Source organism: Pseudoxanthomonas japonensis, from assembly GCF_010093445.1.
Taxonomy (GTDB): domain Bacteria; phylum Pseudomonadota; class Gammaproteobacteria; order Xanthomonadales; family Xanthomonadaceae; genus Pseudoxanthomonas_A; species Pseudoxanthomonas_A japonensis.
In genome coordinates this window covers 165616-220662 of sequence record NZ_PDWW01000002.1, presented here as the reverse complement: position 1 = coordinate 220662, position 55047 = coordinate 165616, and the positions used below count along the sequence as shown (strand labels likewise).

Annotated in this window: 54 protein-coding genes, 9 tRNA genes and 1 other RNA gene (2 of these 64 cut by a window edge); 17 read left to right on the top strand and 47 right to left on the bottom strand. The window is 67.9% G+C overall.

Annotation, left to right across the window (positions count from 1 at the left end; genetic code table 11):
- The 11 genes from CSC78_RS02915 to CSC78_RS02865 form a co-directional block, all read right to left on the bottom strand.
- Positions 1 to 702, bottom strand: partial view of a DNA polymerase III subunit delta' gene (locus CSC78_RS02915; protein WP_162336397.1) — the 5' portion only. Its footprint begins 273 nt before the window's first position; only the first 702 of its 975 coding nucleotides appear in the window; it begins with the start codon at positions 700 to 702; its stop codon lies beyond the left edge, outside the window.
- Positions 699 to 1361 (bottom strand): dTMP kinase, encoded by a 663-nt coding sequence (gene tmk, locus CSC78_RS02910; RefSeq protein ID WP_162336396.1) that lies wholly within the window; start codon positions 1359 to 1361, stop codon positions 699 to 701. Before tmk ends, CSC78_RS02915 begins: the two co-directional genes overlap by 4 nt.
- Positions 1358 to 2425, bottom strand: a complete 1068-nt coding sequence (gene mltG, locus CSC78_RS02905; RefSeq protein WP_162336395.1) for an endolytic transglycosylase MltG — start codon at positions 2423 to 2425, stop codon at positions 1358 to 1360. The genes tmk and mltG overlap by 4 nt, the downstream gene beginning before the upstream one ends.
- 299 nt (positions 2426 to 2724) lie before the next feature.
- Entirely contained in the window at positions 2725 to 4086 is a 1362-nt protein-coding gene (locus tag CSC78_RS02900) for an aminodeoxychorismate synthase component I (RefSeq protein ID WP_162336394.1), read from the bottom strand.
- A gap of 142 nt (positions 4087 to 4228) precedes the next feature.
- Positions 4229 to 5470, bottom strand: a complete 1242-nt coding sequence (gene fabF / locus CSC78_RS02895) for a beta-ketoacyl-ACP synthase II (RefSeq protein ID WP_162336393.1) — start codon at positions 5468 to 5470, stop codon at positions 4229 to 4231.
- A 115-nt stretch (positions 5471 to 5585) separates the two neighbouring features.
- A complete protein-coding gene (gene acpP / locus CSC78_RS02890; protein ID WP_014161144.1) occupies positions 5586 to 5825 on the bottom strand; it encodes an acyl carrier protein in 240 nt (79 codons plus the stop codon).
- 141 nt (positions 5826 to 5966) lie between these two features.
- A complete protein-coding gene (gene fabG / locus CSC78_RS02885) occupies positions 5967 to 6710 on the bottom strand; it encodes a 3-oxoacyl-ACP reductase FabG (RefSeq protein WP_162336392.1) in 744 nt (247 codons plus the stop codon).
- Between the two features lie 63 nt (positions 6711 to 6773).
- Positions 6774 to 7718: an ACP S-malonyltransferase gene (gene fabD / locus CSC78_RS02880; RefSeq protein WP_162336391.1), complete on the bottom strand. Its 945-nt coding sequence runs from the start codon at positions 7716 to 7718 to the stop codon at positions 6774 to 6776.
- A 221-nt stretch (positions 7719 to 7939) separates the two neighbouring features.
- Positions 7940 to 8935, bottom strand: coding sequence for a beta-ketoacyl-ACP synthase III (locus tag CSC78_RS02875; RefSeq protein ID WP_162336390.1), 996 nt, complete (start codon positions 8933 to 8935; stop codon positions 7940 to 7942).
- Positions 8936 to 9020: 85 nt separating this feature from the next.
- Complete coding sequence (rpmF, locus tag CSC78_RS02870; RefSeq protein ID WP_162336389.1) at positions 9021 to 9215, bottom strand: 50S ribosomal protein L32; 195 nt, start codon at positions 9213 to 9215, stop codon at positions 9021 to 9023.
- Between the two features lie 67 nt (positions 9216 to 9282).
- On the bottom strand, positions 9283 to 9789 hold the full coding sequence (locus CSC78_RS02865; protein ID WP_162336388.1) for a YceD family protein: 507 nt from the start codon (positions 9787 to 9789) through the stop codon (positions 9283 to 9285).
- A 122-nt stretch (positions 9790 to 9911) separates the two neighbouring features.
- On the opposite strand from CSC78_RS02865, the gene CSC78_RS02860 reads away from it, so the two are divergent.
- Positions 9912 to 10481: a Maf family protein gene (locus CSC78_RS02860; protein ID WP_162336387.1), complete on the top strand. Its 570-nt coding sequence runs from the start codon at positions 9912 to 9914 to the stop codon at positions 10479 to 10481.
- Positions 10482 to 10490: 9 nt separating this feature from the next.
- Here the strand turns inward: CSC78_RS02860 and CSC78_RS02855 are convergent, their stop codons facing one another.
- Entirely contained in the window at positions 10491 to 12332 is a 1842-nt protein-coding gene (locus tag CSC78_RS02855) for an ArnT family glycosyltransferase (RefSeq protein WP_162336386.1), read from the bottom strand.
- 44 nt (positions 12333 to 12376) lie between these two features.
- Between CSC78_RS02855 and CSC78_RS02850 the strand changes: the two genes are divergently transcribed.
- The 4 genes from CSC78_RS02850 to CSC78_RS02835 are packed head-to-tail and all read left to right on the top strand — an operon-like array spanning position 12377 to position 16761.
- Positions 12377 to 13330 (top strand): AAA family ATPase, encoded by a 954-nt coding sequence (locus CSC78_RS02850; RefSeq protein ID WP_379608537.1) that lies wholly within the window; start codon positions 12377 to 12379, stop codon positions 13328 to 13330.
- A 14-nt stretch (positions 13331 to 13344) separates the two neighbouring features.
- Complete coding sequence (locus CSC78_RS02845; RefSeq protein ID WP_162336485.1) at positions 13345 to 14286, top strand: DUF58 domain-containing protein; 942 nt, start codon at positions 13345 to 13347, stop codon at positions 14284 to 14286.
- Complete coding sequence (locus CSC78_RS02840; RefSeq protein WP_162336384.1) at positions 14273 to 16231, top strand: transglutaminase TgpA family protein; 1959 nt, start codon at positions 14273 to 14275, stop codon at positions 16229 to 16231. Before CSC78_RS02845 ends, CSC78_RS02840 begins: the two co-directional genes overlap by 14 nt.
- Positions 16232 to 16248: 17 nt before the next feature.
- Positions 16249 to 16761: a Slp family lipoprotein gene (locus CSC78_RS02835; protein WP_162336383.1), complete on the top strand. Its 513-nt coding sequence runs from the start codon at positions 16249 to 16251 to the stop codon at positions 16759 to 16761.
- A gap of 76 nt (positions 16762 to 16837) precedes the next feature.
- Here CSC78_RS02835 and CSC78_RS02830 read toward each other — a convergent pair whose 3' ends face one another.
- The 4 genes from CSC78_RS02830 to dnaX are packed head-to-tail and all read right to left on the bottom strand — an operon-like array spanning position 16838 to position 19969.
- Positions 16838 to 17191, bottom strand: a complete 354-nt coding sequence (locus CSC78_RS02830; protein ID WP_162336382.1) for a histidine triad nucleotide-binding protein — start codon at positions 17189 to 17191, stop codon at positions 16838 to 16840.
- 26 nt (positions 17192 to 17217) lie between these two features.
- On the bottom strand, positions 17218 to 17814 hold the full coding sequence (gene recR, locus CSC78_RS02825) for a recombination mediator RecR (protein ID WP_162336484.1): 597 nt from the start codon (positions 17812 to 17814) through the stop codon (positions 17218 to 17220).
- Positions 17815 to 17868: 54 nt separating this feature from the next.
- Positions 17869 to 18189, bottom strand: a complete 321-nt coding sequence (locus tag CSC78_RS02820) for a YbaB/EbfC family nucleoid-associated protein (RefSeq protein ID WP_162336381.1) — start codon at positions 18187 to 18189, stop codon at positions 17869 to 17871.
- A gap of 7 nt (positions 18190 to 18196) precedes the next feature.
- Entirely contained in the window at positions 18197 to 19969 is a 1773-nt protein-coding gene (dnaX, locus tag CSC78_RS02815) for a DNA polymerase III subunit gamma/tau (protein WP_162336380.1), read from the bottom strand.
- 131 nt (positions 19970 to 20100) lie between these two features.
- On the opposite strand from dnaX, the gene CSC78_RS02810 reads away from it, so the two are divergent.
- Both CSC78_RS02810 and ffs read left to right on the top strand, forming a co-directional pair.
- Positions 20101 to 20193 (top strand) — tRNA-Ser (locus CSC78_RS02810).
- Between the two features lie 72 nt (positions 20194 to 20265).
- Positions 20266 to 20362: signal recognition particle sRNA small type (ffs, locus tag CSC78_RS02805), an RNA gene on the top strand.
- 87 nt (positions 20363 to 20449) lie between these two features.
- Here the strand turns inward: ffs and CSC78_RS02800 are convergent.
- Genes CSC78_RS02800 through CSC78_RS02770 form a run of 7 tightly spaced genes read right to left on the bottom strand, consistent with a single transcriptional unit; the run spans position 20450 to position 25154 of the window.
- Positions 20450 to 21472, bottom strand: coding sequence for a beta-propeller fold lactonase family protein (locus tag CSC78_RS02800; protein WP_162336379.1), 1023 nt, complete (start codon positions 21470 to 21472; stop codon positions 20450 to 20452).
- Positions 21469 to 21897, bottom strand: coding sequence for a molybdenum cofactor biosynthesis protein MoaE (locus tag CSC78_RS02795; protein WP_162336378.1), 429 nt, complete (start codon positions 21895 to 21897; stop codon positions 21469 to 21471). The genes CSC78_RS02800 and CSC78_RS02795 overlap by 4 nt, the downstream gene beginning before the upstream one ends.
- 2 nt (positions 21898 to 21899) lie before the next feature.
- Positions 21900 to 22142 (bottom strand): MoaD/ThiS family protein, encoded by a 243-nt coding sequence (locus tag CSC78_RS02790; protein ID WP_162336377.1) that lies wholly within the window; start codon positions 22140 to 22142, stop codon positions 21900 to 21902.
- Entirely contained in the window at positions 22139 to 22624 is a 486-nt protein-coding gene (gene moaC, locus CSC78_RS02785; RefSeq protein ID WP_162336376.1) for a cyclic pyranopterin monophosphate synthase MoaC, read from the bottom strand. Before moaC ends, CSC78_RS02790 begins: the two co-directional genes overlap by 4 nt.
- A 16-nt stretch (positions 22625 to 22640) precedes the next feature.
- A complete protein-coding gene (gene moaA, locus CSC78_RS02780) occupies positions 22641 to 23654 on the bottom strand; it encodes a GTP 3',8-cyclase MoaA (RefSeq protein ID WP_238391140.1) in 1014 nt (337 codons plus the stop codon).
- Positions 23651 to 24403, bottom strand: a complete 753-nt coding sequence (locus CSC78_RS02775; RefSeq protein ID WP_162336375.1) for an MBL fold metallo-hydrolase — start codon at positions 24401 to 24403, stop codon at positions 23651 to 23653. Before CSC78_RS02775 ends, moaA begins: the two co-directional genes overlap by 4 nt.
- A 1-nt stretch (position 24404) precedes the next feature.
- Positions 24405 to 25154: a 3-deoxy-D-manno-octulosonic acid kinase gene (locus tag CSC78_RS02770; protein ID WP_162336374.1), complete on the bottom strand. Its 750-nt coding sequence runs from the start codon at positions 25152 to 25154 to the stop codon at positions 24405 to 24407.
- Positions 25155 to 25182: 28 nt separating this feature from the next.
- On the opposite strand from CSC78_RS02770, the gene CSC78_RS02765 reads away from it, so the two are divergent.
- Complete coding sequence (locus CSC78_RS02765; protein ID WP_162336482.1) at positions 25183 to 26217, top strand: glycosyltransferase family 9 protein; 1035 nt, start codon at positions 25183 to 25185, stop codon at positions 26215 to 26217.
- A 10-nt stretch (positions 26218 to 26227) separates the two neighbouring features.
- Here CSC78_RS02765 and CSC78_RS02760 read toward each other — a convergent pair whose 3' ends face one another.
- Positions 26228 to 26635: a DUF6165 family protein gene (locus CSC78_RS02760; protein ID WP_162336373.1), complete on the bottom strand. Its 408-nt coding sequence runs from the start codon at positions 26633 to 26635 to the stop codon at positions 26228 to 26230.
- Between the two features lie 102 nt (positions 26636 to 26737).
- Positions 26738 to 26828 (bottom strand) — tRNA-Ser (locus CSC78_RS02755).
- A gap of 216 nt (positions 26829 to 27044) precedes the next feature.
- Here CSC78_RS02755 and CSC78_RS02750 point away from each other — a divergent pair.
- Positions 27045 to 27749, top strand: coding sequence for a PP2C family protein-serine/threonine phosphatase (locus tag CSC78_RS02750; protein WP_055942014.1), 705 nt, complete (start codon positions 27045 to 27047; stop codon positions 27747 to 27749).
- A 15-nt stretch (positions 27750 to 27764) separates the two neighbouring features.
- Here CSC78_RS02750 and dnaQ read toward each other — a convergent pair whose 3' ends face one another.
- Genes dnaQ through CSC78_RS02730 form a run of 4 tightly spaced genes read right to left on the bottom strand, consistent with a single transcriptional unit; the run spans position 27765 to position 30184 of the window.
- A complete protein-coding gene (dnaQ, locus tag CSC78_RS02745) occupies positions 27765 to 28493 on the bottom strand; it encodes a DNA polymerase III subunit epsilon (RefSeq protein ID WP_162336372.1) in 729 nt (242 codons plus the stop codon).
- A complete protein-coding gene (locus CSC78_RS02740; RefSeq protein ID WP_274379338.1) occupies positions 28493 to 29053 on the bottom strand; it encodes a GNAT family N-acetyltransferase in 561 nt (186 codons plus the stop codon). Before CSC78_RS02740 ends, dnaQ begins: the two co-directional genes overlap by 1 nt.
- On the bottom strand, positions 29050 to 29499 hold the full coding sequence (gene rnhA, locus CSC78_RS02735; RefSeq protein ID WP_162336371.1) for a ribonuclease HI: 450 nt from the start codon (positions 29497 to 29499) through the stop codon (positions 29050 to 29052). The genes CSC78_RS02740 and rnhA overlap by 4 nt, the downstream gene beginning before the upstream one ends.
- 19 nt (positions 29500 to 29518) lie before the next feature.
- Entirely contained in the window at positions 29519 to 30184 is a 666-nt protein-coding gene (locus CSC78_RS02730; RefSeq protein WP_162336370.1) for a class I SAM-dependent methyltransferase, read from the bottom strand.
- Positions 30185 to 30245: 61 nt separating this feature from the next.
- Between CSC78_RS02730 and gloB the strand changes: the two genes are divergently transcribed.
- On the top strand, positions 30246 to 31025 hold the full coding sequence (gloB, locus tag CSC78_RS02725) for a hydroxyacylglutathione hydrolase (RefSeq protein ID WP_162336369.1): 780 nt from the start codon (positions 30246 to 30248) through the stop codon (positions 31023 to 31025).
- The gene (locus CSC78_RS02720; RefSeq protein WP_162336368.1) at positions 31022 to 32200 is read left to right on the top strand and encodes a lytic transglycosylase domain-containing protein; all 1179 of its coding nucleotides are present in this window, start codon (positions 31022 to 31024) and stop codon (positions 32198 to 32200) included. Before gloB ends, CSC78_RS02720 begins: the two co-directional genes overlap by 4 nt.
- 69 nt (positions 32201 to 32269) lie before the next feature.
- On the opposite strand, the gene CSC78_RS02715 is transcribed toward CSC78_RS02720, so the two are convergent.
- From CSC78_RS02715 to CSC78_RS02655, 13 genes are all read right to left on the bottom strand, one after another.
- Complete coding sequence (locus tag CSC78_RS02715; protein WP_162336367.1) at positions 32270 to 34246, bottom strand: peptidyl-prolyl cis-trans isomerase; 1977 nt, start codon at positions 34244 to 34246, stop codon at positions 32270 to 32272.
- A gap of 166 nt (positions 34247 to 34412) precedes the next feature.
- Positions 34413 to 34489, bottom strand: a tRNA-Asp gene (locus CSC78_RS02710).
- 83 nt (positions 34490 to 34572) lie between these two features.
- Positions 34573 to 34647 (bottom strand) — tRNA-Val (locus tag CSC78_RS02705).
- Between the two features lie 35 nt (positions 34648 to 34682).
- Positions 34683 to 35069 carry an HU family DNA-binding protein gene (locus tag CSC78_RS02700; protein WP_162336480.1) on the bottom strand — a complete coding sequence of 129 codons (387 nt, stop codon included), beginning with the start codon at positions 35067 to 35069 and terminating at the stop codon, positions 34683 to 34685.
- 102 nt (positions 35070 to 35171) lie between these two features.
- Complete coding sequence (gene lon, locus CSC78_RS02695) at positions 35172 to 37622, bottom strand: endopeptidase La (RefSeq protein WP_162336366.1); 2451 nt, start codon at positions 37620 to 37622, stop codon at positions 35172 to 35174.
- 182 nt (positions 37623 to 37804) lie between these two features.
- Positions 37805 to 39088, bottom strand: coding sequence for an ATP-dependent Clp protease ATP-binding subunit ClpX (gene clpX, locus CSC78_RS02690; protein WP_162336365.1), 1284 nt, complete (start codon positions 39086 to 39088; stop codon positions 37805 to 37807).
- Positions 39089 to 39214: 126 nt separating this feature from the next.
- Entirely contained in the window at positions 39215 to 39841 is a 627-nt protein-coding gene (clpP, locus tag CSC78_RS02685; RefSeq protein ID WP_162336364.1) for an ATP-dependent Clp endopeptidase proteolytic subunit ClpP, read from the bottom strand.
- Positions 39842 to 39917: 76 nt separating this feature from the next.
- Entirely contained in the window at positions 39918 to 41210 is a 1293-nt protein-coding gene (tig, locus tag CSC78_RS02680; protein WP_162336363.1) for a trigger factor, read from the bottom strand.
- A 230-nt stretch (positions 41211 to 41440) separates the two neighbouring features.
- Positions 41441 to 41526, bottom strand: a tRNA-Leu gene (locus tag CSC78_RS02675).
- 81 nt (positions 41527 to 41607) lie between these two features.
- Positions 41608 to 41683: transfer RNA gene (locus CSC78_RS02670), tRNA-Lys, on the bottom strand.
- 75 nt (positions 41684 to 41758) lie between these two features.
- A tRNA-His gene (locus CSC78_RS02665) sits at positions 41759 to 41835 on the bottom strand.
- Positions 41836 to 41871: 36 nt separating this feature from the next.
- Positions 41872 to 41948 (bottom strand) — tRNA-Arg (locus tag CSC78_RS02660).
- A gap of 56 nt (positions 41949 to 42004) precedes the next feature.
- Positions 42005 to 42081, bottom strand: a tRNA-Pro gene (locus CSC78_RS02655).
- A gap of 148 nt (positions 42082 to 42229) precedes the next feature.
- On the opposite strand from CSC78_RS02655, the gene CSC78_RS02650 reads away from it, so the two are divergent.
- Positions 42230 to 42988: a Bax inhibitor-1/YccA family protein gene (locus CSC78_RS02650; RefSeq protein WP_162336362.1), complete on the top strand. Its 759-nt coding sequence runs from the start codon at positions 42230 to 42232 to the stop codon at positions 42986 to 42988.
- Between the two features lie 51 nt (positions 42989 to 43039).
- Here the strand turns inward: CSC78_RS02650 and CSC78_RS02645 are convergent, their stop codons facing one another.
- From CSC78_RS02645 to grxC, 5 genes are all read right to left on the bottom strand, one after another.
- Entirely contained in the window at positions 43040 to 44353 is a 1314-nt protein-coding gene (locus CSC78_RS02645; protein ID WP_162336361.1) for a Na+/H+ antiporter NhaC family protein, read from the bottom strand.
- 108 nt (positions 44354 to 44461) lie between these two features.
- Entirely contained in the window at positions 44462 to 46300 is a 1839-nt protein-coding gene (locus CSC78_RS02640; RefSeq protein WP_162336360.1) for a sodium:solute symporter family protein, read from the bottom strand.
- A gap of 98 nt (positions 46301 to 46398) precedes the next feature.
- The gene (locus CSC78_RS02635; protein ID WP_162336359.1) at positions 46399 to 47406 is read right to left on the bottom strand and encodes an isocitrate dehydrogenase; all 1008 of its coding nucleotides are present in this window, start codon (positions 47404 to 47406) and stop codon (positions 46399 to 46401) included.
- Between the two features lie 149 nt (positions 47407 to 47555).
- Entirely contained in the window at positions 47556 to 47951 is a 396-nt protein-coding gene (locus CSC78_RS02630) for a carboxymuconolactone decarboxylase family protein (RefSeq protein WP_162336358.1), read from the bottom strand.
- Positions 47948 to 48235 (bottom strand): glutaredoxin 3, encoded by a 288-nt coding sequence (grxC, locus tag CSC78_RS02625; protein ID WP_162336357.1) that lies wholly within the window; start codon positions 48233 to 48235, stop codon positions 47948 to 47950. Before grxC ends, CSC78_RS02630 begins: the two co-directional genes overlap by 4 nt.
- 187 nt (positions 48236 to 48422) lie before the next feature.
- On the opposite strand from grxC, the gene CSC78_RS02620 reads away from it, so the two are divergent.
- From CSC78_RS02620 to ppx, 5 genes are all read left to right on the top strand, one after another.
- On the top strand, positions 48423 to 50063 hold the full coding sequence (locus CSC78_RS02620) for a M48 family metalloprotease (protein WP_162336356.1): 1641 nt from the start codon (positions 48423 to 48425) through the stop codon (positions 50061 to 50063).
- A 103-nt stretch (positions 50064 to 50166) separates the two neighbouring features.
- Entirely contained in the window at positions 50167 to 50856 is a 690-nt protein-coding gene (gene phoB / locus CSC78_RS02615; protein WP_162336355.1) for a phosphate regulon transcriptional regulator PhoB, read from the top strand.
- A gap of 222 nt (positions 50857 to 51078) precedes the next feature.
- Positions 51079 to 52419 carry a phosphate regulon sensor histidine kinase PhoR gene (gene phoR / locus CSC78_RS02610; RefSeq protein WP_162336354.1) on the top strand — a complete coding sequence of 447 codons (1341 nt, stop codon included), beginning with the start codon at positions 51079 to 51081 and terminating at the stop codon, positions 52417 to 52419.
- Positions 52416 to 54503 (top strand): polyphosphate kinase 1, encoded by a 2088-nt coding sequence (gene ppk1, locus CSC78_RS02605; protein WP_162336353.1) that lies wholly within the window; start codon positions 52416 to 52418, stop codon positions 54501 to 54503. The genes phoR and ppk1 overlap by 4 nt, the downstream gene beginning before the upstream one ends.
- A 92-nt stretch (positions 54504 to 54595) precedes the next feature.
- On the top strand, positions 54596 to 55047 hold the start of the coding sequence (gene ppx / locus CSC78_RS02600) for an exopolyphosphatase (RefSeq protein ID WP_202924111.1). It continues 1069 nt past the right edge of the window; 452 of the gene's 1521 nt are visible here — the first part of the coding sequence; the start codon lies at positions 54596 to 54598; its stop codon lies beyond the right edge, outside the window.

Below are 55047 nucleotides of genomic sequence, written 5' to 3'. Positions count from 1 at the left end.
GCCTTTCTCCAGCCGCTGCATATCGCGTGCCACCGCCTCGCGCAGCGCCAACCCGTCGTTGCGCAGCCAGTCGTCGGCCAGGCCCGGATGGCCGCGCGCGGCGTCCAGCGCGCGTACCGCATCGGCAGGCGCATGGCCTTGTGCCTGCAGCCAGGCAAGGGCTTCGTCGCGTGGCGGCAGGCGGAACTCGATGCGCTGGCAGCGGCTGCGGATGGTGGCGGGCAGGCGCGCCGGCTGCGCGCTGACCAGCCACAGGTAACGGTTCGGCGCAGGCTCTTCCAGCGTCTTCAGCAGCGCGTTGCAGGCCGAGCGGTTGATTGCGTCGGCGGGATCGATCAGGGCCACCTGCGCGCCACCGTACTGCGGGGTGAGTGCCAGCTTCTGGGACACCTCGCGGATCTGGTCGATGACGATCTCGGTGCGCAGTTTGCTGCCATCCTTGGTGGCGACGAACGAGATGACCTGCAGGTCCGGATGCGTGCCGGCGTCGATCAGGTGCCCGCTGCGGTCATCGGGTGCCGGTTCACCCTGCGCATCGCGCTGCTGCGCCAGCACGCGGCGCGCCAGCCGGTCGAGCACGGCACGCTTGCCGAGGCCGGCGGGGCCGCAGACCAGCAGGCCGTGGCCGAGGCGGCCAGACGCCAGCGCCGCGACAGCATGGTCGTAGGCGCGCTGCTGCCAGGGCGAGAACGTCGTGCTCATGCCAGGTCGCTGTCGGTCAGCGTGCGCAGGTAGGCGCCGATGGCGGTATCGACCGCGGCGCCGACACCGGCGGGCGGCTGAGACGCATCGATCACGCGGAAGCGCTGCGGTTCGGCGGCGGCGCGCGCACGAAAACCGGCACGTACGCGTTCGAAGAAATCGTCCTGTTCGCTCTCGATGCGGTCCGGCCACAGGTCGCGGCCGGCGGTACGCGCGCGTCCCTCGCGCACGTCGAGGTCAAGCAGCAGCGTCAGGCCCGGTTTCAGGCCGACCGCACGACGTTCCAGTGCGGCGATCCATTCGGGATCCAGCCCACGGCCAGCGCCCTGGTAGGCGTAACTGGAATCGGTGAAGCGGTCGCTGATGACGAACGATCCGCGTCGCAGCGCCGGGCGCACGACTTCACGCACGTGCTGCGCGCGCGAGGCGAACATCAGCAGCAGTTCGGTCTCGGCGGCGAGCGGTTCGTCCTGCGCGCCGAGCAGCAGTTCGCGGATGCGCTCGGCCAGCGGCGTGCCGCCGGGCTCGCGCGTCAGCACCACGTCGTGGCCGGCGGCCTGCAGGCGATCGCGGATGGCCGCGATGGCGCTGGTCTTGCCGGCGCCCTCGCCGCCTTCCAGCGTGATCAGCCGCGGCTGCGACAGCAGGGCCTCGCTCATGGCGCCTCCGCCTTGCGCAGCGTTTCCCGTCGCGTGACCAGATAGCGCGCGACGGCCGCGTTGTGCTCGGCGAGCGTGGCCGAGAAGATGTGGCGCCCGCTGCCATCGCCGACGGCGACGAAGAACAGCGTATTGCCGTCGGCCGGATTCACCGCCGCCTTCAGTGCATCGGCACCGGGCATGGCGATGGGCGTCGGCGTGAGGCCCTTTCGCGTGTACGTGTTGTACGGCGTGTCGGTCAGCAGGTCGCGCTTGCGGATGTTGCCGTCGTAGCTGCTGCCGATGCCGTAGATGACCGTGGGATCGGTCTGCAGCGGCATGCCGAGCTTCAGCCGGCGCGCGAACACGCCGGCGATGGCCGGACGCTCCTCGGCGATGCCGGTTTCCTTTTCGATGATGGACGCCAGGATCAGCGCCTCTTCCGCCGACTGCAGCGGCACATCCTGCGCACGCGCCTGCCAGACGCCCTCGAGCGTCTTCTCCATCGCCGCATAGGCGCGCTTGAGTACGTCGAGGTCGGATTCGCTGCGCGTGTAGACGTAGGTCTCCGGCAGGAAGCGGCCTTCCGGATGCTGCCCCTCGTGGCCCAGCGCCGCCATCAGTTCGGCATCGCTCATGTCCGCGGTCTTCTGCTGCAGCGGCGTGGCGTTGCGCAGCGCAGCGCGCAGCTGGCGGATGTTCCAGCCCTCGACGATGGTGACACGGTACTGCAGCGTGCGGCCTTCGCGCATGCGCTTGAGCAGTTCGCGCGGCGTCAGGGCGGGATCCAGCGCGTATTCGCCGACCTTGAGCTGGCTGGCGGTATTCGTCTCGCGTGCGAGCAGTCGCCACTGCAGGTCGGTACCCGAGGACACCCCTTCCGCCCGCAGTTTGCGCAACACCGTCGGGAACGCATCGCCCGACGCGACCTCGACCGTCGCATCAGCCGCCACGCCGCCGATGGGCGCGTCCGCGAAGCCGCGATGGCCCTGCCACAGCCACAGCCCGGCGGCGACCGCCACGGCCAGCAGCAGGACGAAGGTGATGACGATGAAGCGGCAACCGCGCTTGAGTGCTGACGCCACGCAATCCTCGGGGTGTGAAGCAGGCCGTGCAGGATACCCGGTCGCCGTCTCAGGCGGTGGGCGGGCCTTGTCCAGCCGCGGTGAAGCACCCCTTCTCCCCACGCATGGGAGAAGGTAGACGGGGGGAGGATGAGGGCAGATGGAGCAGCAGCCAGCACATCCCTGGTCGGCTTTTCGAGCGAGTCGCGATGGATGGCGGCGTCAGCAGGGCTGCGGCATTCAAGCATCCTGCCTTCGTCGCCCCTCATCCGCCCTTCGGGCACCTTCTCCCCGCTGACGCAGGGAGAAGGCCATAGCGATCAGCCTTCCAGCGCCCGCAGCACGCCGCGGGCCTTGGCACGGGTTTCGTCCAGTTCTTTGTCTGGAATGGAGTCGGCCACGATGCCGGCGCCAGTGCGGAAACGCGCCACGCTGCCGTCGCCATCGGCCACGACCTCGGCGCTGCGGATCAGGATGTTCAGGTCCAGATCGCCGTCACGGTTCAGCCAGCCGAAAGCGCCGGTATACGCCCCACGCGGGACCTGCTCCAGCTCGGCGATGATCTGCATGCAGCGCACCTTGGGGCAGCCGGTGATGGTGCCGCCGGGGAAGGTCGCGCGGATGACGTCGCCCGGCGTCGCATCGTCGCGCAGGTGCCCGCGCACGTTGCTGACGATATGGTGCACGTGCGCGTAGCTCTCCACCGTCATCAGTTCGTCGACCTGCACGCTGCCGGGCGTGCACACGCGCCCCAGATCATTGCGTTCCAGGTCGATAAGCATGACGTGCTCGGCACGTTCCTTCGGATGGCCGACCAGTTCACGGATGCGGGCGGCGTCATCGTCGCCCTCGAAGCGTGGACGCGTGCCGGCGATCGGGCGGGTTTCCACCACGTCCCCGCGTATCGAGACCAGACGCTCGGGCGACGAGCTGACCACCGTCCACGCCGGTGTGGCGAAGAGACCTGCGAACGGCGCGGGATTGGCGGTGCGCAGCCGCGCATACAACGCGGCGGGATCGAGCGGCGACTCGAAGCGCGCCTGCCAGGCACGCGACAGGTTCACCTGGAAGATGTCGCCTGCGCGCAGGTAGTCGAGGATGCGATCGGCGCCGTTGGTGAAGCGCTGGGGCTCGTCTTCATCGATACGCGACGGCGGCTGCCACGCAGGCAGCGGCGGCATCTGGCCTATGCGCGCGACGTCGGCGGCGGTCCGCTCGATCAGATCGCCCTGCCCGGCTTCCGCCACGATCACGCAATCGCCGGTACTGCGGTCGCGCAGCACCGCAGCAGGACAACGCAGTGCGAGCGCCACGGGTTGTGTCGCCGGCCCGTGGGGCAGACGCAGGACCGGCTCCACCTGTTGCGCCAGTTCGTAGGCCAACAACAATGCCCAGCCACCACGGAACGGCCAGCGCGGCTCTTCGCGTAGCGTGCGCTGCGCCCGCCAGTGGCGGTCGAGCACGGCCAGGAAATCGCCGGCCTCCACATGTCCCCGCATATCACGGGTGATGCCATCGGTATCCAGGCGCAGACCGGTGCCGTCGGCGACCAGCAGGAAATCCCAGCGTCCCTGCGCGGTGCCGGAGGCCACCGATTCCAGCAGCACCGGATAGCGCTGCGGATCGAGACGATGCAGGGCCAGCAGGTCGGTGTCGGCGGGAAGGGCGCGGGTTTCGATCATGCTGTTCCTGGCCCCTCTCCCGCCGGGAGAGGGGTTGGGGTGAGGGTGCGGAGAAGACGCGATGGTTCAGGGGACGATGATTTCGCCGCACCCTCATCCGGCGCTACGCGCCACCTTCTCCCGAAGGGAGAAGGATGCATCGTCAGATCCGCTTGAACACCAGCGTGCCGTTGGTGCCGCCGAAGCCGAACCCGTTCGACACCGCGACGTCGATCTTCTTCTCGCGCGCGATGTTCGGCACGTAGTCGAGATCGCAGCCTTCGCCCGGCTCATCCAGGTTGATGGTCGGCGGGATGATGCCGTGGTGGATGGCCAGCACGGAGAAGATCGCTTCCGCGCCACCGGCCGCGCCCAGCAGGTGGCCGGTCATCGACTTGGTGGAACTGACCATGATCCTGTACGCGTGGTCGCCCAGCGCGCGCTTCATGGCCAGCGTCTCGGCCAGGTCGCCCAGCGGCGTGGAGGTGCCGTGCGCGTTGAGGTATTCCACCTGGTCCGCATTGAGGCCAGCGTCCTTCAGCGCCGACCGCATGCAGCGCGCCGGACCCTCGCCGTTCTCGCTGGGCGCGGTCATGTGGAACGCGTCCTGCGATGCGCCGAAACCGGCCAGTTCGCAGTAGATGCGCGCGCCACGCGCCTTGGCGTGTTCGTACTCCTCCAGCACCAGGATGCCGGCGCCGTCGCCCAGCACGAAACCGTCGCGGTCCTTGTCCCACGGGCGCGAGGCGCGCGTCGGATCGTCGTTGCGGGTGGACATGGCCTTCATCGCGCAGAAGCCGCCCACCGAGGTCGGCGACGAGCCGCGCTCGGCGCCGCCGGCGATCATCACGTCGGCGTCGCCGTACTGGATGGTGCGCATGGCGATGCCGATGGAATGGTTCGACGTGGCGCAGGCCGACACCGCCGAGTAACCAGGACCCTTGAGCCCCTTCATGATGCTCAGATGGCCCGGCAGCATGTTGATGATGGTGCTGGGGATGTAGAACGGGGAAATCTTGCGCGGACCGCCTTCGTGCAGCTTCACCGCGGTTTCCTCGATGCCGAGGATGCCGCCGATGCCGGCGCCGATGATCGCGCCGATGCGCTCGGCATTGGCCTCGGTCACTTCCAGGCCGGCGTCGTCCATCGCCATCAGCGACGCGGCGAGGCCGTAGTGGATGAACGAATCCATCTTCTTCACGTCCTTCGGCGACACGAAGGCCGTGGGATCGAACCCGCGGATCTCGCCCGCGATCTTCGTGCTGTAGCCCTCGGTATCGAAGGTGGTGATCGGGCCCAGGCCCGAACGCCCGTTGACGATGCCGTCCCAGCTGCTGGCCATGTCATTGCCCAGGGGGGACACCAGGCCCATGCCGGTGACGACGACGCGACGACGCTGGCTCATATCGGATTCCTCTTGGATCTTGACGGCCGTGTCCCGCAATACGCGGGCGGATGGGGGCCGGATACGCGCGGGGCCGCATGCGCGGCCCCGACACGGTTTGCTGCAACTGCCGGACTTACGCCTTGACGTGCGCCTTGACGTAGTCGATGGCCTGCTGCACCGAAGTGATCTTCTCGGCTTCCTCGTCCGGAATTTCGCACTCGAACTCTTCTTCAAGCGCCATCACCAGTTCAACGGTGTCCAGCGAGTCGGCGCCCAGGTCATCGACGAACGATGCGCTGGTGGTGACTTCTTCTTCCTTAACGCCGAGTTGTTCGACGACGATTTTCTTGACGCGTTCTTCGATGCTGCTCATGGATTCGCTCCAGACGGAGATGGGTGACTTGTTGGATTCTGCCGACGCGGGGGAAGGCAAACCGGGGATAGTGTAGTGGAAACCGGCGGCGGCGGGCAGGTATCGCCAAACGCCACCGAATCAACCACTTACAGCTAATTCTTATGGCATGTACATGCCGCCGTTGACATGCAGGGTCTCGCCGGTGATGTAGCCGGCGGCCGGACCCGCGAGGAAGGCGACCGCGTTGGCGATGTCGGCGGGTTCGCCCAAGCGGCCCAGTGCGATCTGTTCGCCTAGCGCCTTCTTGGTATCTTCCGGCAGGTCCTTGGTCATGTCGGTGGCAATGAAACCGGGGGCGACCACATTGACGGTGACGCCGCGACTGCCGATCTCCTTCGCCAGCGACTTCGAGAACGCGATGATGCCGGCCTTGGCGGCGGCGTAGTTCGCCTGCCCCGCGTTGCCGGTCACGCCGATCACCGAGGCGATGTTGATGATGCGGCCCTTGCGCGCTTTCATCATGCCGCGCATCACCGCCTTCGACGTGCGGTAGACGCTGGTGAGGTTGGTGTCGAGGATGGCCTGCCAGTCCTCGTCCTTCATGCGCATCAGCAGGTTGTCGCGGGTGATGCCGGCGTTGTTGACCAGGATGGAGATACCACCGAATTCCTTGGTGACGGCATCGATCAGGGCATCGACCGCACCGGCGTCGGTGACGTTCAGTTCACGGCCATGGCCACCTGCCGCCGCCATGCGCTCGCCGATGGCCTGCGCACCGGAGGCCGTGGTCGCCGTGCCGATGACCGTCGCGCCCTGCGCGGCCAGTTCGTCGGCGATGGCCGCGCCGATGCCGCGGCTCGCGCCGGTGACCAGTGCGATTTCACCCTGCAGGGGCTTGCTCATGATGATGTCCTCGGAATGTTCCGCGCGCGGCGGATCAGGATAAGGGAACGGACGCGACGTGCGTCAGGACTGCCAGTCCGCGAGCGCGCCCTGGAAGTCGCCGACGCCGCCGATGGCGCGCGCATCCAGGCCCTTATCGATGCGCTTCACCAGACCGGCCAGCACCTTGCCAGGCCCGCACTCGGCAATGCGCGCGGCGCCGTTCGACGCCAGCAGCTGCACGCACTCGGTCCAGCGCACCGGCAGGTACAGCTGGCGCACCAGCGCATCGCGGATCGCATCGATACCGGCGTGCACGTTCGCATCGACGTTCTGGACGACCGGCAGCGACGGCGCCTGCCAGTGCAGACCCGCCATCACTTCGGCGAGGCGATTGGCGGCTTCGCGCATCAGCGGCGTATGCGACGGCACGCTGACCGCCAGCTTCACGACCTTGCGGATGCCACGCTCGGTGAGCAGCGCGATCGCGCGGTCCACCGCTTCGGCGTCGCCGCCGATCACGATCTGGCCCGGCGAGTTGTAGTTGGCCGGCACGACGATCCGGCTGTCGGACGCCTGCGTGCAGACCTCCGCCACCATCTCGTCTTCGGCGCCGAGCACCGCCGCCATCGCGCCGACGCCCGCCGGCGCCGCGTCCTGCATCAACTGGCCACGCAGGCGTACGAGATGCGCGCCATCCTTCAGCGACAACGCACCGGCGGCGACCAGCGCGGTGTACTCGCCCAGGCTATGGCCGGCCAGCTGCGACGGCTGCGCCCCGCCCTGCTGCTGCCACGCGCGCCACACCGCGATGCCGGCCGCGAGCAGCGCCGGCTGCGTGTATTCGGTGCGGTTGAGCATTTCGTCGGGGCCGCCCTGCGACAGCGCCCACAGGTCGACGCCAGCGCCGTCGGAGGCTTCGGCGAACGTCTCGCGCACGACCGGATACAGTTCGGACAGCTCGGCCAGCATGCCGACCGACTGCGAGCCCTGTCCCGGGAAGACGAAAGCGAGTTTCGTGGAAGTCACTGCGACACCCTGCGTGAAATCAGGCGGCGATGATACGGGCGAACGCGTTGGATTGTCTGTACCGGGGCGTATGCGCATGCGACGCGCTGTCGCATGCGCGCTGCGCCTGTGCGACATCGAACGTGCGCGACGTTGTGGACCATCGAGACGATCGATGCCCGACATGAAAAAGGCGATGCTCTGCAGCATCGCCTTCCCTCTTCATCCGTGTTGCGGCCGGTTCAATAACGCACCAGCACCGAGCCCCAGGTGAAGCCGCCACCGAACGCTTCGAGCAGCAGCAACTGGCCGCGCTGCACGCGACCCGAACGGATCGCCGTATCGAGCGCCAACGGCACCGAACCGGACGAGGTGTTGCCATGCTTGTCGACGGTCACGATGACCTGGTCCATCGACATGTCGAGGCGCTTGGCCGTGGCTTCGATGATGCGCAGGTTGGCCTGGTGCGGGATCAGCCAGTCGAGGTCGTGCTTGTCGAGGCCGTTGGCGTCGAGCGTTTCGTCGACGACGCTGTCGAGCGCCTTGACGGCGTACTTGAAGACGTCGTTGCCCTTCATCTCGATGCGGATGCCGTTGTTCGGCTCGTCCGCCTTGAATCCGGTGGAAACGCCGACCGGATTCCACAGCAGTTCCTTCTTGCTGCCGTCGGCATGCAGGTGCGTGCTGAGGATGCCGGTCTCGGTGTCGGCCTTGAGCACGGCCGCGCCCGCGCCGTCGCCGAACAGCACGCAGGTGGTGCGCTCGGTCCAGTCGACGATGCGGCTGAGCGTTTCGGTGCCGATCACCAGCGCGGTCTTTGCGTCGCCGCAGCGGATGAACTTTTCCGCCACGCTCAGTGCGTAGATGAAGCCCGAACAGGCCGCATTGACGTCCAGCGCCGCGCAGCCGCCCGCGCCCAGGCGCGCCTGGATCAGGCAGGCGGTGGACGGGAAGATCAGGTCGGGGGTGGTGGTGCCCACCACGATGAGGTCGATTTCGGAGGCATCGACGCCGGCGGCCTCGAGTGCGCGCAGCGCGGCCTGGTAGCCCAGGTCGCCGGCGGTTTCGCCTTCGGCGGCGATGTGGCGCTCACGGATGCCGGTGCGGGACTGGATCCACTCGTCGCTGGTATCCACCAGCTTCGAGAGATCTTCGTTGGTCAGCACCTTTTCGGGCAGATAGCTGCCCGTCCCGGCGATGCGCGCGTAAATGCGCCCCTTGCTACCCGGCTCGCTCATGCACGCTCCCATTGCCGGCCCGACGACGGGCCCTGGTTGTCATCGATCATGCGGAAAGCGCGCCCTGCCGGGCGCGCCGCACGAATCAATCTTCCTCGACCGCCGAGGTCTTGGTGGCGATGACCTTCTTGCCGCGGTAGTAGCCGTCGGCGGTCACGTGGTGGCGCAGGTGGATCTCGCCCGTGGTCGGGTCGGTCGACAGCTGCTTGGCGGTCAGCGCGTCGTGCGAACGACGCTGGCCACGACGGGACGGGGTGACGCGGGATTTCTGCACAGCCATGGGATTGCTCCAGCTCTTCTATCTGTTGGTGAACCTTGCGGTTCGTGTTGCCAGACCGCGTTAGCGGCTAGTTCTTCTTCAGCGAGGCCAGTGCCGCGAACGGACTGGTCTTCGCCACTTCTTCTTCGTCCGCGGCCCATTCGCTTTCGACGGCCTCGGATGCGGGATCCACCGGTACCACCGGCACGGCGAGGACCAGTTCGTCCTCCACCAGGTCGGCGGGGCGCAGCATGCCGTCTTCCGGCACCAGCAGGGCTTCGTAGCCCGGCGGCAGCGCGGATTCCTCATCCTCGCTGCGCACCAGCCCCAAGCGCTGCTCCACCGTCACCGGCAACACGAACCGCCGCAGGCTGCGCTGGCATACCAGCGGCAGCTCGGCCTCGATCCGCAACCCGACGTAAGGCACCCGCAACGCATCGTGATCGAACTCGATCGCGTAACGCACCTCGCCTTCAGTATCGACAAGAAGGCCCTGCAAGCGCGTCATCGAGGACAACGGCAGGCGGCCTTCAAAGCTGCGCCGGGTCGCGACCATGCGCCAAGCATCCAACATCTCGGGCTTATTCGCGGACATAAGCCGCTGAATGTTAAGGATCAAACGCCGAACTGTCAAACCACCCCGGGTGGCGAGGATGGCTTGCCGCTGGCCCTGCCGGCGGGCAGACTCCCCCGCCCCGTCCTGCCGGTGCCACCCCCATGCCGCTGATGCTCGCCTCCACCTCCCGCTACCGGCGCGAACTGCTGGAACGGCTGCGCCTGCCGCTCCACATCGCGCGTCCCGAGGTGGACGAGACCCCCCTGGACGGGGAGTCGGTGCCCGCCATGGCTGCCCGGCTGGCCCGTGCGAAGGCCGAGGCCATCGCCGGGCAGCACCCGGGGGCCTGGGTCATCGGCTCCGACCAGGCGGCCGAGCTGGATGGACAGCCCCTGGGCAAGCCCGGCCACCGCGAGGCCGCCCTCACCCAGTTGGCGTCCATGTCGGGCCGGCAGGTGCGCTTCCATACGGCCGTCTGCCTGGTCCGCGACGGCGTGACCCTGCAGGCGCAGGATGTCACCACCGTCCGCTTCCGCCCCCTCTCCGCTGCCGAAATCGAGCGTTACGTGGACGCTGAGCAGCCTTTCGACTGCGCCGGAAGCTTCAAGTCTGAAGGGCTGGGGATCACCCTGTTCGACGCCATCGAGTCTACGGACCCCACGGCGCTGGTCGGCCTGCCGTTGATCGCCGTGTCCAGGATGCTGCGCGAGGCCGGCTTCGAGCTGCCCTGAGCCTGACCGTCAGCGGATCTCCACCGGCTGCTCGGCCCAGGTTTCGACGCTGCCGTCGCCACCGGTCACCCGCAAGCCCAGCCAATGCCGGCCGGTGGGTACGGCGCCGGCATCGACCTCGGCCGTGAACTGGACCCGCGGCATGCGCGGATCGCGCGAAGCGTCCTTCAGGAAACCACGCAGCCACTCGTTGGCACCGGCGTCGCTGGCCACCACGACGACACGGCCATCGAGCAGCACCTCGACCTTCGCCACGCCCACGACGTCCTTCACCGCCCAGCCACCGACTCGGAAGCGCCTGTCCACGCGCGCACCCGCGGCGGGCACGTCGATGTTGGCGACGACCGGCGTGATGCATTCACCCTGCTCGCGTTCAGCGGGCAGCGCGAACAGGAGGAACCGCCGTGCACCATGGTCGATGTTCACCACGCGTGGCGGCGGCAGCGGACCGACGATCCGGCACAGCTGCTGGTAGTGCGCCAGCAGTGCACTGAACTTCACGTCGGTCGCGCCGACGACCAGCAGTGTGGGCACATCGCGCGCACCGTCGTGATGCAGGCCCCACAGCTGGAGCTGCGGCGCACGCCCATGCTTGCGGTTCAGTGGGTGGTCGAGCACGGGAATGTCCGCCTCACCCAGGGCGAAACCCAGCTCGGCGCCGGTCTTGAAGTTGTCCGCCAGCAGCACCGTGCCTTCCGGCAAGGCTGCCTGCACGTCGCGCACCTCCGTGGCCAGCGCACTCCAGCCCGCGAAATTCTCCGGGTAGTACTTGCTGCCTGCGACCTGCAAACGAAGACCGGGCAACGAGACCGCCACGTAGTAACCGAGCATCAGCACCGCGCCGAGCGCCGCGAGGCCCCAAGTCGCGCGCCGGCGCGCGGGCGACCACTCCCGCAGCAGCAGCGGCACCACCACCAGCAGTGCGAGATAGCCCGGCAGCGGCCAATGGAAGCTGACGCGCTCGTTGTCGGCGAAGAAGCCAAGCACGAAGAAGCCCAGGGTCGATACCGCGCCCAGCAGCGCGAAGTAGCGCCACGCCGCATCCGCGCTGCCATCGCTGCGGATGCCCCGCAGGCAGACCACGAGCATGGCCCAGAACAGCAGCGGCGTCGCCATCGCCGCCTGCACCACTACGAAGCGGAAACCGTCGCCGTGGAAGCTCCACGGGTGGCGATCCAGCAACTGGAAACGCAGGCCGGCGTCGGCGTACTCGAGGTTCCAGGCCAGCAAGGGCGCCCACGCCAGTACGCCTACCGCCAGCGCGACCCACACGCGCGGATCGCGCAGCACCTTCCTTCCTTCCGGCAACCAGAGCAACGCGAGCAGTCCCACGCCGATCACACCGATGAAACGGTAATGGCTGAGCGCACCGAGCATGAGGCCGATCGCCAGTTCGGTGGCCGACATGGCGTCCACCTCGCGCAACAGGCGCGCACCGGCATCCGCGCACAGCACGGTGGCGAGCGCCATCGGCACGTCCGGCAGCGCGAGCAGTCCCAGCGTGCCCGACAACGGCATCAGCACGACCAGCAGCGCCGCCTGCCAGCCGACGGCCGCGCCGAACCAGTGCGCAGCACTCCGCGCGACCAGCCACGGCAGCAGCGCCGCCATCAGCAGGAACGGCGCGCGCACCGCCAGCACCTGGTGGCCGCCGATGTCGGTGCCCAACCGTGTCAGCCACGCGGTCAATCCAGGCAGGTCGGAATAGGCCGCGGCGAGATGCCGCCCTTCCTGCCAGTAGAAGGCTTCGTCCACGAACAGTGGCAGGCGCGCGGCGATGGCGATCTTGACCACCGTCACGATTGCCCACACGGCAAGGAACCATCGTCGCGCGCGTTGTTCTTCGTCCATCTCGCTACACTGCCCTCAACCTACGATCGGAAACCGAGAGCGCGATGTCCGCCATCCCCAGCACCCGCCCTATGCTATCCGAAGGCCTGTCCGACGCCCTCACCCGCGCGCAGGCGCAGGTGAATTCGCTGGTACTCGGCAAGTCGCGCGAGGTGCAGCTCGCGTTCGTCGCCCTGCTCTCCGACGGACACCTGCTGATCGAGGACCTGCCGGGCCTGGGCAAGACCACCTTGGCGCATGCGCTGGCCGCCACGCTCGGGCTGGGTTTCCAGCGCGTGCAGTTCACCTCCGACCTGCTGCCCGCCGACGTGCTGGGCGTGTCGGTCTACGACGCGCAGGCACGGGCCTTCACCTTCCATCCCGGCCCGGTGTTCACCAACGTGTTGCTCGCGGACGAGATCAACCGTGCGCCGCCGCGCACGCAGAGCGCGCTGCTGGAGGCGATGGCCGAGCACCAGGTCACCCTGGACGGCGTCACCCATGCGCTGCCGCAACCGTTCTTCGTCATCGCCACGCAGAATCCCGTTGATCTTTCCGGCACGTATCCGCTGCCCGATTCGCAACTGGACCGCTTCCTGCTGCGCCTGGCGCTGGGCTACCCCAGTGCCGAATCCGAGCGTGAGCTGCTGGCCGGCAGCGATCGCCGCATGATGATCGCGCAGGCCATGCCGCTGCTGTCGACCGACGACGTACTGGCGTTGCGCGCGGCGGTGAACGACATCCACGCCAGCGATGCGTTGATCGACTACGTGCAGGCACTGCTCACGCGCAGCCGCCAGCATCCCGGCGTGCGCGTCGGACTGTCGCCGCGCGCCGGCATCGCCCTGCTGCGCGCGGCGCGCGCCTACGCAATGCTGCTGGGCCGCCGGCATGTACTGCCGGACGACGTGCAGGCCCTGTTCGCCGCCGTCGCCGCGCACCGCCTGGTGCCGGAAGCGGAAGCCGCGTCGGCGCCCGCGCTGGCCGAGGCGATCCTGCGTGCGGTCCCGGTGGATTGAGCGTGACGCTCACGCTGGCCCGCCGCTTCGCACGACTGGCCCGGCCACGCCGGCCCGAAGCGCTGCCGGTGTTCCTCGACCGCCGTCGCATCTACGTGCTGCCCACCGGGTTCGGCCTGTTCTTCGCGGCGCTGGTGTTCGCGATGCTGCTGGGCGCGTTGAACTACAACAACAATCCGGCACTGCTGCTGGCGCTGCTGCTCGGCGCCACCGCGCTGGCCAGCCTGATCTTCGCCCACCTGCAACTGGCCGGCCTGCGCATCGAGGCGATGTCGGCCGAGCCCGTGCCCGTCGGCACGCCACTGCTGCTGCAGGTGGCGCTGGTCTCGCGCGACGCGCGCACGCGCCACGGCCTGCGCCTGGAGGCCGTCGGCGAACACCTCTACGCGGCGCTGCCACCGTCGGAGAGCCAGGTCATCGCGTTATCGCTGCCGACCGAACGGCGCGGCTGGTACGACCTGGACCGCGTACGCCTCTCGACGACGCAACCGCTCGGCCTCGCGAGGGCCTGGGCCTGGGTGTGGCCGGAAACGCCGCTGCTGGTGTATCCCGCTGCCGAAGTGCAGGGTCCTCCGTTGCCGCACGCCGGACATGCCGGCACCCGCGCGCGGCTGGATCCCGCGGGCGAGGACGTCCATCAGTTGCGCAACTATCGGCCCGGCGATGCGCGACGCGCGATCGCGTGGAAGCCGTCGGCGCGCCGCGACCAGTTGCTGGTGCGCGACTACGAGCAGCCGCTGGGCCGCGACGTGGACCTGGAATGGAGCACGCTGTCTTCGCTCCCGCACGAACGTCGCATCCAGCGCCTGGCACACTGGGTGGAAGCCGCCGAACGCGAGGGTCTGCGCTACCGCCTGTCCCTGCCGGATCAACCGCCCCTTGGGCCTTCCAACGGCCCCTCCCATCGCCACCTCTGCCTGCGCGCGCTCGCCCTGCTTCCGCATGAAAAACGCTGACGCGCCCACGCTGGATGCCCGCAGCCGGCGCTGGACGCTGGCCGCGACCGGCGCCTGTCTGCTGGCGCTGCTGGTCCAGTTGCCGCCGGCCCTGGCGATGGGCATCGGTGCGACCGCCGTGCTGATGGCGTTCGCCTCGTGGCGCCGGCCCCTGCCCGGCGTGCTGCGCCTGCTGCTGGCACTGGCGCTGGTGGCGGCGGTGATGTCCGTCACCGGCATGCAGTTCGGCCGCGATACCGGGTGCGCGCTGCTGGCGGGCATGCTGGCGATCAAGCCCGCCGAAACGCGCACGCTGCGCGACAACCGCAGTCTTCTCGGTTTCGCGTTGTTCGCACCGTTCGCCGCGTTCCTGCTCGACCAGGGCCCACTGAGCATGGCGCTGGGCCTGGGCAGCGTGCTGGGCGCGCTGGTCGCCCTGCACCGACTCGCCGATGCGGAAGCGGCCTCGCTGGCAGGCACCACGCGTCCGCTGCAGCAGCTACGCGAGATCGGCAAGCTGGTCGCACTGGGCGTGCCGCTGGTGCTGGCGGCGTTCTGGCTGTTCCCGCGCTTCCCGTCACCGCTGTGGGGCGTACCGGAGCGCGCACTGGCCAAGCCCGGCCTCAGCGACGACATGACGCCCGGCAGCTACCTGGACCTGATCGCCGACGAAGCCCCTGCCCTGCGCGTGCAGTTCTTCGGCGCCACCCCACCTACCAGCCAGATGTACTGGCGTGGCCCGGTGCTGCCGGATTTCGACGGACGCACCTGGACGCGCGGCGATGCGCGGGCGGACGAAGCGCCTTTCACGCCGGCCACCGAACGCGCGCCGGTGGCATGGGATTACCAGATGGACGTGGAACCGACCGAACGTCGCGACCTGGTGGCGCTGGATCTGCCCACCGCCACCCCCGAGGGCACGTGGGTGCGCCGCGACTACAGCGTGCGGGTGCCCACGCCGCTCACGGCGCTGACGCGCTGGCGGCTGCAATCGTCCGCACCCACGCGGTTCGAAGCGGACCTGCCGGCATCGCTGCGCCAGCAGGCCCTGAGGTTGCCCCCCGGATTCAACCCGCGAACCCGTGCGCTGGGTACGCAGTGGCGGCAGGACGCGGGCACCGACGATGCCGCGATCGTCGCACGCGCGCTGCAGTGGATCCGCGCCGATTTCGCCTACACGCTGGACACGCCTTTTCCCGGCCGCGACACCGTCGACGAATTCCTGTTCGACCAGCAACAGGGATTCTGCGAACACTTCAGCTCGTCGTTCGTCTTCCTGATGCGCTCGGCGGGCGTGCCGGCACGCGTGGTCACGGGGTACGCGGGCGGTGTCTACAACCCGCTGGGGCGCTACTGGATCGTGCGCAACATGGATGCGCATGCCTGGGCGGAGGTGTGGCTGCCGCAACGCGGCTGGGTGCGCGTGGATCCCACGGCGGCGGTGGCGCCGGAACGCATCTACGACACGCTCGAGGATCGGCTGCGCAGGGGCGGCGCGATGGGCGCCGTCGGCGAGCTGATCGGGGTCGGCGACTTGGGCCAGGTGGGCGACTGGCTGCGCCGCGGCTGGAACGACCTGGTCCTCGGCTTCGATGCCACCCGGCAGGCGCGCATGTTCGAGCGCTTCGGTGCGAAGCGGCTCGGCAGCGCCGCGTTGACTGCGCTGTTCGGTCTGTTCGCACTGGCCGCACTCGCATGGATGGCCTGGCTGCTGGCGCGTGGCGAGCGCGAACGCGATCCACTGCTGCGCGCCTGGCACCGGCTGGGCACGCGCTACGCCCGGCTCGGCCTCGGGCGGGCGCCGCATGAGAGCCCGGACGCATGGGCGCGGCGTGTCGCCAGCGCACGGCAGCAGGCCGCCCAACCCCTGCTCTCGCTCAGCCGGCGTTTCGCCGATGCGCGCTACGCTCCGGGGGAGGGAGACAACCGCGCACTGATCGAAGACCTGCGCCGGCACCGCCCATAACCCGCTGGAGACTGGCCATGAACCTTCGCTTCGCCACTGTCGTCGCAGCCGCCGCGCTGCTTTCCGCCTGCGCCACGGCGCCCACGCCGTTGCAGGGCAGCTTCACCCAGGTCAATCCGCGCGACTCCGTCGGCGCGCCGCAGGTCGGTGCACCGGTCCGCTGGGGCGGCCGCATCATCAGCACTACGCCCGGCCAGAACTCCACCTGCTTCCAGCTCGTCTCGCGGCCGCTCAATGCCACCGGCCGGCCGATGTCGACGGCACCCGACGCCACCGACGGCCGCTTCATCGCCTGCCGTGCCGGCTTCTACGATCCGGCCGTGTTCGCCGAAGGTCGCGAAGTGACCTTCGTCGGCAAGATCGAGGGCTACGAAAGCACCCGCATCGGCGACTACGACTACCAACTGCCGCGCGTCGCCGCCGACGTGGTCTACCTGTGGCCGGAAGTGCGCGAGGTCGAAGTCGTCCGCCCCTATCCGTATTACGACCCCTTCTGGGGCCCACGCTGGGGCCGCTGGGGCTGGTGGTAAGTAGCCCCATCGCAACGAACGGAAAAGCCGCTCATCGAGCGGCTTTTTCTTGTCCCGCCATTGCGTGGATGGGCGCTCAGCCCGGCGTGCCGAAGCGGCCGAGCGGCGCCCCGGCGAGCAGGTGCAGGTGAATGTGGAACACGGTCTGCCCGCCGTCCTCGCGGCAGTTCATCACGATGCGGTAACCGTCTTCCGCGAATCCTTCGCTGCGCGCGTAATGCGCCGCAGCCAACGCCAGCTTGCCGATCAGGTGCGCCTGTTCCGGACGCACGTCGTCGAGCGTGGGAATCGCCTCGTTCTTGGGAATGAAGAGCACGTGCACCGGCGCCTGCGGGGCGATGTCCTTGAAGCCAAGGACGTCATCGTCTTCGTAGACGATGGTGGCCGGGATCTCGCGGCGGATGATCCTGGCGAAGATGGTGTCGGTCATGCGGTTGCGTCCTCGTGCTCGTTCGGTCAGGTCATTTCGCTGCGGCCGCCGAAGGCGTGCGCCAGCGTGCCGCGGTCCACGTATTCCAGTTCGCCACCCAGCGGTACGCCGTGCGCCAGGCGGCTGGGCCGCACGCCCTGCTGCCGCGCCAGCTGCGCCAGGTAATGCGCAGTGGCCTCACCTTCGACGGTGGGATTGGTGGCGATGATCAGCTCGGTCACTTCGCCCTGCGACAGGCGCGCCGACAACGCATCCAGCCCCAGTTCGCGCGGGCCGATGCCGTCCAGCGGCGACAGCCGGCCATGCAGGACGAAATAGACGCCCCGGTAGCCGGTGGCCTGCTCGATGGCCAGGCGATCCGAGGGCGACTCGACGATGCAGAGCTGGTGGCGGTCGCGGCTGCCGCTCGCGCAGAGCGTGCAGATCGCGCCTTCGGTGAAATCGCGGCATTGCTCGCAGTGGCCGATCTGGTCCAGCGCCTCGGCCAGCACGCCGGCCAGGCGCTTGCCGCCATCCCGCTCGCGGTCGAGCAGGTGGTAGGCCATGCGCTGCGCCGTCTTCTGCCCGACGCCGGGCAGGACGCGCAATGACTCGATGAGCTGGTCGAGCAGCGGACTGGACATGATCGTCTCGGCATCCGCGACGGCGAACATGCCGTCACCGATGCCAGCGGCAGATCAGAACGGCATCTTCATGCCGGGCGGCAGCGGCATGCCGGCCGTGGCGGCGCCCATGCGCGACTTCGACTCGGCATCGACCTTGTTGGACGCGTCGTTGAATGCAGCCGCGATCAGGTCTTCCAGCATCTCGGCATCCGACAGCAGCGACGGATCGATGCGGACCTTGCGGCACTCCTTGGCACCGGTCATGGTCACGCTGACCATGCCGCCGCCGGCGTTGCCGGTGACTTCCAGCTTGGCGAGTTCTTCCTGGGCGCGCTGCAGGTTCTCCTGCATCTTCTGCGCCTGCTGCATCAGTTGGGCGATGTTTCCACGCATGTCGTGATCACTCTTCGTAAGGTCGGATGGAATCCGGCACGAGCCTGGCGCCATGCTGCTGCATCAGCTGCCGCACGTCCGGATGGTTCATGAAGGTTTCCTCGGCGACGTTCTGGCGCTCGTCGCGCTGCCGGTGGCTGCGCTGCTTCAGTGTTTCGCCATCGGCGGTGGTCGTCGCGAACGCAAGGCGCGGCGCCACGCCGTAGCGGCTGGCGATGGCCTCGCCGAGTTCACCGAGCGTGCGCTCCGAGCGCAGGTAGTCGAAACCGCTGTCGAGCGCGAGCGTCAGCGTGCCGTTCGCATAACCGGCGAAGGCGACGTTGTCGACCAGCTGCTTGCCGACGCCCTTGAGGCCGCAGGTGCTGGCGAAGTGCAGCCACGTCTCGGCATCGGTGATGCCGATGTCGACGGGCATCGTCGAGGACGGCGCGCCGGACACGGGCGGTGCAGGTGCAGGTGCAGGTGCGGGTACTGAAGGTACCGAAGCCTTCATCGCTTCGGCGGGAAGCCACGGCGGCGCATCATCGGCTGCCGCACGCGGCAGCGGGACCTCTTCGCGTGCCATCTGCTGCGGCGGCATCACGGGCGCCTGCGCCTTGGCGTGCACGGCGGCGGGCGCATGGGCGGACGGAGACGGCGCCTCCGGAGCCGCGGCCGCGCTGGCAGGAGACGTACGCGCTTCGCCGCGCATCTCGCCCGGCTGCGCCGGCCGGAAAGCCAGCATGCGCAGCACGCTCATCTCGAAACCCGCGCGCCCACTGGGCGCCAGGTGCATATCGCGACGGCCATTGATCGCCATCTGGTACCAGAGCTGCACCACTTCCGGCCGCAGCTGTCCGGCGAACGCATCGACATCGACGCCTTCCGCCTCGACATCGGCCGATGGCACGAGTTGACGCACCTGGATGCGGTGCAAGGCCTCGGCCAGCGCATCAAGCACGCCGCCCCAGTCGGGCGAGAACTCCGCCAGCCGCGCGACCACCTGCAACAGTTCCTCGCCATCGCCCTGCGCCAGGGCAGCGAGCATGGCGCTGACCTGGGTACGGTCCACCGTGCCGAGCATGGTGCGCACGCCCTCGTCGCGCAGGGCGCCGCCGGCATAGGCAATGGCCTGGTCGAGCAGCGACAGGCCGTCGCGCAGCGAACCGTCGGCCGCCCGCGCGAGCTGGGCGATGGCGGACGCGTCGGCCTCGATCGCCTCGGCGCCGAGGATCTTCGTCATCTGCCCGCGGATCTGCTCCTCGTCCAGCCGCTTCAGGTTGAACTGCAGGCAGCGCGACAGCACGGTGACCGGCAGCTTCTGCGGGTCGGTGGTCGCCAGCAGGAACTTCACGTGCTCCGGCGGCTCTTCCAGCGTCTTCAGCAGCGCGTTGAACGCCGCCTTCGACAGCATGTGCACTTCGTCGATCAGGTAGACCTTGAACTTGCCACGCGACGGCATGTACTGCGCGTTCTCGATCACCTCGCGCACATCGTCCACGCCGGTGTTCGACGCGGCGTCGATTTCCAGCAGGTCGATGTAGCGGCCGGCATCGATGTCGAGGCAGGCCGGGCACTGGCCGCAGGGATCGGCGCTGGTGCCCTTCTCGCAGTTCAGCGACTTGGCGAAGATGCGGGCGATCGTGGTCTTGCCAACGCCGCGCGTGCCGGTGAACAGGAACGCGTGGTGGACGCGACCACTGTCCAGCGCGTTGGTCAGCGCGCGGACCACGTGTTCCTGGCCCACCAGCTCGGCGAAACGCTTGGGACGCCACTTGCGGGCGAGGACGAGGTAGGACATGCCGACATTGTGCCACGCCCCGCCCGTCCTCCCTCCGCCCGATGGCCCGCGCACGGCTTCGCTTGTGGCCGCACCCCCGCGAAGGCTAGAATTCACGCCCCTGAAAGCGGCCCCGGTCGCGTTCAGGTCCCGGAGAGGTGTCCGAGTGGTTGAAGGAGCACGCCTGGAAAGTGTGTAAGCGTCTAAACCGCGCTTCGGGGGTTCGAATCCCCCTCTCTCCGCCAGTTCCATCGCAACCCGCCACGGTGGGTTGACGACGAACCGCGCTCCGGCGCGGTTTCGTGTCTATGGTGGCCCCGTCGGCCCCTCGCGACGCTAGGTCGAAAATCCCGCCAGGGCCGGAAGGCAGCAACGGTATCGATCGACGCGGGCGCCGAGGTCAGCCGGCGGGGCTACCGCCTTTTCAGACATTGGCCAGTCACTCTCCGCTGCCGTTGCGACGGCATCGGCGCCATGGTCGCGGACGTACCGCGGAGCACCCTAGTCCGCGACGATGCCCAGCGCATCCGGCTCACGGCCGGTGACCCAGTAGTCGATCACCTGCCAGCGCTGCGTGTCGATGACGGCGATCCTGTCGCCACCGCTGATCGCCACGTAGGCCCGCGGACGATCGGCTGCGGCCACCACACCGATCGGCAGCGCGGCATTGCCCAGCATCGTGGGCTGGTAGGTCATGTCGTCGCGCGACAGCGATACGGTCGCGACCGGCACCTTGGTGCGCGCATTGAACACGGCGAGCGTTGCCGCACGCGCGTTGGTGACGAAGGCCAACGTGCCATCGGCCGAGAACACGACGCGGATCGGGAATCCCTTGCTGCTCATCCGGCGCTTGACTGCGAGCGTGCGCGGATCGTGCACGGTCAACGTGCCGTCTTCGCGGTTGGTCACCCAGACCTCGGCGCCATCCGGTCGGACCGCGACACCCTCCGCGCCCTTCCCTGCTGGTCGTTCGACAGTCTTCGTGCCGGCCTCCAGGTCAATCCGGCTCACGGTGCCGGCCTGGATCTTGGTCAGGTAGGCGGCCTGGCCGTCGGGCGACACCGCGATCATGTGGCCGGTCCCGGCACCGACCTCGATCTCCCGTTCGATCTCGCCCGTGCCGACATCCACGATCAATACGCTGGCCGACGCCTCCGTGGTCACCAGCACGCGGCGGCCGTCCGGCAGGAAGCGAAGCCCATGCGGCGCGCCATGCTGGCCCAGGTCGATCGACCGCGTCGGCGTGCCGCCCACCAGGTCGAGTACCGACAGCGTGCTGCCGGTCTTCGCTTCGCCATAGTTCGTCACCACGGCCGACCGGCCATCGGGTGCGACGGCGATCTCGTGCGGCGCTTCGCCCGTGCGGAACTCGCCGATCCGGCGGCCGTCGCGGAGCGACAGGCGCCAGACCGTATCGGCCGACTTGTTGCCGACCAGCAGCTCGGCCGCCTTCGTCGCGGGCGACGACGCGCCAACTGTCGCAGCCAGCGCGGCAGTGAACAGCAACGCGCGCAGCACGCTCACGCCTCCTCTGCCATCGGATGCAGCCAGTCCGCATCGCCTTCGCGGTAATGCTCGCGTTTCCAGATCGGCACGCGCCGCTTCGTCTCGTCGATGATGTACCGGCAGGCGTCGAACGCTGCGCCACGATGCGCCGCGCTCACGCCGACCCAGACCGCCAGGTCGCCGATGGCCAGCGTGCCCACGCGGTGCACGCAGCAGGCGTCGATCACGTCGAAACGCGCCTTCGCCTCTGCAATGATGCGTTCGCCCTCGCGCTCTGCCAGCACGGCATAGGCTTCATAGTCGAGACCGCCGACGGCGCGCCCTGCATGATGGTCGCGTACCCACCCCTCGAAGCTGGCGTAGCCGCCGGCGCGTGGGTCGAGTACGCCGGCACGCAACGGGGCGACGTCGATCGGCGTCTCCGACAGATGGAAGCCCGGCATGCTCAGCCCCCGCTCACGGGCGGGATGAAGGCGATCTCGCTGGCCGCGAGCGGGGCGTCGCCCCAGCGCGCGAACTCGCCATCCACCGCCACCCGCAGGTGCTCGCGCGGCCAGGTGAACCCGTGCCGCGCCTGCGCTTCGTCGTACACGCCAGCCAGATCTGCCGCGGCCGTGGTGACCGCTTCGCTGGCGACCCCGGCACGCTCGCGCAGGCTGGCGAAATAGAGCAGCGTCACCTGGGTCATCGCACCTGGCCCACGTCGCGCTTGCCGCCGCGCTTGCCCACCAGTTTCGCCGGCCCCAGCACGATCGCATGCGACAGCGCCTTGCACATGTCGTAGACCGTCAACGCGGCGACGGTGGCGCCCGTCAACGCTTCCATCTCCACGCCGGTGCGGTGCACCGTGCGGACCTGGCAGTCGATGCGCAGCGTGGCGTCGCCATCCCAGTCGACCGCCAGGCGGCAGCCGTCGATCGGCAACGGATGGCAGAACGGAATCAGTTCGTGCGTGCGTTTCACCGCCATCGTGCCGGCGATGATCGCGGTGTCCACGATGCCCCCTTTCGCACTGCGCAAGCCAGTGCGCTTCAACTCGCGCGCCACATCCGCCGGAAAGCGCACGCGACAGGTGGCCAGCGCTTCGCGTGCGGTCGACGCCTTGCCGGAGACGTCCACCATGGCCGGTCGGCCATCGGCATCGAGATGGGTCAGGGTCTTGCGGGGCATGCGGATCCTGCGCGGTTCAACCGCCGATAAGATACATCTCGACGCGCCGGCGGTCCCGTACTTCCGGGCTGCCGCGCAGTTCGCTGTAACGGTCGCCGCGGGCGCGCCACAGGTCGGCGACATGCGCAGCGAGTGCATCCTCGCCCCGCGCGACGACGGTGCGCAGGTCGGCGCCGTCCGCCGCGAACAGGCAGGTGAACAGCCGCCCGTCCGCGGAGACGCGCGCACGATGGCAGTCGCCACAGAACGGCGTGCTGACGGAGCTGACGAAACCGACTTCGCCCTCGCCATCGTCGAACCCGTAGCGCTCGGCCACCTCGCCGCGATAATCCGCCTGCAGCGGGTGCAACGGCCAGTGGGCGGCGATGCGGTCGCGCAGCACCGATGAGGGCACCATGCGGTCGCGGCGCCAGTCATTGCTGTCGCCGACATCCATGAACTCGATGAAGCGCACCACATGGCCGGTGCCGCGGAAACGCTCGACCAGTGGCAGCACCTGGTCCTCATTGACGCCGCCCTGCACCACGGCATTGATCTTGAGTCGCCGGAAACCGGCCGCGACCGCGGCATCGATACCCACCAGCACATCCTCCACCCGCCCCCGCCGTCCCGACATGTCGGCGAACACCTGCGGATCCAGCGCGTCCAGGCTGACGGTGATGCGTCGCAGACCCGCCTCGTGCAGCGCCTGCGCATGCTGCGCGAGCAGCATGCCGTTGGTGGTCAGGGCGATGTCGTCCAACCCGGGAATCACCGCCAGGCGGCGGACCAGCTCGGGCAGGCGCTTGCGCAGCAGCGGTTCGCCACCGGTCAGCCGCAGCTTGCGCGTGCCCAGCCGCACGAAGGCGCGCACCAGCGTGTCGATCTCGTCGAAGGACAGCCGTTGCGAGGCGTCTGTGCCGTAGTCCTCGGGCACGCGGTCGGCAGGCATGCAGTACCCGCAACGGAAATTGCAGGCATCGATGACCGACAGGCGCAGGTCGTGCAGCGGACGCCCCAGCAGATCGTGCGGCAGCGGAACCGGATTCACGGCAGCACGGTCGGCAATGGCGCCACCAGCGGAAGACCCTCGCCCGCCTCCGCGACGCGATGGCCGTGCGCGCGCAGCGCTTCGGCGTCCTCCACGCTGGCGTAGTGGTACAGCACGCAACGCGCCAGCAACGCCGCCGGGTACTCGCGCTCCAGGTCGTCGATGCCGCTGTGCGACGGATTGCCATGCAGCGCGCAGTCGTGTGCGATCACCTCGCCGGCGTCGGCATGGCGCGCCAGCATCTCGGGAATCGGGCGCGTATCGCCGGTCCACACCACGCTGCCGCGCAGACGAAGCCCGAACGCGGTGTCCGGCCAGTGATGGCGCACCGGGAACACTTCCAGCCGCTGCCCGTCATGCCAGAACGCCTCGCCGACCGGAATCAGCTGGAACGCGTCCCAGAAGTTCGCACCGCCCTCGGCTAGTACATTCGGGTAGCTGGCGATGCGCTGGTGCAGCACCGGCACCAGCGGCGCCGGCACGTACAGGCGGACCTTGCCGCGACGCGCCTCATCGAAGTAGCTGGCCACGAACAGCCGCTCCATGCCGGCGACGTGGTCCAGGTGCACGTGGGTGATGAACACCGCATCGGGCATGCCGTCGTAACGCGCCTGGTAGGCGGTCAGCCCTTCACCGCCGCAGTCGATCGTCAGCCATGGCGCGCCGTCGCGTTCCAGCGTCGCCATCGCCGAGCCAAGCTCGACCGCGCCGGCATTGCCCACGCCCAGGAAGCGCAGCGTCCAGCCCATCTCAGTAGCCCCGCGACCAAGCGTGGTCGTAGGCGCGGCGGAGCTGGGCGAAATCCTGACCCACCGCCTCCTCGCTGCGCGCACCGCGCAGCTTGATCAGGGAACGGCGAAGCCGCGCCAGATTCTGTTCGCGCCAGGCCGTCGCAGGAATGCGCAGGCGGCCGCGGTCGAAATCGATCAGCCAGCCGTGACCGCTCGGGTCGAAGAGGATGTTCTGCGCATTGAGGTCCGCGTGATCCAACCCGGCCCGATGGAAGCGCGCCACCAGCCGGCCCGTGCTTTCCCACGGCGCGTGCCCCTCGGCCTGCCCGGCGATGTCGGCGAGCGTGCGCACCTCCATCAGCCGTTCCACCAGGATCGAGGCGCGGTAGAACATGCCGTCGCGCACATAGCTGGCCGCCACCGGGCGCGGCACCGGCAGCCCGCGCGCCAACAGCGCGCGCGTCAGGCGGAATTCGGCGAAGCTCCTGGTCCGGTCGGGGCCGTGCCACAAGTAGCGATCCTGGCTGAAACGCGCGGCCAGCCCGCCGCGCCGGTAGTGGCGCAGCACGCACTGGCTGGAGGGCGCATCGATGAACCACGCGCTGCCACGGCCACCGCTGTCCACCGGCCGGGCGCGCTCGCCCCACTTCTCCGGCACGAACCAGTCCGGATCCGCTTGCCGCAGGTGTTTGCGGTCGAACAGAATCGCACCGTATCCGCTGCCTTCGCGGAACGGCGTCAGGGATTCCGAGGCGTCAAAACCGACCATCCAGCGAGTCTAACAACACTTGTCCACGATTCCCCCCTCATTGTGCCTGCTGCGCCTGTCCGCCCTCGGCGACGTGACCCATGTCGTGCCGCTGGTGCGCACCCTGCAGCGGCACTGGCCGCAGTTGCACCTGCACTGGGTGATCGACAAGGGCGGCTTCAAGCTGCTCGAAGGCCTGGAAGGCGTCACCTTCCACACCTACGACAAGAAGACCGGGCTGGCCGGCATGCGTGCGCTGCGAGGGGAAATGCCGGGCCGCTTCGACGCGCTGCTGCAGATGCAGGTGGCCCTGCGCGCGAACCTGCTGTCGGCCTTCATTCCCGCACGGCGCCGCATCGGCTACGACCGCAGCCGCTCTAAGGACCTGCACGGGCTGGTCATCAACGAGCGCATCCCTGACCGCCCGGGCATCCATGTGCTGGACGCGATGGGCAGCTTCTGCGAACCGCTGGGATTGAAGCAGACCCAGGTCGTGTGGGACCTGCCGGTGCCCGCCGACGCGCACGCGTGGGCCGCCGCGCAATGGCCCGCGGACGGGAGGCGGACGCTGGTGATTTCGCCCTGCTCCAGCCATGTGCGCCGCAACTGGTTCGCCGACCGCTACGCCGCCGTGGCCGACCATGCCGCCGCACAGGGCTGGCGCGTGGTGCTGTGCGGCGGGCGCAGCGACCTGGAGCGGAAGACCGCCGACGCCATCATCGCCGCCATGCAGGCACCGGTCCTGGATCTGGTCGGCAAGGACACGTTGAAGCAGCTGCCGGCCCTGCTGGCGCGCGCGGATCTGGTGATGACACCCGATTCCGGCCCCATGCACATCGCCAATGCCATGGGCACGGCGGTGCTGGGCCTGCACGCGGCCAGCAATCCGCGCCGCAGCGGTCCCTACTCCACCGTTCGCTACTGCGTGGACCGCTACGACGACGCGGCGCGCCGCTACAAGGGCAAACCGGCCGCCGAGCTCAAATGGGGCACCAAGATCGAACACGACGGCGTGATGGAACTGGTCACCGTGGACGATGGCATCGCCGCCTTCGAAAGGTTCCGCGACGACCTCGCGGACTGAACGCGGATCGTCAGGGCGTGCCGGCGACCCGGTAGTCCTGGTACGACTTCTCTTCCACGTAGGCGGAGCCCAGGGCGAGGTTGATCGCCTTCTTGATGCGGGCGCGCTCGTCGTTCTCGAAGTAGACGCTGCGGGCCAGGCGGACGAAATCGTCGTCGAACGCCTGTGCCTTCTCCTTCAGGCGCACGTCGTCCTCGATCACCCACAGGCGCTCGTTGACCGCCTTGAGCTGGGCACGCAGTTCGACGATGTCGTTGCCCGCCACCGGATGCGCCATCCAGGTCTTCTCCAGCGCGGCCAGTTCATCGCGCACGTGCGCCAGCTTGGCCGGGTCGCTCATGCGCTCGGACTTGATCTGGAGGATGGCGATCTTGTCCAGCAACTCGCCGAAGGACACGGGCACGAGGATCTCGGACATGGGGGACTCCGGCGAAAGGGGGCCATTCTAGCGCCGCGGCCGCGGGCATCCCATCGACGATCCCCAAAAGCACAAGCCCCCTTGCGGGGGCTTGTGTGAAACTGGCGGAGAGGGAGGGATTCGAACCCTCGATACGCTATTAACGTATGCCTGATTTCGAGTCAGGTACATTCAACCACTCTGCCACCTCTCCGGTGGCCCCGGGCTTCCCCGGGGGCGTGAATGATACGTGGCCGACCGCATCCGGACAAGCGTGGCGACCCTGCCGGCGCCTGGCAGCATCACCCGCTCTGCACGTCGATGAACCCGAGCGGCTCCCTTGCGACCGTTGACCTTGTCCGATGTCCTGTCCAACCGGATCATTGCGTATGAGCGGATAGGAAAACGCCGTCCGCACAGACAGGGCACCATGATCGAATTCGGCCACATCTCCCACGTCGGCCTCAGGCGCGAGCTGAACGAGGACACCTATTACGGCGACAGCGAGCTGGGCCTGTGGCTGGTGGCCGATGGCATGGGTGGACATGCGTGCGGCGAAGTCGCCAGTGCGCTGGCGCGCGAGACCATCGTGCGCGAGATCCGCGATGGCACGCCGCTGGCCCAGGCCATCCGGATCGCCGACGAGGAGATCATCCGCACGTCCCGCCGTCGCAACGACACCCTGCCGATGGGCACCACCGTGGTGGCCGCGCGCATCCAGGGCAACCGCTTCGAGGTGGCGTGGGTCGGCGACAGCCGGGCCTACCTGTGGCGGGAGGGCCAGCTGGCCCAGTTGAGCCAGGACCACAGCTACGTGCAGGAACTGATCGCCCAGGGCGCGCTGACCAGCGAGCAGGCCCGCACCCACCCGCATCGCAATGTCGTCACCCAGGCGCTGGGTGTCACCGACCCCAACCACCTCAACGTGGAAACCATGACCGGCGAACTGCGTCCCGGCATGCAGCTGCTGCTGTGCAGCGACGGCCTGACTGAAGAAGTGGACGACCCCAGCATCGCCGCCACGCTGAAGCACGACGACTGCAGCGCGCAGGAATGTGTCGACACGCTGATCGCGGCCGCGCTGGACGGGGGCGGTTCGGACAACGTCACCGCGATCCTGGTGCGCTGCCACTAAGTAACGACGGGCCGGTCAGCCGGCCTCGAACACCGGCGAATCCCACAGGCAGCGGCCACCGGCCTTTTTGCGCAGGGTCGCCAGGCGGGCTTCGTGCGCCGCCAGTTCGTCGGCGGATGCCGTCACGCGCGGCCGTGCTCCCGCTACCGCAGGATCGAACTGGTGGACGACGACCGCCGATGCGCCCGCAGTGGTTTCCTCGGCGCCGCCGAAGCCGATCTCGCGCTGGCCGGCGGTCAGGTTGAGGTAGACGTCGCACAGCAACTGGGCGTCGAGCAGCGCGCCGTGCAACTGGCGATGCGTGTTGTCCACGCCCAGGCGCTTGCACAGCGCATCCAGTGAGTTGCGCTGGCCGGGAAAACGCTGCCGCGCCAGCAACAGCGAATCCTCCACCGTGACGCGGTCGGTCAGGCGGCCGTAGTGTTCGCCCAGTCGGGACAGTTCGTAATCGAGAAAGCCGACGTCGAACGCCGCGTTGTGGATGATCAGTTCCGCCCCGTCGATGAAGGCCAGGAACTCGTCGGCGATCGCCGCGAACAGCGGCTTGTCGGACAGGAACTCCAGGCTGAGGCCGGTCACTTCGGCCGCACCCTGCTCGAACTCGCGCTGCGGATTGATGTACTGGTGGTAGGTGCGCCCGGTGGGCCGGCGCTCCAGCAGTTCGACGCAGCCGATTTCGACGACGCGGTTGCCCTTCTTCCACTCCAGACCGGTGGTTTCGGTGTCGAGGATGATCTGGCGCATCAGGCGGTGGCTTCCTTGGAGAGGTGCAGGTGGAACAGGTCCACCGCGTGTTCGATGGCGGGGAGCACGATCATTCTGTCGAATTCGAATCCCAGTTTCTGCAACAGCCGGATCGAGCCTGCGTTGTCGGGGTTGACGATGGCATGCAGGCGGGCGAGGCCGAGCCGGCTGCCGGCATCGGCGATGACTGCCCGCGCGGCCTCGAGCGCGAAGCCCTGTCCCGCATGTGCCGGCAGCAATGCGTATCCCAGATCGGGGCCGTCCAGCCCGTCGCGGCGGACCAGCCCACAGTTGCCGATCAGGTCGCCGGTGTCCTTGCGCCGGATCGCATACATGCCGAACCCGTGTTGCGCGTAGCTGCGCAGTGCGCCGTTGCGCAGGTAATCGCGCGCCTGCTCCAGGGTGCGTACGCCGCGATCGGCGATGTTGCGGATGAAGGCGGGATCGTTGAGCAGTTCCAGCATCAGTGCCACGTCGGCATCGTCGCGATCGGACATCGCGTGCAACTGCAGGCGGGCCGTCCCGGCGATGCGCTGGCCAGGCGCTATCGCCAGCGTCACGCCACCGCTCCGTTGCGGAAACGCACGGCCGCGTTGCGCGCCAGCACGTCGACACGCTCGTTGTCGGGATCGCCGTTGTGGCCCTTGACCCACTTCCAGTCGATCCGGTGGCGACCGGTCGCCGCATGCAGCCGCTCCCACAGGTCTCGGTTCTTCACCGGATCGCCGCCGGCGGTCTTCCAGCCGCGCCGGACCCAGCCCGGCATCCACTCCGTGATGCCCTGCCGGACGTACTGCGAGTCGATATGCAGGGTGACCTCGCAGCCTTCGGTCAACACCTCCAGCGCCGCGATGGCCGCCATCAGTTCCATGCGGTTGTTGGTGGTCTGCGCTTCGCCGCCGACCACCTCGCGCTCCTTCTCGCCGTAGCGCAGGAGCGCGGCCCAGCCGCCGGGGCCGGGATTGCCCAGACAGGAGCCATCGGTATGGATGCTGACGTGCTTCATGTGTCCTCGTGTTCGAAAGTCAGGCCGCGGGCGCGGTGCGCCAGGCGCGCGCCACCGGTGAGGGGGGAATGAGGCCGGCGACGCGCTTTTCCGCTTCGAGCAGACGGGCGGCGCGGAGCGGCGCCGGTCCATGGCCGGGGGCGTCCGCCACGCCCTTCCACACCGGGCCGTAATGCAGGACGTGCTCGGAGACGACCAGGCCGGCGGCCGCCAGCTGCAGGCGCCATTGCGGCAATGCCCGCGGCACCAGGCCGGCGCCACGCCAGCGCAAGCGGTATGGACTCCAGGGATTCAGCACGAACAACCACAGCCGCCCCCCTGGCTCGAGCACCCGCGAGCACTCCTGCAGCAGCGGTTGCGGATCACCGGCATCCAGCACGTGCTGCAGCACGATAACCCCCATGGCTTCGGTTGGCAGCGGCAGCGGCAGGCCGCACCGGACCTGGCCGGCCAGGCGGTGTGCGCCTGCCGTGGTGCGCAGTCGAACGCCGCGCGTCGCCGGGGCGCGGGATGCAGGGGACGACGGGGCGGCGCCTTCCGGCGCTACCCACAGCCATGGCTGGGGTGTCCGGCTGGTCAGTGCCTGGCTGATGCGGGCATGCTCCGACGCCAGGATCGGCCCACCCCGCTCGGACCCGAACCACGCCAGGGCATCGGGTTGACGTGTAAACGCGAACGCAGGCATGTTCGGATTGTAGAGGACGCCGCCCCCGGGCGTCCGTTCCCTGCCCGGAGTCCTCACCCCGATGCGCCTGCTCGCCCTGCCCGCCTTCGAGGACAACTACATCTGGGCGCTGGTCGACGACGATGGCGACGCACTGGTGATAGATCCCGGCGATGCGGCGCCCGTGCTGGCCGCCACCGGCAACGGCCTGTGGCCGGCGGCCGTTCTGGTGACCCATCACCACGCCGACCATGCCGGCGGCATCGCCGCCCTGCGGGCGCGCTGGCCCACCTTGCCGGTCTTCGCGCCCGAAGACGAGCGGATTCCCGATGCGACCGAACGCGTGGGCGATGGCGGGACCGTGCAGGTCAAGCACTGGCGGCTTTCGGTGCTGGCGGTCCCCGGGCACACGCGCAGCCATATCGCGTTCCATGGCGGAGGCACGGATGGCCCCTCGCACCTGTTCTGCGGGGACACCTTGTTCAGCCTGGGCTGCGGACGCCTGTTCGAAGGCACTCCGGCGCAGATGCTGGCCTCGCTGGAACGCCTCGCGGCGCTGCCTTCGTCATCGCTGGTCTGCTGCGGCCACGAATACACGCTGGCCAACGCCGCGTTCGCCAGCGCCGTCGACCCCCACAATCAGGCGCTGCGCCGACGCAGCGAGGAGGCCCGCGGCATGCGCCAGGCCGGTCGTCCCACCCTCCCGGTCACGCTCGCCAGCGAGATCGCGACCAACCCGTTCCTGCGGGTGGACACCGACGCTGTACGCGCCGCGGTAACCCATCGCCTGGGCCGCCCGCCTGCCGACCGGGTGGAGACCTTCGCCACCCTGCGGCAATGGAAGAACGATTTCCGCGCATGATCCGACCTCATCGACTGCATGCGGCCCTGCTGGCGGCCGGGCTGGCCCTCGCCCCCCACGTGGCGCTCGCCGCCGATCCGCCCGCGGAGACGTCGCCGCAGGCGTCCATGCCCCCGCTCGATCCGGCCAGCCTGCCCACGAGCCACCAGCGCAGTGGGCTGGAGGTCTACCAGCGCTTTCGCGACGGTCTCGCCGATCCGGAGTGCGACAGCGAAGCGACGAACGGACGCTGGAAGAAGCATTTCAGCCATGCCCCCGGCCAGCTCGCGCGCGCCGAAGACGACGTATTGCCGTTGTTCGGCTACGTGGTGGATGCGCTGCGCGAAGCGCACCTGCCCACGGAGTTCGCCCTCATCCCGTTCGTCGAAAGCGGCTACAAGCCCGGCGCACGCAATCCGCAAGGCCCGGCGGGGCTGTGGCAGTTCATCGGCATCACCGCACGCAACCATGGCGTGCCGATGCGCGAGGGGTATGACGGCCGGTTGTCGCCGGTGGATTCCACCCAGGCCGCCGTCCGCTATCTCAAGACGTTGCACGGGATGTTCGGCGGCGACTGGCGGCTGGCCGTGATGGCCTACAACGCCGGCGAGTACCGCGTGCTGCAATCGATGCGGCGCGCCGGCATGAATGCGCGAAACGCACGCCCGGCCGAGTTGCCGGGCCTGTCGGGCATCACCTACGCCTACGTGGAGAAACTGCACGCCCTCGCCTGCATCTTCCAGCAGGCGGACGACCGCGACGCCTGGCTCCGGCAGATGGACCGTCCCGTCCCGCGCCTGGCGGCGCATGTCCTGCCCGGCGACGCCACCCTCGACATGTGGGCAACGGCGCAGCAACAGCCCGCCGCACTGCTCAAGCGACTCAATCCCGCACTGGCCGGCCGCTTCAGTCGGGCAGGCAAGCCGATACAACTGCTGGCACCGACAAGCGCGGCTGCCACCGATACCGCAGCGCTGGAAGACGCACCGATGGCGCAGGCGGCCACGAAACCCCAGACGCGGACCGGCCCGCCTTCCGCAGGCCGCACGCACACGGTCAGGAACGGCGATTCCGCCTGGACCATCGCGCGTCGCAACGGCATGACGACGGCGCACCTGCTGCAGATCAATGGATTGGCGCCGAACGCGGTACTGCGGCCAGGCATGGTGCTGAAGCTGGACAGCGACGCCGATTGAGCAGGGCGCGCGAAAAGAAGAATCCCGCCGGGTGGCGGGATTCGGATCGTACCTGGCGGCGCGTGCGACTCAGAGGCGCTCTTCGAACACCTTCACCTTGAAACGCTTGCGCAATGCGTCGACGTAAGCCTGCGTCGCGATGCCGGCATTGAGCTGCGTCAGCTGCTGCTGCATGGTCGCGCGCTCTTCCGCGGGCATCTCCGCGATCACGCCATCATTCACCTTGTTGACGGTGAACACGGCGTAGGCGCCGTCGCCCAGCGCCACCTTGCCGGCAACCACCTTGCCCTCCGCCGGTCGACCCGCCGCGAAGATCGCGTCGTTGGCCTCGGCCGTCGGCATCGGCATACCGCGGCGCAGACCCGGCAGTTCGTTGAAACGCAAACCCTCGGCCGTCGCGACCGTCGCCAACGACTCGCCCTTCTGCACACGCGCAACCAGCGCATCAGCAGCGGCAAGCGCCGCCTTGTTCTGGCGGTCCGCACGGATGGCCAGCACGACGGCATCGCGCGCCTTGTCCAGCGGCAAGGCCTGTTCCGGCGTGTGCTGCGCCACGCGGATGACGACGCTGTGGTTGGGTGAGATCTCGATGGGATCGCTGATCGTGCCGTCCTGCACCAGCGTGTCGGAGAACGCTGCCCGCAGTACCGCCGGCACCATCGCAATGCCCTGGGGCGCATTCTGCGAGAACGGACCGACCTTCTGCAGCGGCAGGCCGATGGCTTGGGCCGCCGGCGCCAGCGCCGTCGGGTTCTTCAATGTCTCATTGACCAGGCGTCCGGCCAGGTCATTGAACGCACGGTCGCGCTCGCTGTTGGCTTCTTCCGTCGCCAGTTCGCCGCGCACTTCCTCGAAGCTGCGACCGGTGCCGGGATTGACCTGCTTCAGCTGCAGCACGTGATAGCCGAAGTCGCTCTTGACCGGCCCACGGATCTCGCCGGCCTGCATGGCAAACGCAGCGTCCTCGAACGGCTTGACCATCGAACCGTCCTGCGCGAACGGCGGCAGTTCGCCGCCCGCATCCTTCGAGCCGGGATCGTCCGAATTCGCGCGCGCCAGCGCGGCGAAGTCGGCGCCTTCGCGCGCCTGCTTGGCCAGCGCGGCCGCCTTTTCCTCGGCTTTCTTCTGCGTGGCGGCGTCCGCGCCCGCGTCGGCCGCGATCAGGATGTGCGCGACCACCCGCTGCTCCGGCGACATGAAGCGCGATTTTTCGGCTTCGTAGCGCTTGCGCAGCGCCGCTTCGTCGGGCGCCGCGGCGACGGGCAATGTCGCGCCATCGATCTCGACGTACTCCAGCGACACTTGTTCGGGCTGCTTGAAATCGCTCTTGTGACCGTCGTACCACGCCTTGACCTGCGCCTCGGTGACGGGCGCCGTGTCCTCGGCCACCGGCGGCAGCAGCGCGATACCGATATCGCGCGTCTCGCCCAGCAGCTTCCACATGCGCGCCTGTTCGCCTTCGGTCACGAAGTCGGAATCGCCGATGGCCTGCGGCACCAGCAGCATGCGCAGGCGCTCGCGCTGCTGCTCCTGGAACTGCAGCGGCGAGATCGCCGGCACCTGCGATGCCAGCAGCATCTGGTACTGCTCGGGGCTGAACTTGCCGTCCACCTGGAACGCAGGCTCGCTCGCGATCATCTTCTGCACGGCCGCGTTGCCCACGACGATGCCTGCGCGCTTCGCGCCCAGCGCCAGCACCTTCTGGTCGAGCAACTGGTCCAGCACTTTGCGCTTGTTTTCCGCACTTTCGAACTCGCGCGGATCGAACGCGTCACCCAGCGCCTGCCGCTGCTGCTGGCGCGCCTGCTCGAACGCGGCGCGGAAATCTTCCTGCGTGACTTCTTCGCGCTGCCAGAGCATCGACACCGGCCACCACTGGGGCGCCGACTCCCACCACGTCGGCGGCGCTTCGACCAGCGCCACGTCGCCGGCGGTGCCACCGGTCATGTATTCGTTCACGCCAACGAAGGCGAACGGAATGATCAGCAGACCCAGGATCAGGCTGGCGACCCAGCCGGAGGTTTTGTCGCGGAGTTTCTGCAGCATGTGCGCACGGGACCCGAATTCTTTCAGCCGCGCAGTTTAACCTGCCGGGATGGCGGCGTCTCGCCGCCCGACGGACGCGAAATGCCGATGGGTGCCCGCAGGCGCCGACGGCCCGCATGGGCGCACACAGCAGAAAGCCCGCTTTCGCGGGCTTTCTGGGTGTAAATGGCGGAGTGGACGGGACTCGAACCCGCGACCTCCGGCGTGACAGGCCAGCATTCTAACCGACTGAACTACCACTCCGCGCTGAGACGAACATTGTAAGACGATTTCAGCGCTTTCCGCTAGACCATCCCACAAATTTTTAAACCTGCACCGCCCCGATGTGGTGGGTGCTGAGGGTTTCGAACCCCCGACCCTCTCCGTGTAAGGGAGACGCTCTACCGCTGAGCTAAGCACCCAGGGTGATCGCACCCTGCCATCGGCAGCGAGTCGATTAGTTTACGGCATCCTTCAGGGCTTTGCCAGCCTTGAACGCGGGATTCTTGGACGCCTTGATCTTGATGGTGTCGCCGGTCTTCGGGTTGCGGCCCGTGCGCGCGGCGCGCTTGCGGACCTGGAAGGTACCGAAGCCGACCAGCGTCACGCTGTCGCCCTTCTTGAGGGCCTTGGTGATGCTGGAGATGACGGCGTCGACGGCGCGGCCGGCTTCGGCCTTGGACACTTCAGCTTCGTCGGCGACGGCATCGATCAATTCGGTTTTGTTCATTGAGTGACTCCCTGTGCGGCACAACCGCGGAATGAGTGGCCGGAACCTCTGACTTCGCTCGCCAGACGGAACCGGCCGTGATGTCCACGCGCTACGAAGCGTAGCTTCGTGCATGCGGGTGACGCCGTTATACCAGTGCGAAAAATGCCGCGCAAGCCGAAAACCCAACAGTGACGCGGGTTTCCGGGCAATGACACGCGATATTCGTCATCTCATTCAATGCTTCACACCGGGCTGCTGCGGCCCCTTGCCGCGCTCCTTCTTGGTGGCCGGCACCACGCGCTCGCCACCGTCGCCGCCTGTGACCGGCACTGGCGTCAGCGGCTTCTCCAGCGCGAGATCGAGCACCTCGTCGATCCACTTCACCGGCACGATCCGGATGCCATCGGTGACATTGGCGGGGATGTCGGCCAGGTCCTTCTTGTTCTCGTCGGGGATGATGACGGTGGTGATGCCGCCACGCAGCGCCGCCAACAGCTTTTCCTTGAGGCCTCCGATGGCGGTGACGCGACCCCGCAGCGTGATCTCGCCCGTCATCGCCACGTCCGCCCGCACGGGGTTCCTGGTCAGTGCGGACACCAGGGCGGTGACCATCGCGATACCCGCGCTCGGACCATCCTTCGGCGTCGCGCCATCAGGCACATGCAGGTGCACGTCGTGCTTCTGCAGGAACTCCGCATCCACGCCCAGGCTGGCCGCGCGAGCGCGCACCACGGACATCGCCGCGGAACCCGACTCCTTCATCACATCGCCGAGCTGACCGGTCAGCAGCATGCCGCCCTTGCCGGGCACCAGCGCGACCTCGATCTGCAGCAGGTCGCCACCCACTTCGGTCCACGCCAGTCCGGTGACGAGACCGATCTCGTTCTGCTCTTCGGCACGGCCGAAGTCGAAGCGACGCACGCCTGCGTACTTCTCCAGGTTCTTCGAGCTGACCTGCATGGCGGTCGCCTTCTTCTTGACCGGCTTGGGACCTGCCAGCGCGATCTCCTTGACCACCTTGCGGCAGATCTTGGCGACTTCACGCTCGAGATTGCGCACGCCGGATTCGCGCGTGTAGTAGCGGACAAGATCGCGGATCGCGCTCTCGGCGATCTTCAGCTCGTCTGCCTTCAGTCCATTGGCCTTCAGCTGCTTCGGCACGAGGTAGCGCTGCGCGATGTTGACCTTCTCGTCCTCGGTGTAGCCGGGGATGCGGATGACCTCCATGCGGTCCAGCAACGGGCCAGGGATGTTCAGCGAGTTCGACGTCGCGACGAACATCACTTCGGACAGGTCCAGGTCGACTTCGAGGTAGTGATCGTTGAAGGCGTTGTTCTGCTCCGGATCCAGCACCTCGAGCAGCGCGGACGACGGGTCGCCGCGGAAGTCCATCGACATCTTGTCGATCTCGTCCAGCACGAACAGCGGATTCTTGCTGCCGGTCTTGTTGAGGTTCTGCACGATGCGGCCCGGCATGGAGCCAACGTAGGTCCGGCGATGTCCGCGGATCTCCGCCTCGTCGCGCACGCCACCCAGCGACATGCGTACGAACTTGCGGTTGGTCGCCTTGGCGATGCTCTGGCCCAGCGAGGTCTTGCCCACGCCCGGCGGTCCGACGAGGCACAGGATCGGGCCGCGCAGCTTCTTCACGCGCGACTGGACGGCGAGGTATTCGAGGATGCGTTCCTTGACCTTCTCCAGACCATAGTGATCCGCGTCCAGCGTGTCCTGCGCGACCTTGAGATCCTTGCGCACCTTGGTGCGCTTGTTCCAGGGCACGCCGAGCAGCCAATCGAGATAGTTGCGGACCACGGCCGCCTCGGCCGACATCGGCGACATCTGCTTCAGCTTGTTGAGCTCGTTGCGCGCTTTCGTTTCCACGGGCTTCGGCATGCCGGCGTCGGCGATCTTGCGCGCCAGTTCCTCCAGTTCGTTGGGCGCCTCGTCGAGTTCGCCCAGCTCCTTCTGGATGGCCTTCATCTGCTCGTTGAGGTAGTACTCGCGCTGGCTCTTCTCCATCTGCGACTTCACGCGTCCGCGGATGCGCTTTTCCAGCTGCTGCACGTCGATCTCGCCATCGACGAAGCCGACCAGCAGCTCCAGCCGCTCGCCGACCTCGATGGTTTCCAGCAGCCGCTGCTTGTCGCTCAGGCGCACACCCAGGTGCGCGGCGATCGTATCGGCAAGCCGGCTCGGCTCGTCGATGCCGGCCAGGGTCTGCAGCAGTTCCGGCGGCAGCTTGCGGTTGGTCTTGACGTACTGTTCGAACAGGCCCACGAGCGAGCGCGCCACGGCCTCGATCTCGCGCGGCTCCCGCGCATCGGTGGAGTCGATCTCTTCGCCCTGTCCGTACAGCGAGCCGTCGCGTTCGACGACATTCGACACGTTCACGCGCGCCGTGCCCTCGACCAGCACTTTGATGGTGCCATCCGGCAGCTTCAGCAGTTGCAGGACCTGTGCGAGGGTGCCGACCGCATACAGGTCGGCAGCGGCGGGATCGTCCGTTTCCGCGGATTTCTGGGCGAGCAGGATGATGCGCTTGTCGGCCTCCATCGCCTGCTCCAGCGCGCGCATGGACTTGTCGCGGCCGACGAACAGCGGGATGACCATGTGCGGGAAGACCACCACGTCGCGTAGCGGCAGGACCGGCAGGTCGAGGATTTCAGTCTGGGGACGGCGGGGCATGGGGGCTCCAGCAAGTGCGGAATGCAGGGGTGCGCAAGCACCAATGGGCCCGTTATGGGGCCATCGCCGTAGGGATGCAAGAGCGTCGCCAAAACCCCAATGGAACCCGCGACTTGCGAATCGCCGCCAAAAACTGAACAGGCGCCGCAAGGGCGCCTGTCAATGGAAACATGCGGGCCGGATCACTCCGCCGAAGCGACCTTCGGGGCGGGCGGATTCTGGTAGATCAGGTAGGGCTCGGACTTGTGCTCGATCACCGACTCGTCCACGACCACCTTGCTGACGTTCTCCAGCGACGGCAACTCGTACATCGTGTCCAGCAGGACCGATTCGACGATGGTGCGCAGGCCGCGCGCGCCGGTCTTGCGCTTCAGCGCCTTGCGGGCGATCGCCGACAGCGCATCGGGACGGAACTCGATCTCCACCCCTTCCATCTCGAACAGCTTCTTGAACTGCTTGGTGATCGCGTTCTTCGGCTCGGTGAGGATCTTGACCAGTGCGGCCTCGTCAAGCTCTTCCAGCGTGGCGACCACCGGCAGGCGGCCGACGAATTCGGGGATCAGGCCGAACTTGATCAGATCTTCCGGCTCGACCTCGGACAGGACCTTGCCGACTTCCGACTTCTTTTCGGAGCTCTTCACCTTGGCACCGAAACCGATGCCACCAGCCTCGGTACTGCGCTGCTGGATGATCTTGTCCAGGCCGGCGAACGCACCGCCGCAGATGAACAGGATGTTCTTGGTATCGACCTGCAGGAATTCCTGCTGCGGGTGCTTGCGGCCACCCTGCGGCGGGACGCTGGCGACGGTGCCCTCGATCAGCTTCAGCAGCGCTTGCTGCACGCCTTCGCCGGACACGTCGCGGGTGATCGACGGGTTTTCGCTCTTGCGCGAGATCTTGTCGATCTCGTCGATGTAGACGATGCCCTGCTGCGCCTTGTCGACGTCGTAATCGCACTTCTGCAGCAGCTTCTGGATGATGTTCTCGACGTCCTCGCCCACGTAGCCGGCTTCGGTCAGCGTGGTGGCATCGGCGATGGTGAACGGAACGTTGAGCAGGCGCGCCAGCGTCTCGGCCAGCAGCGTCTTGCCCGAGCCGGTCGGGCCGGCAAGCAGGATGTTCGACTTGGCCAGTTCGACCTCATCGTTCTTGCTGCGGCTCTCGATGCGCTTGTAGTGGTTGTAGACCGCAACGGCCAGCGTGCGCTTGGCGCGGTTCTGGCCGATCACGTACTGGTCCAGGACCTCGAGGATCTCGCGCGGCTTGGGCAGGTGGCTGCGGGCGGACTGCGCCTTCTCCTCGAGCTCTTCGCGGATGATGTCGTTGCACAGCTCCACGCACTCATCGCAGATGAACACGCTGGGGCCCGCGATCAGCTTGCGGACCTCGTGCTGGCTCTTGCCGCAGAACGAGCAGTACAGGATTTTGGTGCTGTCGCCGGAACGGCCCTGACGATCTTCGCTCATGCTGGTATTACTCGGTCGCTCAACCTGCCCGGAGGGGCTTGCGGTCGGAGAATAGCACACGGTCCCGGCTTGTCAGCCGGGTCCGTGAACAGGGGGATTTGAGCCAGAAAACCCGCAATCCGGCGGTCAGGCCGACTGGATGGAATCTTCCGGACGGCGCTCGAGCACCTGGTCGACCAGGCCGTAGGCCTGCGAGTCCGCCGCGCTCTTGAAGTTGTCGCGCTCGGTGTCCCGCTCGATGGTTTCCAGCGACTGGCCCGTGTGGTGGGACAGGATGGCGTTCAGCTTCGCACGCAGCGTCAGGATCTCGCGGGCGTGGATATCGATGTCTGTCGCCTGGCCCTGGAAGCCGCCCAGCGGCTGGTGGATCATCACGCGCGAATTGGGCAGCGCGTAGCGCTTGCCCTTCGCGCCCGCCGCCAGCAGCAGCGCGCCCATGCTGGCCGCCTGGCCGACACAGATCGTGCTGACGTCCGGCTTGATGTACTGCATGGTGTCGTAGATGGCCATGCCGGCCGTCACCACGCCACCGGGCGAGTTGATGTACAGGCTGATGTCCTTCTCGGGATTCTCGGCTTCCAGGAAGAGCATCTGCGCCACGATGACGTTCGCCACGTGGTCGTCCACGCCGCCCACCAGGAAGATCACGCGCTCCTTGAGCAGGCGGGAATAGATGTCGTAGGCGCGCTCGCCGCGGCTGGTCTGTTCGACCACCATCGGCACCAGGTTGAGGGCTTGGGTTTGAATGCTCATCGGTTCTCGCGCCTGTCGTTCAAGGGAGGGTCCGGCCTAGGATAGCCGGACCTTCTGCCCGGGCGGGGCGCCCGGATCAGTTGCGGATGGCTTCCTGAAAGGAAAGCGCCTGCTCGGTGTGCTGGGCGCGCTCGGCGATCCAGTCGATCACCTGCTCTTCCATCACACGACCCTGCAGACTGTTCATCAATTGGGGATCGTTGCGGTACAACTCAATGACCTGCTCCGGCTCTTCGTAGGTCGAGGCGATCAGGCGCAGCGTCTCGTTCAGGCGCTTCGGGTCCAGGCGGAGCTGGTTGCGGCGGGCCACTTCGCCCACCAGCAGGCCGACCAGGACGCGCTTGCGGGCGGCATCCAGGAAACCTTCGTGGGCATTGTCCGGGATCTGCACGTTTTGGCCCTGGCGACGGGCCTGTTCGGCGGCCTGCTGGACCATCACGCGGGCCTCGTTTTCGACCAGGCGCGGCGGCATCTCGACGTGGGCGTAGGCTGCGATCAGCTGCTCGCCGACTTCACGGCGCAGGCGGGTCATCAGCGCGCCCTTCAGTTCGCGCTCGAGGTTGCTGCGGATGTCCGAGCGGAACTGTTCGGCATCGCCGCTCTTCACGCCGAAGCTGCGGATGAACTCGCGATCGACCTCGGGCAGCACCGACTCGGCGACGTCCGTGACCTTGACGTGCACGTCGACCTGGCGGCCCGCCAGCTGCGGCACGCGCCAGTCGGCCGGGAACGTCACCGACACGGTCTTCTCGTCGCCCTTCGCCAGGCCGATCAGCGCCTGCTCGATCTCGCCGAACATCACGCCCGAACCGATCAGGGTGGCACCCTTCTCGGAACCTTCGGCCGGCATGCGCTCATCGCCCGCCTGCGACCAGGTTTCCAGCGACACACGGTCGCCTTCCTTCGCGCCACGCTCGACGACCTGGAAGGTGCGGCGCTGCATGCGCAGGTTGTCGATCATCTGGTCGATGTCGGCGTCGCTGACCTCGGCGGTATTGCGCACCACATTGAGCTTGGCGACGTCGACGTCGCCGAAGTCCGGCACCACTTCGAACGTGGCGACGAAATCCAGTTCGCCCTCGCCCTGCTTCTCGATCCGCGGGTTGCCGGCCAGCTGCAGTTCCTGGTCGCGCACGGCGTTGTTGAAGGTCTCGCGCAGCAGGCCGTCGAGGGCTTCGGCACGCACCTGCTCGCCGAAGCGCTGCTCGATGACCTTGGCCGGCACCTTGCCCGGGCGGAAGCCCTTGATGCGCGCGGTGCGCGACAGCTCGCGCAGGCGGCCGCCGATGTGGGTGTCCAGACGCTCCGCCGGCAGGCTGAAGCTCATGCGGCGCTCGAGGTTGCCGACCGATTCGACCGAAACTTGCATACTCACTGACTCCTGCGGCCACGGCTGGGCCGGGGCGATGTTGATAATCCGGGGACGCCTGGGACGCAGGCATGAAGCCCTCCCGGCGGAACTTGATAGTTTCGCCGATTCCGGGGCGGGCTGCCAGCGGGGCGGACGGTTCATGGCGGCGGGCTCGCTTCGACCCGCCGATCCCCGGCCCGGGCCATGCGGCCCTGCCGCGGCGATATCGGCGCCCTGCCGTCGGAGCGTGGTGCGAAAGGAGGGACTCGAACCCTCACGGGGGTTACCCGCTGGAACCTAAATCCAGTGCGTCTACCAATTCCGCCACTTTCGCAGTGCGCGTCGCATTGTAGCGGCCGACGCGGCGCGGCCGGCAATAAAAAAACGCCCGGCTTTCGGCCGGGCGTCTCGGGTTTGGTGGGCCGTCAAGGATTCGAACCTTGGACCTATTGATTAAGAGTCAACTGCTCTACCAACTGAGCTAACGGCCCCGAAACATCAGACGCGTAGTGTAACCGCATCGCTTTTTTCTGTGAACCCCCGCACCGCGGGTGCCCTTGAATCAGTGGGGTGGCTGAGGGGACTCGAACCCCCGACATCTGGAATCACAATCCAGTACTCTAACCAGCTGAGCTACAGCCACCACTGAAACCTGCATCCTCCCGGACCGCACCGGTGTTGGCGCGCCCGACAGGACTCGAACCTGTAACCGCCGGCTTAGAAGGCCGGTGCTCTATCCGGTTGAGCTACGGGCGCCCGGTCCGGATTGTCGCATTCCCGTCGTGCCGGAACACGTGGGCCGTGCATCTTGCTGGTCGGGGTAGAGGGATTCGAACCCCCGACCCTCTGGTCCCAAACCAGATGCGCTACCAGACTGCGCTATACCCCGACGAGGGTCCCGGCGTGGCGTCTGGACGCCAACGAGGCCGCGTATTGTCGGAACCCGCGGCCCTGCTGTCAAACGAAACGTGATGGACCATGGCTTGCGATATGCTCAGCCACTGGGGACAGACGTCCGGCAACCACATGAGGGAACCATGGTACGCAGCGGCAATCCGGCATTGAAGGAATCCACCTTCCTCGACCTCGGCAGCGGGTCGGTCGTCTCGCGCGACGGCGAAGCGATGACACTCAACGGCACGGTCAACAAGACCGGCATCCTGCTGCTGCTCGCGGTGCTGACCGGTGCGTTCGCCTGGTCGCAGGTCGAGGTGACGGCCGAGGGTGCGACCGGCATGGGCTATCTGTGGGGCGGCCTGATCGGCGGCTTCGTGCTGGCCCTGATGACGATCTTCAAGAAGGAATGGGCGCCGGTCACCGCACCGCTCTACGCGCTGGTCGAGGGACTGTTCCTGGGTGCGATCTCCGCGCTCTACAACCACATGTACGAAGGCATCGTCACCCAGGCGGTGATGCTGACCTTCGGTACGCTGTTCGCGCTGCTGATGGCCTACCGCAGCGGTCTGATCAAGGCGACGGAAAACTTCAAGCTGGGCGTGGTGGCTGCCACCGGCGGCATCGCGCTGGTCTACCTGCTGTCGATGGTGCTGCGCATGTTCGGCAAAGACGTGCCGCTGATCCACGAATCCGGCCTGATCGGCATCGGTTTCAGCCTGTTCGTCATCGTGATCGCGGCGCTGAACCTGGTGCTCGATTTCGACTTCATCGAGTCGGGCGTGGAAGCCGGCGCACCGAAGTACATGGAGTGGTACGCGGGTTTCGGCCTGATGGTCACGCTGGTGTGGCTGTACCTGGAATTCCTGCGCCTGCTGGCCAAGCTGCAGTCGCGCGACTGACGCTTCCCGTCTTCAGGCCCGGAGGAAACGGGGCGCCCAGGCGCCCCGTTTTCATTCCGCCGCCGGCACTTTCCGTCGCGACGGCCACAGCATGAACGCCAGCGCCGACACGGCCAGCAGCCAGCAGTACTGCACGCTGCCCGCCAGCGCCAGCGGCGACACGGCCGCCAGCGACGCCGCCAACAGGATCTGCGCACCGTAGGGCAGCACGCCCTGGACGACGCAGGCGAAGATGTCGAGCACGCTGGCCGCGCGTCGCGGGCTGATGCCGTGGCGCTGCGCGATGTCCCTGGCCAGGCTGCCGGTGACCAGGATGGCGACGGTGTTGTTCGCCGTCAGCGCATCGGAACCCGCCGCGAGCGCGGCGATACTGATCTCGCCCGAACGGCGACCGGTACGGCCGCGGGCGAACGTCGCGATCACCTGCGCCAGCCAGTCCAGCCCGCCGGCCGCCTTGATCAGCGCCGCAAGCCCGCCGATCAGGATCGACAACAAGGTGATTTCCACCATGCTTTCGAAGCCCAGGTAGATGTCCCCGGCGAAGGACACCACGTCGTAGTCCTGCGCCAGCACCAAGCCGAACACGCCGGACACCACCAGGCCGATGCCCAGCACCAGCACCACGTCCAGGCCGGCCAACGCCAGGCCGAGCACCACCAGATAGGGCAGCACCAGCCACGGCGATGCCGCATCCGGCGCGACGACCGGCGCCGCATCGCCCAGCACGCCGAGCAGGACGATCGTCGCGATGCCCGCGGGCATCGCGATCTTGAAGTTCTCGCGGAACTTGTCCCGCATCTCCGCGCCCTGGCTGCGGGTGGCCGCGATGGTGGTGTCGGAAATGATCGACAGGTTGTCGCCGAACATCGCGCCTCCCAGCACCGCCCCCACCACCAGCACGCGATCCAGGCCCGCGGCATCGGCCACGCCCAGCGCGATCGGCACGACGGCGGCGACGGTACCCATCGAGGTGCCGATGGAGAGCGAGACGAACGCCGACACCAGGAAGAGGCCTGGCAGGATCAGGCTGGCGGGCAGCGCCCCCAGCCCCAGCGCCACCACCGCATCCACCGCGCCGATCGCCTTGGAGACCGTGGCGAATGCACCGGCCAGCAGGAAGATCAGGCACATCAGCATCACGTTGCTGTCGCCCATGCCGCGCAACAGGGTCTGCTGGGCCGGCAGACCGCGCCGGCGGGCCAGCCAGACGCCGAGCGCCAGCGCCGGCAGGATCGCGACGGGGGCACGCAACTGGTAGAACCCCATGGCCTCGCCCTGCGCGGTGAAATAGAGGCCCGCGCCGAAGAACAGCGCCAGGAACAGCAGGAGCGGCGTCAGCGCGACGGCGCTGGGGCGAACGGACATGAACGTGGCCTTCTGCGTGGGCCGCGGATTGTGCGTGCCCTTTCACTCGCATCCAACCTCATGGGTGGGACATACGCAAACAAAAACGGGACGCTGCGCCGGAACGGCTCATGCGTCACGCAGTCCGCTCGCCAGGCGGAAGCGCTTGCTGGCACGCAGCGTCGCCCAGAGCAGGAAAAGGCCGCTTAGCGCCAGCACGGCGCCCTTCGCGCGAGGTCCGAGCAGCAGGTAGCCGATCCCGAACATGAGCGCGAACACGCCCGCGTTTCCCGCCAGCCAGGCGGCGCCCAGCCACCCCAGGGCCGTCTTGGGCGCCGCACCCGGCAGGTCCTTCCACCAGCCGGGAGGGCGAACCCGTCGCGTGAACGCCGCCAGATGGTCGCGGGGCACCGGTGGCGTGAGAAAGGTCGCCACCAGCGCCGACGTCGTCGCGATGGCCACGATCGCCACCAGCAGATGCTCCGGGCGCGCATCGGGAAACAGCGGGTACAGGACCATCGCCGAGGTCACCGCCGCGACGATGCCGGCGATCTCGGTCCACGCATTGGCGCGCCACCAGAACCAGCGCAGCATCGACGGCAGCCCCAGCCCGGCGCCCAGCGCGATGAAGAAGCGCCACGCCTGTTCGATGCTGTCGATCCGGGAGGCCACCACGACGCCCATCGCGGTAAGCAGCATGACCGACAGCCGGCTGATCCAGACCAGCCGCGCCTGGCTCGCGCCGGGATCCACGAAGCGCCGGTAGAGGTCGTGGGTGAGGTAACTCGCACCCCAGTTGAGATGCGTGTCCACCGTGCTCATGAAGGCCGCCAGCAGCGAGGCGAACAGCAGGCCCAGCGCGCCGGCCGGCAGCAACTGCGCCATCAGGACGGGGTACGCCATTTCACGATCCGCCGCGACCACCGCGGCGGCCCCCTCGCCCGCCGTGCCCAGTGGAAACACCAGCAGTGCGACCAGCGCCACCAGCACCCAGGGCCAGGTTCGCACGGCGTAATTCAACACGACGAACCACAGCGCACCCCCGACGGCGTGCCGCTCGTCGCGCGCAGCGAACACCCGCTGCGCCAGATAGCCGCTGCCGTCGCTGTAGTACTGCGCCCACCACTGGACGGCGATGTAGATCAGGAACACGTGCACCGGCAGCCAGGCGGCATCCTGTGCCGGTACGAACGACAGCAGGGCCTCCGCGTCGTAGTGCTGCGCCAGTCCTTCCCGCAATCCCTGCATGCCGCCGACATGCTCGATGGCGAACCACGCGAACAGCGCCCCGCCTGCGAGGGCCATGACGAACTGCACCAGGTCGGTGAGGATCACGCCGCGGATGCCCCCCAGGCTGGAATACGCCCCGATCACACCGAACAGCACGAGCACCGTGATGGTGTCGTTCGGCGTACCGACCAGCAGCGCCGCCGGCCACACCGCCGCGAAGGTTTCCACCGCGCCCGCACCCAGCAACGCCTGCCAGTCCACGAACGGCGCGGCGATCTTCACCATCGCCCGCACCACCCAACCCAGGATGATGGCGTTGATGAGGATGGCGAAGAAAGCGGCCTTGAAGCCGCGCAGCCAGGCACCGGACCGTCCGGTGTAGCGCAGTTCGATCAGTTCGGCATCGGTCAGGACGCGCGAGCGGCGCCACAGCGCGGCGAACACCACCGCTACCGACACATGCGAGATCGCCCACGACCACCACAGCCAGTTGCCCGCCACGCCATGCTTGGCGACGAGCCCTGCCACGACCAACGGCGTATCGGCGGCGAAGGTCGTCGCCGCCATCGAGGTTCCCAGCCACCACCAGGGCAGGGAACGGTCCGCGACGAAGTACGACTCGAGCGAGCGCCCCGCGGAGCGGGACACCCAGGCGCCTACCAGCAATGTCGCGACCAGATAGGTGGCGACGATGGTCCAGTCAATGACCGCCAGCGATCCCATCGGGCGCGACGGCATGCGTCATGAGGAACATGGGACCGAGGATACCCCAGGGAATCCCGGTGGCCAAACCGCATCTCCGCGCATGTTGGCGCGGAGATGCGCAGATACCGCGATCAGACGCGGCTGGCGATCGCCTTCGCGAACGACATCGTGCTGCCCTCGCCGCCGAGGTCCGGGGTCAGCGAATCCTTCGCTTCCAGCGTGGCGATGATCGCCGCACGCAGGCGCTCGGCCTTCTCCGGCTGGCCCAGGTGGTCGAGCATCTGTGCCGCGCCCAGCAGCAGCGCGCACGGATTGGCGATGCCCTTGCCGGCGATGTCGGGCGCCGAGCCATGCACGGCTTCGAAGATCGCCGCGTCGGCACCGATGTTGGCGCCCGGGGCCAGGCCCAGGCCACCGACCAGACCGGCGCACAGGTCGGAAATGATGTCGCCGAACAGGTTGGTGGTGACGATGATGTCGAACTGCTCCGGACGCATCACCAGCTGCATGCAGGTGTTGTCCACGATCATCTCGTTGGTCTGGATCTCGGGATACTGCGCGGCCACTTCGCGTGCCACCTTCAGGAACAGGCCCGAGGTGGTCTTCAGGATGTTCGCCTTGTGGACGATGGTGACCTTCTTGCGGCCGGTCTTGCGGGCCAGGTCGTAGGCGTAGCGCACGATGCGCTCGGAGCCCTTGCGGGTGATCTTCTGCGTCAGCAGTGCGGTTTCGCCGTCTTCCGAAATCGACTGGCCTTCACCGATGTAGGCGCCTTCGGTGTTCTCGCGCACGGTGATCAGATCCACGCCATCGGCGAAGCGCGACTTGGTGTTCGGGAACGACTTGGCCGGACGCACGTTGGCGTACAGGTCGAAGTGGCGGCGCAGCGCGACGTTGATCGAGCTGAAGCCCTCGCCCACCGGCGTGGTCAGCGGGCTCTTCAGCGCCACGCCGTTCCTGCGGATCGAATCCAGCGTGGCCTGCGGCAGCAGGTCGCCGTGCTTCTCCAGCGCCACCAGGCCGGCGTCGGCGTCTTCGTAGGTCAGGCCGACCTTGAGCGCGTCCAGCACGTACAGGGTGGCGTCCATGATCTCCGGGCCAATACCGTCGCCGCGGATGACCGTAATCGTCTGGGTCATTGAGTGGGGTTTCCGAACAGGGGCACGCGCCGGGCGAGGCCGCGACGGGCGCGAAAGGGAAGATTTGTCCGCCAATTATGCCCGAACGGCCGGCAAGTCCCCTAATCGACCATGGTCTGAGCCCGTCTCCGGGGGCTCCCGGCGCGCAGTCAGGCGTGGTCGTGCGCGGCCGGCGCGTCGGCCTGTCCGCCTTCCAACTGATCGAGGAAATCCACCGCGCGGCGAAGGTGCGGGATGACGATGGAGCCGCCGACCACCAGGCCGACCGAGAAGGTTTCGAAGAACTCTTTCCGCGTCACGCCGGCCTCCTTGCACTGGGCGACGTGGTAGCTGATGCAGTCGTCGCAGCGCAGCACCATCGAGGCGACCAGGCCCAGCAGCTCCTTGGTCTTCACGTCCAGCGCGCCGGCCTGGTAGGTCTGCGTGTCCAGCGCGAAGAAGCGTCGGACAACCTGGTTGGGCTCGTCCAGGATGCGCTTGTTCATGCGCTGGCGGAACTCGGTGAACGCCTTCACCCGGTCCTGGCTGTCGTCGGCGGCGCTCATGTGGCACCTCCTGCCAGCAGCGGCTCCAGCTTGCCGGCGCGATGCAGGGCGATCATGTCGTCATAGCCACCCACGTGCACATCGCCCACGAAGATCTGCGGCACGCTGGTGCGATTGGCCTTGGCGATCATCTTCTCGCGCTCCGCCGGGTCCAGGTCGATCCGCACCTCGGTCCAGGTCTGGCCCTTGCTCTTGAGGAAATTCTTGGCCGCCACGCAATAGGGACAGATGGCGGTGCTGTAGAGGGTGATTTCGGGCGTGGCGCCCTGCGGGGTGTCGCTCAAGGGAGGTCTCCGGAACGAAAGGGAGGGAAACAGGTCCCAGCCAATATCGGGCAGGTCGGGCCGTCCTCCAGTGAACGCAGTGGAACAGTGCGAACCGGAACCCGTCCGGTTAACCACGTATTCACTCGCCTGGATCGACGACCGGTCATCCTGATCGAGACGCCCATTATCCGCCACGGAGCCACGTTTGCGTCCCTTGCTGCTTGCCACCGTCCTGACCCTGGTCCTCGCGACGCCGCTGGCGTCCTCGCAGGAAAGCCGCCTGCCCGACATCGGCTCTTCTGCCGGTGAGTTGCTGACGCCGGCGCGGCAGGCGCAGTACGGCGGGATGATGCTGCGCGAACTGCGCAACTACGGCTACCTGCTGGAGGATCCGCTGGTCACCGACTGGCTGCAGGGGGTCGGCGGCCGGCTCGGCGCGGACAGCGACAATCCGCAGCAGCCTTACACCTTCTTCATGATGCGCGACCGGCAGATCAACGCCTTCGCCACGCTCGGCGGCTACATCGGCATGAATGCCGGCCTGGTGCTGACCGCCGACCGCGAGGACGAAGTGGCTGCCGTGCTTTCGCATGAAATCGCCCACGTCACCCAGCAGCACGTCCTGCGCGGCGTGGAGCGCGCGCAGCGCGACCAGATCCCGATCCTGCTCGGCATGCTGGGCGCCATCGTGCTGGCGCAGGCGGCGGGCGGCAGTTCCAGCGGCGACGCCTCGCAGGCGGCCATCGCCTCGGCGATGGGGCTGATGCAGCAGCGCCAGATCGACTACACCCGCTCCAACGAATCCGAAGCCGACCGCGTCGGCATCCGCACCCTGTCCCGCGCCGGCTACGACATCGATGCAATGGCCGGCTTCTTCGCCAAGCTGCAGCAGGCCACCCGCGTCGCCCGCGGCAGCGGACGCGAATCGGTCCCGGACTACCTGCAGACCCACCCCGTCACCACCACCCGCATCAGCGAAGCACGCCAGCGCGCCGACCAGATGCGCGGCAGCCAGGTCACCGCCGTCACCAGCGTGCCCGGCGGCGAGCGGGTGGAACGCTTCGACCGCAACGCCATCACCCTGCCGGAAACCCGCAGCGACAATCCCCTGCTGCCCATCCCGGTCACCCTGCCCTCGCAGGTGTTCCGGCAGGGCGACTCCGGACAGTTCGACTGGGCGCGCGAACGGCTGCGCGCCCTCAGTGCCAGCACGCCCTCCGCTGCCGTGCGCGAGTACGAGACCCTGCGCCGCCAGGCCGGCAAACCGTTGACCGGACCGCAGCGCTACGGCCTGGCGGTGGCTCACCTGCAAGGCGGGGATATCCGAACCTCATTGACCGAACTGCAGCGACTGGCCGATGAGAACCCGGACAATTTGTGGGTGGCACTGTCGCTGGGCGAGGCGGAATCGCGCACGGGCAACGCGGCGGCGGCCAACCGCCGCTTCGATGCGCTGCTGCAGCGCTACCCGCAGAACCGTCCGGTCGCCCTGACCTACGCCAAGGTGCTGAACGAGCAGGGAGGCCGCGAGGCCGGCCAGCGCGCGCAGGCGGTCCTGCGGCCGTTGATGGCCCGCGCCGGCGACGACCCGGTGTTCCAGCAGCAGTTCGCCCGGGCCAACGAACTGGCCGGCGACACCGCCCGCGCCGGCGAAGCCTATGCGGAGGCCGCCTACCTGAACGGCCGGCCGGAGCAGGCGCTGATCCAGCTGCAGAATCTCAAGAAGCAGGGCGACCTGGATTTCTATGCCCGCGCCCGGGTGGATGCCCGGATCGCCAGCATCACGCCCGAGGTACTGGAACTCCGGCGCCAGGGCGTGCGCGACCCCGATATGGAACGCCGCTGACCGGCCATCGGGCGGCCTGCATGACAGTCCTGCGGCATGTCATGTAAACGTCACAAAATTGTCGTCTACTGGCGCGGTCCCTCCTCCCCTCCCCGGACCCTGCGTGCAGAAGCACATCCTGATCGTCGACGATGAACCCGCCATCCGCGACATGGTGGCCTTCGCCCTGCGCAAGGGCGACTACGAGCCGATCCACGCCGGCGATGCCCGTGAAGCCCAGAACGCCATCGCCGACCGCGTGCCGGACCTGATCCTCCTCGACTGGATGCTGCCCGGCACCAGCGGCCTGGAACTGGCCCGTCGCTGGCGCAAGGACGCCATGACCCGCGACGTGCCGATCATCATGCTCACCGCCCGTGGCGAGGAGAACGACCGGGTCGGCGGGCTGGAGGCCGGCGTCGACGACTACGTGGTCAAGCCGTTCTCCGCGCGCGAACTGCTGGCGCGCATCCGTGCGGTCATGCGCCGCTCGCGCGACGATGACGAAGACGGCAGCGTCGCCGTCGGCAACCTGCGCATCGACGGGGCCGCGCACCGCGTGTTCGCCGGCGACACCCCGGTCGCCATCGGCCCCACCGAATACCGCCTGCTCCACTTCTTCATGACGCACCCGGAGCGCGTCTATTCGCGCACGCAACTGCTCGACCACGTCTGGGGCGGCAGCGTCTACGTGGAGGAACGGACCGTCGACGTGCATATCCGCCGCCTGCGCAAGACGCTCGAGCCGCACGCCCTGGAAAACATGGTGCAGACCGTGCGCGGCTCGGGCTATCGCTTCTCGGCCGCCATGTGAAGTCGTTGCAGGAATCGGGTCCGGGAATCGGACGCGCGCAGCGTCCTCGTCCATCATCCCGGCGCACGCCGGGATTCATCCTGATCTTGACGTCGCCTGCCCAGCGCCGAAGCGACGAACGACACAACTCACCCTGGATCCTGGCGTGCGCCGGGATGACGGAAAACCAGTCGCCCCCCTTCCCCATCCCTGCTGTCACACACATCTGCCTACAATCGGTCCATGCCCCACGACATCCGCTCCGCGTGGTTCAAGACGCTCGGCCAGCTGGCGCTGATCCTCGCGCTGGCGGTCGTGGCCGGGCTGTTGCTGGGCCACGTCTGGCCGGTCGTCACCGTCGCCGCGCTCGGCGTGGTCGCATGGCACTACTGGCGGCTGCGCAAGGTCCTGCTGCGCCTGACCGCCCGCCAGCGCATGGAACCGGCCCGGGGCCGTGGCGTCTGGAACGAGCTCGACCGCCTGCTGTTCCGCGGCCAGGCCGAGATGCGCACGCGCAAGCGCCGCCTGCTCGACATGCTGCGCGCCTACCGCGCCGCCGCCGCCGCGCTGCCTGACGGCGTGGTGGTGGTGGAACGCAACAGCCAGCGCGTGCAGTGGTTCAACAAGGCCGCCGGCACCCTGCTGGGCCTGCAGTACCCTGCCGACATCGGCGCCCCGGTCGGCGACCGCCTGCAGCCGCTGCCGATGTCGCACTGGCTGGCCGGCGGGCGCAATGCCGAACCGATGCTGGATGCCGCCTCGCCGGTGGATCCCCACCTGCGCCTCAACCTGCGGCTGATCCCCTACTCCGACGAGTACTGGCTGCTGGTCGCGCGCGACGTCAGCAAGCTGCTGCGGCTGGAGCAGATGCGTCGCGACTTCGTCGCCAACGTCTCGCACGAACTGCGCACGCCGCTGACCGTCGTGCACGGATACCTGGACATGCTGGAGCCCACCGAATACCCGGACTGGGCACCCATGCTGTCGGAGATGCAGAAGCAGTCGCAGCGCATGACCCAACTGGTGGAAGACCTGCTGACGCTGTCGCGGCTGGAAGCGCAGGACAGCCTGCCCGACGAGAACGTGGCCATGGCGCCGATGCTGGCCACGCTGCGGCGCGAAGCCGAAGCGCTGAGCCAGCGCCGCCACACGGTCGTGATCCAGGACGAGGCCAACGTGGATCTGTCCGGCTCCAACAAGGAACTGCACAGCGCGTTCTCCAACCTGGTCAGCAACGCCGTGCGCTACACCCCGGCCGGCGGCACGATCACGGTGCGCTTCGCGCGCGAGGGCGACGGCGCCGTGCTCAGCGTGCGCGACACCGGCTACGGCATCCCGACCGCTCACCTGCCGCGCATCACCGAACGCTTCTACCGCGTCTCCACCAGCCGCTCGCGCGAGAGCGGTGGCACCGGCCTGGGCCTGTCGATCGTCAAGCACGTGCTGAACCTGCACCAGGCGCGCCTCGAGATCGAAAGCGAGGTCGGCCAGGGCAGCGTGTTCTCCATCCATTTCGGTGCCGATCGCGTCGAACCGCGCCTCGACGCTCCCGCCCTCCTCACTACGGACAGCCAGCACGCATGAACGCCGCCCTGGACACGACGCCCGCCACTGCCACCGGCGAAGACGCCCTGCGCGACCCGGCGCTCTACCTCAACCGCGAGCTGTCCCAGCTGGACTTCAACTTCCGCGTGCTGGCGCAGGCGCAGGATCCCTCGGTGCCGCTGCTGGAGCGCCTGCGCTTCCTCTGCATCTCCTGCACCAACCTCGACGAGTTCTTCGAGATCCGCGCCGCCACAGTGCGGCATGCGCTCGATTTCGGCCTGCCGCCCGGCGCGGACGGCATGAGTCCGGCCACCGTGCTCAACAAGATCCACGATCGCGCCGCCGAACTGGTCGACGCGCAGTACAAGTGCTGGAACGACGTGCTGCGCCCCGGCCTGGCCGAGGCCGGCGTGCGCGTGTTCGGCCGGGACAGCTGGAACGCGCGGCAGACGCGCTGGCTGCGCGCCTACTTCCGCAACGAGATCATGCCGGTGCTGTCGCCGCTCGGCCTGGATCCGGCGCACCCGTTCCCGAAGATCCTCAACAAGTCGCTCAACATCGTGGTGGTGTTGAAGGGCAAGGACGCGTTCGGCCGCGCCGGGCACCTGGCCATCGTGCGCGCGCCGCGCTCGCTACCGCGCATCATCCACCTGCCGCAGCGCGTGTCCGGTGGCGAGAACGACTTCGTGCTGCTGTCGTCGGTGCTGTCGGTGTTCGTGGACGAACTGTTCCCGGGAATGGAAGTGAAGGGTTCCTACCAGTTCCGCGTGACCCGCAACTCCGAAGTGGTGGTCGATGAGGAGGAAGTGGAGAACCTGGCACTGGCGTTGCGCGACGAACTCGTCGGCCGCGGCTACCGTCCCGCGGTGCGGCTGGAGATCGCGCACGACTGCCCCAAGCCCATCGTGCGCCAGCTGCTGCAGAACTTCGCGCTGCCCGACAACGCGGTGTACCCGATCAACGGCCCGGTCAACCTCAACCGCGTCATCCAGGTCTACGACCTGGTGCAGCGCCCCGAACTGAAATACCCCGCCTTCACCCCGCGCACGCTACGCGACAGCGAGGCGATCTTCGAGAAGGTGGCCGACGACGACGTGTTGCTGCACCACCCCTTCGACTCGTTCGCCGCCGTGCTGGAACTCATCAAGCAGGCAGCGGTGGATCCCGACGTGCTGGCGATCAAGCAGACGCTGTACCGCACCGGCAAGGATTCGGCCATCGTCGAAGCGCTGGTGCAGGCCGCGCGCAACGGCAAGGACGTGACCGTGGTGGTGGAACTGCGTGCGCGCTTCGACGAGGACGCCAACCTCGGCGTCGCCGACCGCTTGCAGGAAGCCGGCGCGCAGGTCGTGTACGGCGTCGTCGGCTACAAGACGCACGCCAAGATGCTGCTGATCGTGCGGCGCGAGGGCCGCAAGCTGCGCCGCTACGTGCACCTGGGCACCGGCAACTACCACAGCGGCACCGCGCGCGCGTACACCGACATCGGCCTGATCACCGCCGACCAGGACATCGGCAACGACGTGCACCTGCTCTTCCAGCAGTTGTCCGGCCTGGCGCCCACGACCAAGCTCAAGCGCCTGCTGCAATCGCCCTTCACCCTGCACCCGGGCCTGATCAAGAAGATTGAGCGCGAGGCCAAGCTCGCCAGGGCCGGCAAGCCGGCGCGCATCATCGCCAAGATCAACGCCATCAACGAACCGCGCATCATCCGGGCGCTGTACGCGGCGTCGCAGGTCGGCGTGCGGATCGACCTGATCGTGCGCGGCGCCTGTGCGCTGCGGCCGGGTGTCCCCGGCATCTCCGACAACATCCGCGTGCGCTCCATCGTCGGACGCTTCCTCGAACACAGCCGGCTCTACTGGTTCGGCAACGATGGCGCGCCGGAGCTGTACTGCGCCAGCGCCGACTGGCTGGAACGCAACCTGCTGCATCGCGTGGAAACCTGCTTCCCGATCCTCGACAAGGACCTCGCCGCGCGCGTGTTCAAGGAGGGCCTGCAGAACTACCTGGACGACAACTGCAATGCCTGGGAACTGCAGGCCGACGGCAGCTACCTCAAATTGACCCCCGGCGACGACACGCCGCATTCGGCACAGGCCACGTTGCTGGCGAAGGTGTGATGCGACCAATGGACGCACGGCGCGATGGCGCAGCGTGTCATCCCGGTGAAGCAATGCGCGACGCCATTGGCTAGACTTGTCGCATGGCGCCCCTGACCTCCCCCACTTCTCCGCCGCTCCAGGACGGAGACCTGTTGGCCGCGATCGACCTGGGCTCCAACAGTTTCCACATGATCGTCGCGCGTTCGCTGCTCGGCCAGTTGCGCGTGGTCGACCGCCTGCGCGAAACCGTGCGCATGGCCGATGGCCTGGACGGCAAGGGCGGCCTGTCCACCGCGGCGCGGCAACGCGCGCTCGACTGCCTGTCGCGCTTCGGCCAGCGCATCCGCGATATTCCCGGTGCGCGCGTGCGTGCGCTGGCCACCAACACCGTGCGCCAGCTGCGCGATCCGCAGGATTTCCTGGCCGCGGCGGAGGCCGCGCTCGGCAAACCGATCGAAGTCGTGTCCGGCCGCGAAGAGGCCCGCCTGATCTACCTGGGCGTGGCGCACGCGCAGCCACCGAAGACGAGCCAGCGCCGCCTGGTCATCGACATCGGCGGTGG

What these genes read in the sequence shown, in the direction of transcription:
- clpP (WP_162336364.1), bottom strand. Translation starts at nt 39,841, where the DNA reads ATGAGCATTCAAACCCAAGCCCTCAACCTGGTGCCGATGGTGGTCGAA.
- CSC78_RS02865 (WP_162336388.1), bottom strand. Translation starts at nt 9,789, where the DNA reads ATGTCCGCGAATAAGCCCGAGATGTTGGATGCTTGGCGCATGGTCGCG.
- CSC78_RS02720 (WP_162336368.1), top strand. Translation starts at nt 31,022, where the DNA reads ATGATCCGACCTCATCGACTGCATGCGGCCCTGCTGGCGGCCGGGCTG.
- CSC78_RS02795 (WP_162336378.1), bottom strand. Translation starts at nt 21,897, where the DNA reads ATGCCGGGCTTCCATCTGTCGGAGACGCCGATCGACGTCGCCCCGTTG.
- moaC (WP_162336376.1), bottom strand. Translation starts at nt 22,624, where the DNA reads ATGCCCCGCAAGACCCTGACCCATCTCGATGCCGATGGCCGACCGGCC.
- CSC78_RS02860 (WP_162336387.1), top strand. Translation starts at nt 9,912, where the DNA reads ATGCCGCTGATGCTCGCCTCCACCTCCCGCTACCGGCGCGAACTGCTG.
- gloB (WP_162336369.1), top strand. Translation starts at nt 30,246, where the DNA reads ATGCGCCTGCTCGCCCTGCCCGCCTTCGAGGACAACTACATCTGGGCG.
- recR (WP_162336484.1), bottom strand. Translation starts at nt 17,814, where the DNA reads ATGTCCAGTCCGCTGCTCGACCAGCTCATCGAGTCATTGCGCGTCCTG.
- ppk1 (WP_162336353.1), top strand. Translation starts at nt 52,416, where the DNA reads ATGAACGCCGCCCTGGACACGACGCCCGCCACTGCCACCGGCGAAGAC.
- CSC78_RS02840 (WP_162336384.1), top strand. Translation starts at nt 14,273, where the DNA reads ATGAAAAACGCTGACGCGCCCACGCTGGATGCCCGCAGCCGGCGCTGG.
- rpmF (WP_162336389.1), bottom strand. Translation starts at nt 9,215, where the DNA reads ATGGCTGTGCAGAAATCCCGCGTCACCCCGTCCCGTCGTGGCCAGCGT.
- CSC78_RS02700 (WP_162336480.1), bottom strand. Translation starts at nt 35,069, where the DNA reads ATGCACGAAGCTACGCTTCGTAGCGCGTGGACATCACGGCCGGTTCCG.
- CSC78_RS02650 (WP_162336362.1), top strand. Translation starts at nt 42,230, where the DNA reads ATGGTACGCAGCGGCAATCCGGCATTGAAGGAATCCACCTTCCTCGAC.
- CSC78_RS02855 (WP_162336386.1), bottom strand. Translation starts at nt 12,332, where the DNA reads ATGGACGAAGAACAACGCGCGCGACGATGGTTCCTTGCCGTGTGGGCA.
- CSC78_RS02715 (WP_162336367.1), bottom strand. Translation starts at nt 34,246, where the DNA reads ATGCTGCAGAAACTCCGCGACAAAACCTCCGGCTGGGTCGCCAGCCTG.
- CSC78_RS02645 (WP_162336361.1), bottom strand. Translation starts at nt 44,353, where the DNA reads ATGTCCGTTCGCCCCAGCGCCGTCGCGCTGACGCCGCTCCTGCTGTTC.
- CSC78_RS02630 (WP_162336358.1), bottom strand. Translation starts at nt 47,951, where the DNA reads ATGAGCGCCGCCGACGACAGCCAGGACCGGGTGAAGGCGTTCACCGAG.
- CSC78_RS02750 (WP_055942014.1), top strand. Translation starts at nt 27,045, where the DNA reads ATGATCGAATTCGGCCACATCTCCCACGTCGGCCTCAGGCGCGAGCTG.
- CSC78_RS02900 (WP_162336394.1), bottom strand. Translation starts at nt 4,086, where the DNA reads ATGATCGAAACCCGCGCCCTTCCCGCCGACACCGACCTGCTGGCCCTG.
- lon (WP_162336366.1), bottom strand. Translation starts at nt 37,622, where the DNA reads ATGCCCCGCCGTCCCCAGACTGAAATCCTCGACCTGCCGGTCCTGCCG.
- clpX (WP_162336365.1), bottom strand. Translation starts at nt 39,088, where the DNA reads ATGAGCGAAGATCGTCAGGGCCGTTCCGGCGACAGCACCAAAATCCTG.
- fabF (WP_162336393.1), bottom strand. Translation starts at nt 5,470, where the DNA reads ATGAGCCAGCGTCGTCGCGTCGTCGTCACCGGCATGGGCCTGGTGTCC.
- CSC78_RS02635 (WP_162336359.1), bottom strand. Translation starts at nt 47,406, where the DNA reads ATGACCCAGACGATTACGGTCATCCGCGGCGACGGTATTGGCCCGGAG.
- CSC78_RS02850 (WP_379608537.1), top strand. Translation starts at nt 12,377, where the DNA reads ATGTCCGCCATCCCCAGCACCCGCCCTATGCTATCCGAAGGCCTGTCC.
- acpP (WP_014161144.1), bottom strand. Translation starts at nt 5,825, where the DNA reads ATGAGCAGCATCGAAGAACGCGTCAAGAAAATCGTCGTCGAACAACTC.
- CSC78_RS02760 (WP_162336373.1), bottom strand. Translation starts at nt 26,635, where the DNA reads ATGTCCGAGATCCTCGTGCCCGTGTCCTTCGGCGAGTTGCTGGACAAG.
- fabG (WP_162336392.1), bottom strand. Translation starts at nt 6,710, where the DNA reads ATGAGCAAGCCCCTGCAGGGTGAAATCGCACTGGTCACCGGCGCGAGC.
- CSC78_RS02835 (WP_162336383.1), top strand. Translation starts at nt 16,249, where the DNA reads ATGAACCTTCGCTTCGCCACTGTCGTCGCAGCCGCCGCGCTGCTTTCC.
- dnaQ (WP_162336372.1), bottom strand. Translation starts at nt 28,493, where the DNA reads ATGCGCCAGATCATCCTCGACACCGAAACCACCGGTCTGGAGTGGAAG.
- phoR (WP_162336354.1), top strand. Translation starts at nt 51,079, where the DNA reads ATGCCCCACGACATCCGCTCCGCGTGGTTCAAGACGCTCGGCCAGCTG.
- tmk (WP_162336396.1), bottom strand. Translation starts at nt 1,361, where the DNA reads ATGAGCGAGGCCCTGCTGTCGCAGCCGCGGCTGATCACGCTGGAAGGC.
- CSC78_RS02820 (WP_162336381.1), bottom strand. Translation starts at nt 18,189, where the DNA reads ATGCGTGGAAACATCGCCCAACTGATGCAGCAGGCGCAGAAGATGCAG.
- tig (WP_162336363.1), bottom strand. Translation starts at nt 41,210, where the DNA reads ATGCAAGTTTCGGTCGAATCGGTCGGCAACCTCGAGCGCCGCATGAGC.
- dnaX (WP_162336380.1), bottom strand. Translation starts at nt 19,969, where the DNA reads ATGTCCTACCTCGTCCTCGCCCGCAAGTGGCGTCCCAAGCGTTTCGCC.
- CSC78_RS02640 (WP_162336360.1), bottom strand. Translation starts at nt 46,300, where the DNA reads ATGCCGTCGCGCCCGATGGGATCGCTGGCGGTCATTGACTGGACCATC.
- rnhA (WP_162336371.1), bottom strand. Translation starts at nt 29,499, where the DNA reads ATGAAGCACGTCAGCATCCATACCGATGGCTCCTGTCTGGGCAATCCC.
- CSC78_RS02875 (WP_162336390.1), bottom strand. Translation starts at nt 8,935, where the DNA reads ATGAGCGAGCCGGGTAGCAAGGGGCGCATTTACGCGCGCATCGCCGGG.
- CSC78_RS02790 (WP_162336377.1), bottom strand. Translation starts at nt 22,142, where the DNA reads ATGACCCAGGTGACGCTGCTCTATTTCGCCAGCCTGCGCGAGCGTGCC.
- CSC78_RS02770 (WP_162336374.1), bottom strand. Translation starts at nt 25,154, where the DNA reads ATGGTCGGTTTTGACGCCTCGGAATCCCTGACGCCGTTCCGCGAAGGC.
- CSC78_RS02730 (WP_162336370.1), bottom strand. Translation starts at nt 30,184, where the DNA reads ATGCCTGCGTTCGCGTTTACACGTCAACCCGATGCCCTGGCGTGGTTC.
- CSC78_RS02830 (WP_162336382.1), bottom strand. Translation starts at nt 17,191, where the DNA reads ATGACCGACACCATCTTCGCCAGGATCATCCGCCGCGAGATCCCGGCC.
- CSC78_RS02775 (WP_162336375.1), bottom strand. Translation starts at nt 24,403, where the DNA reads ATGGGCTGGACGCTGCGCTTCCTGGGCGTGGGCAATGCCGGCGCGGTC.